This is a genomic window from Acidovorax sp. Root568, from assembly GCF_001427445.1.
In the GTDB taxonomy this organism is placed as follows: Bacteria; Pseudomonadota; Gammaproteobacteria; order Burkholderiales; family Burkholderiaceae_C; genus Acidovorax; species Acidovorax delafieldii.
Genome location: NZ_LMGP01000010.1, coordinates 170,520 through 227,265, shown reverse-complemented (window position 1 = coordinate 227,265; position 56,746 = coordinate 170,520). Strand labels below are relative to the sequence as shown.

The 56,746-nt window shown below is 63.9% G+C and carries 52 protein-coding genes and 1 tRNA gene (2 of these 53 only partly in view); 19 read left to right on the top strand and 34 right to left on the bottom strand.

Going from position 1 to position 56,746, the window contains the following annotated elements; all coding sequences use genetic code 11:
* Positions 1–2,357: the 5' portion of a 2-oxoglutarate dehydrogenase E1 component gene (locus ASD75_RS07615; RefSeq protein ID WP_056063390.1), read on the bottom strand. The gene continues 523 nt to the left of window position 1, outside the view; the window shows 2,357 of its 2,880 coding nt (coding positions 1–2,357); its start codon is at positions 2,355–2,357; the stop codon falls past the left edge of the window.
* A gap of 243 nt (positions 2,358–2,600) precedes the next feature.
* On the opposite strand from ASD75_RS07615, the gene ASD75_RS07610 reads away from it, so the two are divergent.
* The 3 genes from ASD75_RS07610 (at position 2,601) to ASD75_RS24040 (ending at position 4,758) form a co-directional block, all read left to right on the top strand.
* Positions 2,601–3,665 carry an AI-2E family transporter gene (locus tag ASD75_RS07610; protein ID WP_056744450.1) on the top strand — a complete coding sequence of 355 codons (1,065 nt, stop codon included), beginning with the start codon at positions 2,601–2,603 and terminating at the stop codon, positions 3,663–3,665.
* 410 nt (positions 3,666–4,075) lie between these two features.
* A complete protein-coding gene (locus ASD75_RS24045) occupies positions 4,076–4,315 on the top strand; it encodes a contractile injection system protein, VgrG/Pvc8 family (protein WP_056744448.1) in 240 nt (79 codons plus the stop codon).
* A gap of 95 nt (positions 4,316–4,410) precedes the next feature.
* Positions 4,411–4,758, top strand: a complete 348-nt coding sequence (locus ASD75_RS24040; RefSeq protein WP_056744447.1) for a hypothetical protein — start codon at positions 4,411–4,413, stop codon at positions 4,756–4,758.
* 28 nt (positions 4,759–4,786) lie between these two features.
* Here the strand turns inward: ASD75_RS24040 and ASD75_RS23235 are convergent, their stop codons facing one another.
* On the bottom strand, positions 4,787–5,986 hold the full coding sequence (locus tag ASD75_RS23235; protein WP_162251082.1) for a right-handed parallel beta-helix repeat-containing protein: 1,200 nt from the start codon (positions 5,984–5,986) through the stop codon (positions 4,787–4,789).
* 140 nt (positions 5,987–6,126) lie between these two features.
* On the opposite strand from ASD75_RS23235, the gene ASD75_RS23830 reads away from it, so the two are divergent.
* Entirely contained in the window at positions 6,127–6,270 is a 144-nt protein-coding gene (locus ASD75_RS23830) for a hypothetical protein (protein WP_162251081.1), read from the top strand.
* Between the two features lie 93 nt (positions 6,271–6,363).
* Here ASD75_RS23830 and ASD75_RS07595 read toward each other — a convergent pair.
* From ASD75_RS07595 to tolB, 5 genes are all read right to left on the bottom strand, one after another.
* Positions 6,364–6,439, bottom strand: a tRNA-Lys gene (locus tag ASD75_RS07595).
* A 12-nt stretch (positions 6,440–6,451) separates the two neighbouring features.
* Positions 6,452–7,321, bottom strand: a complete 870-nt coding sequence (locus ASD75_RS07590; RefSeq protein WP_056744445.1) for a ThiF family adenylyltransferase — start codon at positions 7,319–7,321, stop codon at positions 6,452–6,454.
* Positions 7,321–8,112 carry a tol-pal system protein YbgF gene (gene ybgF, locus ASD75_RS07585; protein WP_146870763.1) on the bottom strand — a complete coding sequence of 264 codons (792 nt, stop codon included), beginning with the start codon at positions 8,110–8,112 and terminating at the stop codon, positions 7,321–7,323. The genes ASD75_RS07590 and ybgF overlap by 1 nt, the downstream gene beginning before the upstream one ends.
* On the bottom strand, positions 8,112–8,654 hold the full coding sequence (pal, locus tag ASD75_RS07580) for a peptidoglycan-associated lipoprotein Pal (protein ID WP_056744443.1): 543 nt from the start codon (positions 8,652–8,654) through the stop codon (positions 8,112–8,114). Before pal ends, ybgF begins: the two co-directional genes overlap by 1 nt.
* A 44-nt stretch (positions 8,655–8,698) precedes the next feature.
* Entirely contained in the window at positions 8,699–10,018 is a 1,320-nt protein-coding gene (gene tolB / locus ASD75_RS07575) for a Tol-Pal system beta propeller repeat protein TolB (protein WP_056744441.1), read from the bottom strand.
* A gap of 140 nt (positions 10,019–10,158) precedes the next feature.
* Here tolB and msbA point away from each other — a divergent pair, with 140 nt between their 5' ends.
* Positions 10,159–11,961 carry a lipid A export permease/ATP-binding protein MsbA gene (msbA, locus tag ASD75_RS07570; protein ID WP_056744439.1) on the top strand — a complete coding sequence of 601 codons (1,803 nt, stop codon included), beginning with the start codon at positions 10,159–10,161 and terminating at the stop codon, positions 11,959–11,961.
* Between the two features lie 91 nt (positions 11,962–12,052).
* Here msbA and ASD75_RS07565 read toward each other — a convergent pair whose 3' ends face one another.
* The 6 genes from ASD75_RS07565 to mltG all read right to left on the bottom strand — a co-directional run bounded on the left by ASD75_RS07565 (position 12,053) and on the right by mltG (position 16,661).
* Positions 12,053–12,727 carry an ankyrin repeat domain-containing protein gene (locus ASD75_RS07565; protein ID WP_056744437.1) on the bottom strand — a complete coding sequence of 225 codons (675 nt, stop codon included), beginning with the start codon at positions 12,725–12,727 and terminating at the stop codon, positions 12,053–12,055.
* Positions 12,724–13,530, bottom strand: coding sequence for a TatD family hydrolase (locus ASD75_RS07560; protein WP_056744435.1), 807 nt, complete (start codon positions 13,528–13,530; stop codon positions 12,724–12,726). The genes ASD75_RS07565 and ASD75_RS07560 overlap by 4 nt, the downstream gene beginning before the upstream one ends.
* Before the next feature lie 63 nt (positions 13,531–13,593).
* A complete protein-coding gene (locus ASD75_RS07555) occupies positions 13,594–13,953 on the bottom strand; it encodes a PilZ domain-containing protein (RefSeq protein ID WP_015013859.1) in 360 nt (119 codons plus the stop codon).
* Positions 13,954–13,968: 15 nt separating this feature from the next.
* Positions 13,969–14,976: a DNA polymerase gene (locus ASD75_RS07550; protein ID WP_056744433.1), complete on the bottom strand. Its 1,008-nt coding sequence runs from the start codon at positions 14,974–14,976 to the stop codon at positions 13,969–13,971.
* The gene (tmk, locus tag ASD75_RS07545) at positions 14,973–15,650 is read right to left on the bottom strand and encodes a dTMP kinase (protein ID WP_056744431.1); all 678 of its coding nucleotides are present in this window, start codon (positions 15,648–15,650) and stop codon (positions 14,973–14,975) included. Before tmk ends, ASD75_RS07550 begins: the two co-directional genes overlap by 4 nt.
* Positions 15,651–15,674: 24 nt before the next feature.
* Complete coding sequence (mltG, locus tag ASD75_RS07540) at positions 15,675–16,661, bottom strand: endolytic transglycosylase MltG (RefSeq protein WP_235511566.1); 987 nt, start codon at positions 16,659–16,661, stop codon at positions 15,675–15,677.
* Between the two features lie 45 nt (positions 16,662–16,706).
* On the opposite strand from mltG, the gene ASD75_RS07535 reads away from it, so the two are divergent.
* Complete coding sequence (locus ASD75_RS07535; RefSeq protein WP_056744427.1) at positions 16,707–17,624, top strand: folate-binding protein YgfZ; 918 nt, start codon at positions 16,707–16,709, stop codon at positions 17,622–17,624.
* 63 nt (positions 17,625–17,687) lie between these two features.
* Here ASD75_RS07535 and ASD75_RS07530 read toward each other — a convergent pair whose 3' ends face one another.
* The 3 genes from ASD75_RS07530 to ASD75_RS07520 form a co-directional block, all read right to left on the bottom strand.
* Positions 17,688–18,545, bottom strand: coding sequence for a YbgC/FadM family acyl-CoA thioesterase (locus ASD75_RS07530; protein WP_056744425.1), 858 nt, complete (start codon positions 18,543–18,545; stop codon positions 17,688–17,690).
* Between the two features lie 8 nt (positions 18,546–18,553).
* A complete protein-coding gene (locus tag ASD75_RS07525; RefSeq protein ID WP_199737540.1) occupies positions 18,554–19,474 on the bottom strand; it encodes an alpha/beta hydrolase in 921 nt (306 codons plus the stop codon).
* A 103-nt stretch (positions 19,475–19,577) separates the two neighbouring features.
* Entirely contained in the window at positions 19,578–20,450 is an 873-nt protein-coding gene (locus ASD75_RS07520; RefSeq protein WP_156400963.1) for a 2-keto-4-pentenoate hydratase, read from the bottom strand.
* Positions 20,451–20,546: 96 nt separating this feature from the next.
* Here ASD75_RS07520 and ASD75_RS07515 point away from each other — a divergent pair, with 96 nt between their 5' ends.
* Both ASD75_RS07515 and ASD75_RS07510 read left to right on the top strand, forming a co-directional pair.
* A complete protein-coding gene (locus ASD75_RS07515) occupies positions 20,547–21,683 on the top strand; it encodes an iron-containing alcohol dehydrogenase (RefSeq protein ID WP_056744419.1) in 1,137 nt (378 codons plus the stop codon).
* Positions 21,684–21,950: 267 nt separating this feature from the next.
* On the top strand, positions 21,951–24,773 hold the full coding sequence (locus ASD75_RS07510) for an EAL domain-containing protein (protein WP_056744417.1): 2,823 nt from the start codon (positions 21,951–21,953) through the stop codon (positions 24,771–24,773).
* A 331-nt stretch (positions 24,774–25,104) separates the two neighbouring features.
* Here ASD75_RS07510 and ASD75_RS07505 read toward each other — a convergent pair whose 3' ends face one another.
* From ASD75_RS07505 to ASD75_RS07495, 3 genes are all read right to left on the bottom strand, one after another.
* The gene (locus ASD75_RS07505) at positions 25,105–26,277 is read right to left on the bottom strand and encodes a patatin-like phospholipase family protein (protein WP_056745124.1); all 1,173 of its coding nucleotides are present in this window, start codon (positions 26,275–26,277) and stop codon (positions 25,105–25,107) included.
* Positions 26,278–26,375: 98 nt separating this feature from the next.
* Complete coding sequence (locus ASD75_RS07500; RefSeq protein ID WP_056063447.1) at positions 26,376–27,206, bottom strand: HDOD domain-containing protein; 831 nt, start codon at positions 27,204–27,206, stop codon at positions 26,376–26,378.
* Between the two features lie 87 nt (positions 27,207–27,293).
* On the bottom strand, positions 27,294–29,663 hold the full coding sequence (locus ASD75_RS07495; RefSeq protein WP_056744415.1) for a Tex family protein: 2,370 nt from the start codon (positions 29,661–29,663) through the stop codon (positions 27,294–27,296).
* 227 nt (positions 29,664–29,890) lie between these two features.
* Here ASD75_RS07495 and ASD75_RS07490 point away from each other — a divergent pair, with 227 nt between their 5' ends.
* Positions 29,891–30,184: a hypothetical protein gene (locus tag ASD75_RS07490; protein ID WP_056639501.1), complete on the top strand. Its 294-nt coding sequence runs from the start codon at positions 29,891–29,893 to the stop codon at positions 30,182–30,184.
* A 215-nt stretch (positions 30,185–30,399) separates the two neighbouring features.
* On the opposite strand, the gene ASD75_RS07485 is transcribed toward ASD75_RS07490, so the two are convergent.
* The 4 genes from ASD75_RS07485 to ASD75_RS07470 form a co-directional block, all read right to left on the bottom strand.
* Positions 30,400–31,539 (bottom strand): zinc-binding dehydrogenase, encoded by a 1,140-nt coding sequence (locus tag ASD75_RS07485; RefSeq protein WP_056744413.1) that lies wholly within the window; start codon positions 31,537–31,539, stop codon positions 30,400–30,402.
* A 214-nt stretch (positions 31,540–31,753) separates the two neighbouring features.
* Positions 31,754–32,905 carry an MFS transporter gene (locus ASD75_RS07480; RefSeq protein ID WP_200939000.1) on the bottom strand — a complete coding sequence of 384 codons (1,152 nt, stop codon included), beginning with the start codon at positions 32,903–32,905 and terminating at the stop codon, positions 31,754–31,756.
* A gap of 96 nt (positions 32,906–33,001) precedes the next feature.
* Entirely contained in the window at positions 33,002–33,997 is a 996-nt protein-coding gene (locus ASD75_RS07475) for an alpha/beta hydrolase (RefSeq protein WP_056745122.1), read from the bottom strand.
* A gap of 254 nt (positions 33,998–34,251) precedes the next feature.
* Positions 34,252–34,722: a cyclophilin-like fold protein gene (locus tag ASD75_RS07470; protein WP_056745120.1), complete on the bottom strand. Its 471-nt coding sequence runs from the start codon at positions 34,720–34,722 to the stop codon at positions 34,252–34,254.
* Between the two features lie 96 nt (positions 34,723–34,818).
* Here ASD75_RS07470 and ASD75_RS07465 point away from each other — a divergent pair, with 96 nt between their 5' ends.
* The 3 genes from ASD75_RS07465 to ASD75_RS07455 all read left to right on the top strand — a co-directional run bounded on the left by ASD75_RS07465 (position 34,819) and on the right by ASD75_RS07455 (position 36,666).
* Positions 34,819–35,709, top strand: coding sequence for a LysR family transcriptional regulator (locus ASD75_RS07465; protein ID WP_056744411.1), 891 nt, complete (start codon positions 34,819–34,821; stop codon positions 35,707–35,709).
* A 149-nt stretch (positions 35,710–35,858) separates the two neighbouring features.
* Positions 35,859–36,338 (top strand): MerR family transcriptional regulator, encoded by a 480-nt coding sequence (locus ASD75_RS07460; RefSeq protein ID WP_056744408.1) that lies wholly within the window; start codon positions 35,859–35,861, stop codon positions 36,336–36,338.
* Positions 36,265–36,666 carry a carboxymuconolactone decarboxylase family protein gene (locus tag ASD75_RS07455; protein WP_056744406.1) on the top strand — a complete coding sequence of 134 codons (402 nt, stop codon included), beginning with the start codon at positions 36,265–36,267 and terminating at the stop codon, positions 36,664–36,666. The genes ASD75_RS07460 and ASD75_RS07455 overlap by 74 nt, the downstream gene beginning before the upstream one ends.
* A 55-nt stretch (positions 36,667–36,721) precedes the next feature.
* On the opposite strand, the gene ASD75_RS07450 is transcribed toward ASD75_RS07455, so the two are convergent.
* Positions 36,722–37,309, bottom strand: a complete 588-nt coding sequence (locus tag ASD75_RS07450) for a DUF1566 domain-containing protein (protein ID WP_056744404.1) — start codon at positions 37,307–37,309, stop codon at positions 36,722–36,724.
* Between the two features lie 110 nt (positions 37,310–37,419).
* Positions 37,420–38,394 carry a LysR substrate-binding domain-containing protein gene (locus ASD75_RS07445; RefSeq protein WP_056744402.1) on the bottom strand — a complete coding sequence of 325 codons (975 nt, stop codon included), beginning with the start codon at positions 38,392–38,394 and terminating at the stop codon, positions 37,420–37,422.
* 168 nt (positions 38,395–38,562) lie between these two features.
* Here ASD75_RS07445 and ASD75_RS07440 point away from each other — a divergent pair, with 168 nt between their 5' ends.
* From ASD75_RS07440 to ASD75_RS07425, 4 genes are all read left to right on the top strand, one after another.
* Positions 38,563–39,651, top strand: a complete 1,089-nt coding sequence (locus tag ASD75_RS07440; RefSeq protein WP_056744400.1) for a tartrate dehydrogenase — start codon at positions 38,563–38,565, stop codon at positions 39,649–39,651.
* Between the two features lie 41 nt (positions 39,652–39,692).
* A complete protein-coding gene (locus ASD75_RS07435) occupies positions 39,693–40,997 on the top strand; it encodes a glycerate kinase (RefSeq protein ID WP_056744398.1) in 1,305 nt (434 codons plus the stop codon).
* A gap of 61 nt (positions 40,998–41,058) precedes the next feature.
* A complete protein-coding gene (locus tag ASD75_RS07430; RefSeq protein WP_056744396.1) occupies positions 41,059–42,093 on the top strand; it encodes a tripartite tricarboxylate transporter substrate binding protein in 1,035 nt (344 codons plus the stop codon).
* Between the two features lie 86 nt (positions 42,094–42,179).
* Positions 42,180–42,959, top strand: coding sequence for an N-acetyltransferase (locus ASD75_RS07425; protein WP_200947570.1), 780 nt, complete (start codon positions 42,180–42,182; stop codon positions 42,957–42,959).
* A 158-nt stretch (positions 42,960–43,117) separates the two neighbouring features.
* Here ASD75_RS07425 and ASD75_RS07420 read toward each other — a convergent pair whose 3' ends face one another.
* The 7 genes from ASD75_RS07420 to ASD75_RS07390 all read right to left on the bottom strand — a co-directional run bounded on the left by ASD75_RS07420 (position 43,118) and on the right by ASD75_RS07390 (position 50,517).
* The gene (locus tag ASD75_RS07420; RefSeq protein WP_056744394.1) at positions 43,118–43,783 is read right to left on the bottom strand and encodes a methionine ABC transporter permease; all 666 of its coding nucleotides are present in this window, start codon (positions 43,781–43,783) and stop codon (positions 43,118–43,120) included.
* A 15-nt stretch (positions 43,784–43,798) separates the two neighbouring features.
* Positions 43,799–44,845 (bottom strand): methionine ABC transporter ATP-binding protein, encoded by a 1,047-nt coding sequence (locus ASD75_RS07415; RefSeq protein WP_056744393.1) that lies wholly within the window; start codon positions 44,843–44,845, stop codon positions 43,799–43,801.
* A gap of 155 nt (positions 44,846–45,000) precedes the next feature.
* A complete protein-coding gene (locus ASD75_RS07410; protein ID WP_235511565.1) occupies positions 45,001–46,209 on the bottom strand; it encodes an MFS transporter in 1,209 nt (402 codons plus the stop codon).
* Positions 46,210–46,425: 216 nt separating this feature from the next.
* Positions 46,426–47,385 carry an ABC transporter substrate-binding protein gene (locus ASD75_RS07405; protein WP_056744389.1) on the bottom strand — a complete coding sequence of 320 codons (960 nt, stop codon included), beginning with the start codon at positions 47,383–47,385 and terminating at the stop codon, positions 46,426–46,428.
* Between the two features lie 145 nt (positions 47,386–47,530).
* On the bottom strand, positions 47,531–48,532 hold the full coding sequence (locus ASD75_RS07400) for an NAD(P)-dependent oxidoreductase (protein ID WP_056744387.1): 1,002 nt from the start codon (positions 48,530–48,532) through the stop codon (positions 47,531–47,533).
* A gap of 21 nt (positions 48,533–48,553) precedes the next feature.
* Positions 48,554–49,702 carry an acyl-CoA dehydrogenase family protein gene (locus ASD75_RS07395; protein WP_056744385.1) on the bottom strand — a complete coding sequence of 383 codons (1,149 nt, stop codon included), beginning with the start codon at positions 49,700–49,702 and terminating at the stop codon, positions 48,554–48,556.
* Positions 49,699–50,517, bottom strand: coding sequence for a class II aldolase/adducin family protein (locus ASD75_RS07390; protein WP_056744384.1), 819 nt, complete (start codon positions 50,515–50,517; stop codon positions 49,699–49,701). Before ASD75_RS07390 ends, ASD75_RS07395 begins: the two co-directional genes overlap by 4 nt.
* Positions 50,518–51,291: 774 nt before the next feature.
* Here ASD75_RS07390 and ASD75_RS07385 point away from each other — a divergent pair.
* The 3 genes from ASD75_RS07385 (at position 51,292) to ASD75_RS07380 (ending at position 54,157) form a co-directional block, all read left to right on the top strand.
* The gene (locus ASD75_RS07385) at positions 51,292–51,975 is read left to right on the top strand and encodes a 2OG-Fe(II) oxygenase (protein WP_056744381.1); all 684 of its coding nucleotides are present in this window, start codon (positions 51,292–51,294) and stop codon (positions 51,973–51,975) included.
* A gap of 114 nt (positions 51,976–52,089) precedes the next feature.
* Positions 52,090–52,908, top strand: a complete 819-nt coding sequence (locus ASD75_RS23230) for an ABC transporter permease (RefSeq protein WP_082564935.1) — start codon at positions 52,090–52,092, stop codon at positions 52,906–52,908.
* Positions 52,898–54,157: an ABC transporter ATP-binding protein gene (locus ASD75_RS07380; protein ID WP_056744379.1), complete on the top strand. Its 1,260-nt coding sequence runs from the start codon at positions 52,898–52,900 to the stop codon at positions 54,155–54,157. Before ASD75_RS23230 ends, ASD75_RS07380 begins: the two co-directional genes overlap by 11 nt.
* A 24-nt stretch (positions 54,158–54,181) precedes the next feature.
* On the opposite strand, the gene ASD75_RS07375 is transcribed toward ASD75_RS07380, so the two are convergent.
* Both ASD75_RS07375 and ASD75_RS07370 read right to left on the bottom strand, forming a co-directional pair.
* Positions 54,182–55,105 carry a bifunctional 2-polyprenyl-6-hydroxyphenol methylase/3-demethylubiquinol 3-O-methyltransferase UbiG gene (locus tag ASD75_RS07375; protein WP_056744376.1) on the bottom strand — a complete coding sequence of 308 codons (924 nt, stop codon included), beginning with the start codon at positions 55,103–55,105 and terminating at the stop codon, positions 54,182–54,184.
* Positions 55,102–56,746: the 3' portion of a glycosyltransferase gene (locus ASD75_RS07370; RefSeq protein ID WP_082564934.1), read on the bottom strand. It continues 674 nt past the right edge of the window; only the last 1,645 of its 2,319 coding nucleotides appear in the window; its start codon lies off the right edge, out of view — the gene reads right to left on this strand; its stop codon occupies positions 55,102–55,104. The genes ASD75_RS07375 and ASD75_RS07370 overlap by 4 nt, the downstream gene beginning before the upstream one ends.

Sequence of the window (56,746 nt, the reverse complement as noted above, 5' to 3'; positions counted from 1 at the left end):
CGCAGATCACGCACCATCTGGCGACGCAGCACGTGGAAGATCTGGCTGGCCGTAGTGGGCTGCACGATCTGCATGTTGGCGTCGGCAGCCAATTGCATGAAGCGCTCCAGGCGGGCAGAGCTGTGCTCTGGGCCCTGGCCTTCGTAGCCGTGGGGCAGCATGAGGGTGATGCCGTTCACCCGGCCCCACTTCACTTCGCCGGAGGCGATGAACTGGTCGATCACCACTTGGGCGCCATTGGCGAAGTCGCCGAACTGCGCTTCCCAGATCACCAGTGTATTGGGGTCGTTCGACGCATAGCCGTACTCGAAGCCCAGGACAGCTTCTTCGGACAAGATGGAGTCGATCACAACAAACGGGGCCTGGTTGTCGGCCACGTTCTGCAGCGGCACGTAGGTACCAATGTCCCACTTCTCGCGCTTTTGGTCATGGATCACGGCGTGGCGGTGCGTGAACGTGCCGCGGCCGCAGTCTTCACCGGACAGGCGCACGGGATAGCCGCTGGCCACCAGCGAGGCAAATGCCATGTGCTCACCCATGCCCCAATCCACAGGGATGTCACCACGGCCCATGGCCGCGCGGTCGTCATACACCTTCTTCACCAACTGATGCGGCGTCACGCTCTCGGGGATGGTGGTGATCTTCTCAGCCAGGCGCTTCCACTCGGCCAGAGGAATAGCCGTGTCTCCAGCATCGGTCCACTTTTTGCCCAGGAACGGGCTCCAGTCCACCGCGTACTTGCTCTTGAAGTTGGTCAGCACGGGATCGACCGTGTGCTTGCCCGCATCCATAGCAGCGCGGTAGGCCTTGACCATGTCGTCGCCCAGTGACTCTCCCAGACCCTGCGCCGCCAGCTTATCGGCGTACAGCTTGCGTGTGCCGGGGTGCGCGCCGATCTTCTTGTACATCAGCGGCTGCGTCAGAGCCGGGGTGTCCTGCTCATTGTGACCCAGCTTGCGGAAGCAGATGATGTCCACCACCACGTCTTTCTTGAACTCCATGCGGAACTCAAGCGCGAGCTGAGTGGCCAACACCACGGCTTCCGGATCATCACCGTTCACATGCAATACGGGCGACTCGATCATCTTGACGATGTCGGTACAGTACAGCGTGGAGCGGGTGTCACGTGGATCGGACGTGGTGAAGCCGATTTGGTTATTGATGATGATGTGCACCGTACCACCCGTGTAGTAGCCACGGGTCTGGGCCAGCGCCAGAGTTTCCTGATTGACACCTTGGCCTGCAAAGGCCGCGTCACCATGCACCAACACAGGCAAAACCTGCTTGCCGTGTGGATCGGCACGGCGGTCCATGCGAGCACGCACAGAGCCTTCGACCACGGGGTTCACGATTTCCAGGTGCGAGGGGTTGAATGCCAGCGACAGGTGAACCGGACCGCCGGGGGTCGTCACATCCGAGCTGAAGCCCTGGTGGTACTTCACGTCACCCGCAGGCAGGTCTTCGGGAGCGGTGTGATCGAACTCAGCGAACAGGTCCTTGGGCATCTTGCCCAGCGAGTTGACCAGCACGTTCAGGCGGCCGCGGTGGGCCATGCCGATCACGATTTCTTGTACGCCCTTGGCGCCTGCAGACTGGATGAGTTCATCCATCGCAGCAATAAAGCTTTCGCCGCCTTCCAACGAAAAGCGCTTCTGACCCACGTACTTGGTGTGCAGGAAGCGCTCCAGCCCTTCAGCAGCCGTCAGGCGGTCAAGGATTTGTTTTTTCTTGTCAGCACCAAAGCTGGGCTTGCTGCGGATCTTTTCCAGCTTCTCCTGCCACCAGCGCTTCTGGTTCTGGTCGGTGGCGTACATGTATTCAGCGCCGATGGAGCCACAATAGGTCTCACGCAGCGCGTTGATGAGTTCACGCAACGTCATCGACTCTTTGCCGAAGAACGTGTTGCTAGTGTTGAACACAGTTTCCTGATCAGCGTCGCTGAAACCGTAGAACGAAGGCTCCAGTTCAGGAATTGCGGGACGCTCTGTGCGCTTGAGCGGATCCAGATCGGCCCAGCGCTGACCCACATTGCGGTAAGCGGCGATCAGCTGCTGAACGGCGGTACGCTTGCGGCCCAGTTCAGAGTCGGCGCCCGTCGCAACCACAACCTTGGTGCCGCCTTGCTTGGCACGCTCGGCAAAGGCATTGATGACAGGCAGATGGGGAACGTCTTTGGCGTTGCTGCCATCCACGGCGGGGACATGCTGCAGCGCGTCAAAGTACTCGCGCCACGTATCTGGCACGCTACCGGGATTGGCGAGATAGTTCTCGTACATCTCTTCGACATAGGGCGCATTGCCGCCGAAGAGGTAAGTGTTGCCTTGGTAGGCTTGATAGACGGATGTCGTATCGCTCATATTCCGCTGACCTCCGCTTTCCTTGGGAAAGCATTAGCTGGTTGAGAAACCTTCCGCGACACGGCTGAACCGGTTGGCGGATGCGACTGTGGCTGGGGAAGGGCCTTGGTACGGGCGCCATTGTGCCACCGAACCGAAGTCCACCCCCAAAAAGTGGATCCAGACCATCGCCGCACAGCGCAAGAAGCTGCGCCGATCAGCGCCTCGCGTACATTCCGGGTATCCCATTGCAAACCCCACTCCATGCCGCATCAACACCTCCCGGACAAAGCCTTTTTGCTGCTGCTCACCCTCGTCACCGTCGCGTTCGGAGCGATCCTGTGGCAGTTTCACGGAGCCGTTTTCTGGGGCGTCATCCTCGCCATTCTTTTTGCCCCACTGCACCGCAAACTGCTGCGAAAAATGCCCAAGCGGCCCACGCTCGCGGCCTTATGCACACTCGGTTTGTGCCTTGTGGTGGTGATCTTGCCGATGACGGCCATCACGGTGTCGCTCATTCAGGAGGCCACCGCAATCTACGAACGGGTGCGCTCAGGTCAAATCAATTTTGGGCTGTACCTGCAGCAGGTCATTGCTGCACTGCCAGCTTGGGCTGTCGGCCTGCTTGACCGCCTCCAACTTACCAGCGTCGGCGAGCTGCAGCAAAAGCTCTCGTCCTTCGCGGTACAGGCCAGTCAATTCGTTGCGACACAGGCGCTGAGCATCGGTCAAAACACCCTGGAGTTCATTGTCAGCTTCGGCATCATGTTGTACCTGTTATTCTTCCTGCTGCGAGACGGAGCCAGTCTGGCACAGCGTATCGGGCAAGCCACCCCCCTGGAAGAAGCGCACAAGCGCCAGCTGGTCGGAAAATTCACGACCGTGATCCGTGCCACGGTCAAAGGCAACATTGTGGTGGCGGCTTCTCAAGGCGCGCTGGGCGGCATGATTTTCTGGATCTTGGGCATCCAGGGACCGGTGCTGTGGGGGGTGCTCATGGCCTTCCTGTCCCTTTTGCCAGCCGTGGGCGCCGGGCTGATCTGGGTGCCTGTGGCCATCTACTTTCTGGCAACCGGCGCTGTGTGGCAAGGCGTGGTGCTGACTGCATTCGGCATCTGCGTGATCGGGCTTGTGGACAACATCCTGCGCCCCATTCTGGTGGGCAAAGACACCAAGATGCCCGACTACATCGTGCTGATCTCTACCCTGGGCGGCATGGCCTTGTTCGGCCTCACGGGGTTTGTGATCGGTCCAGTGATAGCTGCACTTTTCATGGCCAGCTGGGACCTTTTTTCACCACCTCCGGAGGCGGACGCACCCACCCGGTGATACCCCCCAACCTCGGCCACGTGTACCAGTCAGGGAGGCATGGATAGCCCGTGGCTGGCGCTTCAAATAACCAAAAAAAAGCCTCCCAAGGGAAGCTTTTTGGCTGGAGACGCACTCAAGAGTGCATTCTGAATCGGGTGGTAGGACGTAGAAGATTCAACTTGTGACCAATGGAATGAATGTCAGGACGCAAGCTTGATAAATCAAGGCACTAGGTCAAAGTAGTGTGTGCAAACACCGCAATACCGCGACCTTCGCTGCGCAGAAGGCCGAAACCAGCCCATTCACCAAGAGCAAGAGCCACGCAGCAGCACTGTTCAGCGAAGCGGTGCTCGCCAATCTGGTCTTTGAAGAAGGCGACGCCGGTGAGGCCGAGGTCACTATCAACGTTCGCACCCGATCTGCGAGATGTGGCGCGGACTGCGCGCCGCACGAAGCGCACTTACCACGGCAAGAAGCTGTGCAAGATCGTGGGCGACATTGGCGAGCGCAACAGCCTGCAGCTGCGCATGGATGAACGCCTGGACAACACCCCGGAGGACTACATCGACCAGACGCGCGAGAGTGACTTGCACTTCCTCACCCGCCTGGCCAAGAAGCACGACGCGGTGGCCACAGTGAAAAAAGGCCGCCTGGTGTTCAAGCCATAGGCAGCCCGAAGGCCGCCAATGGCGAAGACCTCGAAACCATCACCATCACCCGCGCCGATGGCGACCAGCACCGCTACCACAGTGCCTACAGCGGGGTGCGCGCGTACTGGCACGACCCGAACGCGGCCGAGAAAAATAGCGTGTTGGTAGGCGAGCAGGAAAACGAAAAACGCCTGAAAGACACCTACGGCAGCGAGGCCGACGCCATGGCCTCCGCGCGGGCCGAGCGCGGGCGCATCGAGCGGGGCAAGGCCACAATGGAGCTGACTCTGGCGCTGGGGCGGCCCGAGCTGATGCCCCAAACACCAGTGGTGCTACAGGGGTTCAAGGATGTGATTGACGACACACCGTGGCTGGTGGTGAAACTGACGCACACCTTGGGCGACAACGGACTGACAACGCGCATGGAGCTGGAAACACGCACGACCGGCCAGTCTCACTGATATCGGTAGGACCACCCAACCGCGGCATTCAGTGCTTCACAGCTCTGGAACGGCGGATTCCAAACATGGCCATCAGACTGGCCAGAAGCAACAGCGCCCAAGTTGACAATGTTGGAATTGACGAGGCTGGTACCACAGCGGCGCTGCGCTGCACCGAGCCCGCATCAAGACAAGCACCCGCAATGCGAGGGTTGCCGCGCTGATCCGCGGTGATTCCGCCAGGCAACAGCGCTGCCGCACCAGCGCAAATAGCGGCACCGCCTGCGACCGGGAGCATCGTCTGTGTCAGTCCCCCGTTGTTCGCGAGCGCCCCGAGAGGCTGAGTCACAGTCACCACGTAATTCAGGGTTCCGTAGCCGGTATGGTCGTCCGCCACGCCTCCAGCGAGGTTGTTATAGAAGACGTTGTTGCGTGATGTACCAAAATCGCCGCTAGGCGAGAGTGCGGCTGGCGTCGAGCTGGCCACTTGGTCTGCAAAAACGTTGTTGTGTAAAGTAGCATTACCGCCGCTCACAGCTATCGCCGCGCCACTGCTGGCCTGATTTGCCGAGAACGTGTTGCTGATGACAGTCACGGTGCCAATAGCGGACATGGCACCGCCAAGGCCGGGCGTGCTGTTGGCACGGAAGGTATTGTTGATAATTGTCAGCACCCCTCCAGGTTGGACATTGATCGCCCCGCCGTTTACCGAAGCTGTGTTGCCAGCGAAGGTATTCCCAGTCACCGTCGCGTTGCCCGAAATTATCATCGCGCCCCCACCGACTGACGTTCCGCTATTGTTCGCAAAAGTCGAATCGGTGACTGTCAACGAACCACCGTTGGCCAAATTTATGGCTCCTCCGTTGGAGGCTGTGTTGCCACTCAACACACTATTGCGAAGTGTCAGACTAGAAGCAACGCTGAAAGCGCCACCAAGTCCAGCAAAAAAGCCGTTGGCTACCGTCACACCGGATACCGTCAGCGCGCCGGCAGTCACGTCAAAAACACGAACTGCACCCTGACCGCTGATCGTCAGATTGCCTGCGCCAGGCCCTTGGATCGTAAGGTTCTGCGCAACCGTCAAAGTAGAGGCCAACGGGATGGTTCCAGTAACGCCCGGATCGAAAACCACTGTATCGCCTGGCACTGCCGCCAGTATTTGGCCGCGAAGCGATCCCGGACCCGCATCGTTGAGGTTCAACACCGTCAACGTGGCCGCATGGGCATTGCCAAAGAACAGGGCAAGCACACACATGCCCACGCCAAGGAGTATTCTGTGATCTCGCACTTGCTTTCTCCCGCTCTTTGAAAGCAGGCAGTTTAAGGCTGAGCAGAAAACCGCGCCCCTCTTCCCGTGCCAACCGTGCGAATCTGCAACACGGCCTAGTGATGGCCTACAGGCACGATCCCACCGCGGCAGAGAAAAAGAGCGTGCTGGTGAGCGTGCAAGACAATGACAAGCCCCAGAAGAACATGGGCGTACAGTCTTCAGGCCATGAGGCATGGCAGGACTTTGCGGAACATGCCTTCTGATTGCGGAACATGCTGAGTGCCATCGAAAAGTACCATGCTACGAAAATGGCGCAAAGAAAAAAGGCCCTGTATTGCTACAGAGCCTTGTGATCATGGTAGGACGTACAAGATTCGAACTTGTGACCAACGGATTAAAAGTCCGCTGCTCTACCAACTGAGCTAACGTCCCGACCGATTGCAGCTATCGTGTCGATTGCTGCAAAGCCTTGAATTGTAGCGTCTTTTTTCCAGCCGATTTGGAATTGGTTGCAAGTTTATCGAGCACCCAGCCTGCGGCACATTGGCCGAAGGTCGCGGTCACAGCGACCACCGAGCCGTAGCCGTGGCAGTTCAAAGAACCATCGCCATCGATATTGCAGGAAGCATCTGGCGGGGCTACGGCCTCACGGCTGAAAACGCAGGTGACCCCGATCTTCTTGCCCTCCCGCGGTGCACCGTGGTGTTTGCGCAGCTGATAGCGCATTTGGGCCAACAGCGGGTCATGGGTGGTCAGTGCGAGATCATCCACATCCACCTTGTGCGCATGCCGCTTGCCCCCTGCTGCACCCACGGTGATGTGCAGCACCCCATGGGCCTGCGCCCATATGGACAGTGCAGTTTTGGCTTTGATCTGGTCACAGGCATCAATGAGAGCGTCTACGGACGTTTGCAGCAAGGCAGGCCAGTTTCCAGGCTCCACAAACTCCTCCACGCAATGAACGATGCAGTCCGGGTGGATTTGTGCGATGCGATCACGCATGGCCAAAACCTTGGCCTGTCCCACCGTATCGGTGAGCGCATGGATCTGTCGGTTGATGTTGGATTCAGCCACATGGTCCAAATCGATCAGGGTAATTTGCGCGACGCCACTGCGCGCGAGGGCCTCTGCGGCCCACGACCCGACTCCACCAATACCAACCACGGCCACGTGTGCGGAGCGAATTCTGGCTGCGCCCTGCACTCCGTAGAGCCGCTGAAGCCCACCAAAGCGGCGCTCCGAAGCGTGCTCCGAAGCGTGCTCCGCACCACCATCTGGCGCAGCCTGCGAGGCAAAAGCCACATCACCCGCCATCACTTGAGCCGCGACAGGCGTTCTTTAGCGGCCACAGCGGCCTCAGACTGCGGATAAGCCCGGATGAGGTCTTCCAGTGTCTTGCGCGCGGTGCGTGTATCTTTGAGCTCAATCTGGCAATTGGCGATGGACAGAGCTGCCTCGGGCGCACGGGCGTGCGTGGGGGCATCGGTCAGCATTTGTTTGAAATTGCCGATGGCTTCCTTGTACTCACGCGTAGCGTACTGGGCATTTCCCAACCAGAAACGCGCAGAGGGCACGTAGCCGCTGCGCGGATACTGCCGCACAAAGCCCGCGAAAGCGACACTTGCATCAGGGAATTTGCCGGAGCGAAAGACAGCCAGAGCCGCCTCAAAATCCCGCTTTTCGGCAGGATCTGCCTGGAAATCGCGGCCATCCACATTGACCTTGATGGGCTCAAACTGCCGCAATCTCTCATCCACACCCTGCGCGATGTCTTTCTGCCGACGCTGCAGTTCACCGACATCGCGCAAAAGCTGCTCATTCTGGCCGTTGAGTTTGGCTTGCTCGGCACGCAAGGTTTCGATCTGCGTCTGCAAATCCAGCAGACTGCGGCGCAACTGAGCGTTTTCTTCGCCCAGCTTGCGCACCTCTTCGGCAGAACGCTGCTGAGATGACTGCAGACCATCAACGCGCTGTCGCATCTCCAGGATAGCCCGTCGCGCTTCGCCATCTTCAAAGATGGCGGCATGGGCAGAAGACAGCGACACGGCGAGCAGTGCCGCCGTGGCCAGCGCCCGCAACGAGAAAACCGGTGCAGCGGATGTCATCAACGGTACGAGAGTTCAGCGCGGCGGTTCTGGGCGCGTGCATCTTCGGTAGCCCCTTGGGCTGCAGGCTTTTCCTTGCCAAAACTCACGGCCTCGACCTGGCTGTCAGGCACGCCCAGCAAGCCCAGCGAGCGGCGCACGGCTTCTGCACGCTTCTGGCCCAGTGCCAGGTTGTACTCGCGGCCACCACGGTCATCGGTGTGGCCTTCGATCATGACCTTGCGGTTGGGGACCGCTTTGATGAAGCGGGAATGCGCTTCAATCAGCGACTGGAACTCGGGTTTGATCACGTAGCTGTCGTAATCAAAGTACACGACGCGCGCGACCCCCACGGGGCCTGCACCGTCACGGCCGGACTGGCCGAGGTCCACGCCCGCCACGCCGCTTTGCGAGGTATTGCCGGAGTTGGCACCGTTGTTGGCTCCACCCATGGTGGAGGTGGCATTTTTGTCTTCGACCGGCACATCATCCAGCTTCACGCCAGAGCTGCAGCCCGCCACGAGAGCGGCAACGGTGAGGGCAAGGGTAATACGTTTCATCATCCAAATTTCTCCTGAAGGCTTGATAACTGAAAGTGCAGATAAGTTCATTGCTTTTGGAACGGGCCCCAGTCCGGCTCGCGGATGTCGCCCGCCTGACCGGCAAGACGCGCCTTGATCTTGCCGTCCAGGGTGGTGGTCATGAGGGCTTCACGGCCTTGCTGTTGGGTGGCGTAAACAATGAGACGGCTGTTGGGCGCAAAGCTGGGATTTTCGTCGGCCGTCGTGTCTGTCACAGCATTGACGGTGCCCGTGGACAGGTCCATCACATGCAGCTTGAATGCGCCCCCCACGCGGGAGATGTAGGCGAGCCAGCGACCGTCCGGACTCACGCTGGGTGAGATGTTGTAGGTGCCGGTGAAGGTCACGCGCTCCGCATTGCCACCGGACGCACCCACCTTGTAGATTTGCGGGGCACCGCCCCGGTCGCTCACAAAGAAAATGCTGCGGCCATCGCCCGAGAACACAGGTTCGGTATCGATGCCTGCGCTTTGCATCAGGCGGCGCGGCTCGCCGCCGTTGGCATCAATGGTGTACAGCTGCGAGCCGCCATCGCGGCTCAACGTGACCGCCAGCGTACGGCCATCCGGCGCCCAGGCTGGCGCACTGTTGGAGCCACGGAAGTTCGCGATCAGGCGCCTGCGACCTGTGGCCACATCGTGCACATAGACCACCGGCTTGCGCGACTCGAACGACACATAGGCCAGTTGCCCCCCGTTGGGCGACCATGCAGGCGAGATGATGGGTTCGGGGCTGGACAGTGCGGACTGGGCGTTCTCGCCGTCGGCATCCGCGACCCAAAGGCTGTAACGGGGGCCGGTTTTGGTCACATAGGCGATGCGCGTCGAGAAGATACCGCGCTCACCCGTGAGCTTTTCGTAGATGAAGTCGGCAATGCGGTGCGACACCAGGCGCAGGTCGCCCTGCGTGACCACAAAACTCTGTCCGCCCAGGTCTTGGCCCTTGACCACATCCCACAAACGAAACCGCACATCAAAACGCCCATCAGCCAAACGCGTGACGCTGCCAGTGGCCAGCGAATCCGCACTTTTCTGGCGCCACAGCGCGACGTCTGGCCGCGCGGTTTCGTCCAGCGCTGCGCCGGAGGCGTCAATAGCGCGGAACTGCCCGCTTCGCTCCAGGTCGGCCTGGACGATGGCCGCAATTTTTTGGGGCGATTGCGCCTCGCCCCGAAACGGAGCAATGGCGATGGGCAATTGGGTCAGCCCAACGCCGGTGACTTCCACACGGAACTGAGCAAGCGCTGGAATGGATGGTGAGGCGATGAGTGCGGCCAGCAACTGGCGGCGCAGGGGAAGCAGCGGAGCTGCGAAAGATGGGTGTTGGGAGATTCGATCTGTGGTCATTGGCATCCAGCAGTGGCCGAACAAGTGCCGAAAGGGCAAACCCGAATGTTACACACAGCGGCGAGCCCCCTGTGACAAACTGTGCGCGACCCACCGTGCCGGACAGGCTGCGCATGGCACAAACGTAGAATCCGGGCGACATGCAAGCCACCGACACGGGCACCAAGCCCGCCACAGCCCCTACTCCCCCCACGACCTTGATGGCGCGCCTGAGGCGGCTGTCGGTGTACTTTGGCGACCAGCGAATGGCCTGGAGTCTGGCCATTGTTGCAACCTTGGTGGGTGCAATCACCGAACCCTTGATCCCTGCCCTGCTGCAGCCGCTGCTGGACAAGGGCTTTACCCAAGGGACCTTGCAGCTGTGGATGGTGCCCCTGGCGATTCTGGGGGTTTTTTTCGTCCGCGGCGTAGCCCAGTTTGTGGGTCAATATGCACTGGCGCGCATCGCCAACGAAGGCATGCTGACACTGCGCCAGGCGCTGTTTGATCGTGTTCTGGCCGCAGAGATGGGATTGTTTGCGCGCCAGTCGGCCAGTGCCCTCTCCAACACCGTGGTCTATGAAGTGCAGACCGGTGCCACGTTGCTGGTGCAGGCCCTGCTCGGCCTGTCGCGCGATGGCTTCACGCTGGTCGCGCTGCTGGTCTATTTGCTGTACCTCAACTGGCAGCTCACACTGATTGTTGCCGTCGTCGTTCCGGGGGTCGCCTGGATCATGAAGACCCTGTCGCGGCGGCTGTACCACTTGACCAAAAGCAGCCAGCAGGCCACGGATGAGCTGGCCTATGTGGTCGAAGAAAACGTGCTGGCGCATCGTATGGTGCGCCTGCATGGCGCGCAAGGCGGGCAGGCGCAGCGTTTTGCCGACCTGAGCCGCAGCCTGCGCCGCCTGGCCATCAAGTCCACCATCGCCTCCGCAGCCATGACACCGCTGACCCAGTTGCTGGCCGCCGCTGCGCTGTCGGTGGTGATCTGCATTGCGCTCTGGCAGAGCCGGGGTGCGGTCGATACGAAGGACGTGACCGTGGGCGGGTTTGTGTCCTTTATTACGGCCATGCTGATGCTGATTGCGCCCATCCGGCGCCTGGCTGATGTGGCCAGCCCCGTGACCCGGGGTGTAGCAGCTTTGGAACGCGGCCTTGGGCTGCTGGGCGACACGGGTGCAGAAACTGGTGGCATCTACCGCAAGGACCGCGTGCAAGGCGCACTCACGCTGAGCAATGTCACTGTATCGTTTGGCGCCGACCACGCCCCCGCCCTGAACGGGGTCAACCTGCAGGTGGCCCCGGGCGAGATCGTGGCACTGGTGGGGCCCTCTGGCGCCGGCAAGACCACGCTGGTCAACCTGCTCCCGCGTTTTGTCATGCCTTCAGCGGGCACCATCGCGGTCGACGGGCATGCCTTGCCGGACTGGGACCTGCCCTCCCTCCGGTCGCAATTTGCCATGGTGAGCCAGGATGTGGTGATGTTCAATGACACCATTGCCACCAATGTGGCGCTGGGCCAGGCCGTGAACGAAACCCGGGTGCGGGAATGCCTGGCTGCCGCCAACCTGGCGGAGCATGTAGAAGGTCTGCCGCAGGGCATCCACACGGTGGTGGGACACAACGCCACGCAGTTGTCAGGTGGGCAGCGTCAGCGGCTGGCCATTGCGCGGGCCCTGTACAAGGACGCCCCCATCCTCATCCTGGACGAGGCGACGTCTGCCCTGGACACCGAATCGGAACGCCTGGTGCAAGAGGCCCTACAGCGCCTGATGCAGGGCCGCACGACCCTGGTCATTGCACACCGGCTGTCCACCATCGAGCATGCCGACCGCGTCGTGGTGATGGAGCGCGGGCGCATCGCCGAGCAAGGCACCCACAGCGAGCTGATGGCGCAGGGTGGGCTGTATGCGCGGCTGCAGACACGCGCCGCGTCGGGCACAGGGGCCATCGCCGAATAAGCACGCACGGCCCACCAGGGTGGCCGCCGATGGCTTCAATGCAGCCGCCGTGCTCCGCCTTGCACCAGCGTGCTGCCGTCGCCTGCTGTGGTTACCACTTGCCCCGGTTGGGCTGGCGGCGGCGGATGGCCACGGCGATTCTTTCTGCAGACTCGGTACGGCTCACACGCAAGGCGAAATCGGCGGCGGTCAAGCCCAGCTGGTTCTTGAGCGTGGGATCGGCACCTTCGTCCAGCAGCAGTTGCACCGCCTCGGTAGAGCCGTAATGCGCCGCCATCATCAGCGGCGTGGTGCCGTTGGGCGATGCTGCATCGATGTAGGCGTGGTTTTCCAGCAGCAATGAAATGATCACGGCATGCTGCGGCGAACCTGCCGACGCGGCGTAGTGCAGCGGCGTCCAGCCCGTCTTGTTGACATCGGCATCGCGCGCGATAAGCGCCTTGACGGCCTCCACGTTGCCCTTGATGGCAGCCATCATCAACGGGCTTTCGTCCTTGGCATTGCGGGCCTCCACATTCAGCCGACGGGATGCCAGCAACGCAGCAACGGCCTTGTTCGCGCCGTTTTGCAGGGCAATCATGAGCCCCACCTGCCCCTTGGGATCACGGGTGTTCGGATCAAACCCCCGGCGCAGCAGCGCAGTGATTGCATCACCGTCATCGCGCAGGACGGCCACAAAAAAATCTTCATAGGCACCGGCCCAGGCCCGGACTGACACCAGGCCCAACGCCACGGCGGCCAAAGCAGAACGTCGTTGCAGGCTCATGCCATCACCTCAGGGAACAAGCGGTCGAAATTGCGGCTGGTGGCCTCCGCCACCACCTCCAGCGTGAGGCCCTTGGTCTCGGCCACCTGCCGGGCCACATGGGGCACATACGATGGATTGTTGGTCTTGCCACGGTAGGGCACCGGGGCCAGGTAGGGGCTGTCGGTCTCGATGAGCATGCGGTCCAGCGGCACAAAGGCCACCACGTCGCGCAGCTCCTGCGCGCTCTTGAAGGTGACGATGCCCGAGAACGAGATGTAGTAGCCCCGATCCAGCGCGGCCCGCGCAACCTGCATCGATTCGGTAAAGCAGTGGAAAACGCCGCCCGCCAGATTGCCTGCGCCATCCTCGCCCTCTTCCTGCAGGATGGCCAGCGTGTCGTCGGAGGCACTGCGCGTGTGGATGATGAGGGGCTTGCCACAGGCGCGCGCCGCGCGGATGTGGGTGCGGAAGCGGTCGCGCTGCCACTCCAGGTCGGCAATGCTGCGCCCGCCCTTGCGATCTTCCATGCCGTAGTAGTCCAGGCCGGTCTCGCCAATCGCCACCACGCGGGGCAGCGCCGCGCGGTCCAGCAGATCCTGCACGCTGGGCTCGGTCACGCCCTCGTTGTCGGGGTGCACGCCCACCGTGCTCCAAAAGTTGTCATGGGCCAGGGCCAGGGCGTGCACGCCCTCGAACTCTTCCATGGTGGTGCAAATGCACAGGGCCCGGGTGACCTGCGCCTCGGCCATGGCCTGGCGGATGGCGGGCAGCTGGCTGACCAGTTCCGGGAAGTTGAGGTGGCAGTGCGAATCAGTGAACATGTGATGAAAAACAAAAAAGCCGACCAGCCAGCGCGGGTCGGCACGGGGGCGGCGGTGGCGCGGTCAGATCGTCTGGGTAGGACGGTCGGAGCCCAGCGCAGTTCCCAGCAATTCCTCGATCTTGGCCTTGAGCTGGCGGGATTTTTCGTCCTTGGGGAACTGGATGCCCACGCCCTGGGTGCGGTTGCCTGCAGCACGGGCCGGCGTCACCCAGGCCACGCGGCCTGCCACGGGGTAGCGCTGGGTGTCGTCGGGCAGGGTCAGCAGCACATACACATCGTCGCCCAGCTTGTAGTCGCGCTGGGTGGGCACGAAGATGCCGCCTTCGGCAAAAAAAGGAATGTAGGCGGCGTAGAGAGCGGCCTTTTCCTTGATGGCCAGCTGCATGACGCTGGGACGGGGCGCGGTGGATGGACTGCTCATGGGTGGGTGTGCGGCTTAGTGTCTGGAGTGTAGGGTGTTTCGCGCCTGGGCGACAAGCGCCTCCAGCATGAGCCCGCCATTGAACGGGTGGTCTGCCGTGCGCGCCGCCTTGGACAGTGCGCGAGACCAGCGTGTGAGCGCACCCAGTGGCGGCGTCTTGGGCAGGTCGGCCTGCGCAAAGTAGCGCGGCGCGGCGCCCACGCTGGCGGCCAGCAGGTCGTGGCAGAGCTTTTGCAGCGCGTCGATCACCTGGGCCGCTGCCCAGTCGCCCAGCACCGTCACATCACCCCGCGCCACGGCCTGGGGCAAGGCGGACCAGGCCTGCGGGCTGCGGCCCGACTGGGCCAGCGCCAGGGCGTCCTCAGGCCGCCCGCCTGCTGCACGCAGAAACGACACTGCCGCATCCCGGGCCACGCCCTGGGCTTGCAACCAGGCCAGGCTGTCGGCCTCCACAGGCCAGACCATGGTGTGGCCCAGGCAGCGGCTGCGGATGGTGGGCAGGAGCTGGTGCGCAGCCTCGCTGGCCAGCACAAAACGCACGTCGCCCGGCGGTTCTTCCAGCGTCTTGAGCAGCGCGTTGGCCGTGACATGGTTCATCTGCTCAGCGGGGTAAACCAGCACGGCCTTGCCTTTGCCACGCGCCGAGGTGCGCTGCGAAAACTCCACCGCATCGCGCATGGCCTCCACGCGGATCTCGCGGCTGGGCTTGCGCTTTTTGTCGTCAATGTCGGCCTGGGCCTTTTCCGACAGGGGCCAGCCCAGCGCCATCATCTGCACCTCGGGCATCAGCACGCACAGGTCGGCATGGGTGCGCACGTCGATGGCGTGGCAGCTGCCGCAGTGGCCGCAGGCGCCCTGCTCTGTCGGCGCATCGCACAGCCATGCGCGCACCATTTCCAGCCCCAGGGTGTATTGCCCCAGACCCGACGGCCCTTGCAACAGCCACGCGTGGCCGCGCTGGGCCAGCAGGCTGGTGCGCTGCGCAACGATCCAGGGCGCCAGGGCCACGGCGGTCTCGCTCATTGCGACCCTCCCTGCGTAGCCACCATGATGGCCAGCCAGCCCTTGCGCACAAACACGCTGGTGAGCTGCTGCCACACGCGGTGGCGGTCTTGCGCCGCATCCAGGCGCGCAAACCGTCGCGGTGCGGCGGCCGCGCGGTCTGCATAGCCCTGGGCGACGCGGCGGAAGAATTCGACCGGTTGGGCCTCGAAGCGGTCAGGCACACGCGCACCGGCCAGCCGCTCGGCCGCCACCTCGGGCGCCAGGTCAAACCACACCGTCAGATCGGGTTCACGCATCAAACTGGTCTCAGGCGCTAGTCCCGTCTGCGCCAGGCGCTCTAAAGTTGATAGCACACCCAGATCGAAGCCCCGCCCCGCGCCCTGGTAGGCAAAGGTGGCGTCGGTGAACCGGTCGCACAGCACCACGTCGCCACGGGCCAGCGCGGGCTCGATCACGTTGCGCAGATGGTCGCGGCGGGCCGCAAAGATCAGCAGCGACTCGGTGAGCGCATCCATCGGGTCGTTCAGGACCATCTCGCGCAGCTTTTCAGCCAGCGGCGTGCCACCGGGCTCGCGGCTCACGGTGACAGTACGGCCCTGGGTGCGGAAGGCCGCGGCCAGGCCTTCGATGTGCGAGGACTTGCCCGCACCGTCGATGCCTTCAAACGTGATGAACAGACCGGGTCGTGACATGGGCGCCTTGGTTCAAGAAACTGTTTACTGCTGCCCGCGCTGGTAGCGGTTGACGGCGCGGTTGTGCTCCTCCAGCGAGGCACTGAAATGGCTGGTACCGTCGCCCTTGGCCACAAAGTAGAGCGCGCGCGTGGCCTGCGGCTGCACGGCGGCCAGCAGCGAGGCCTTGCCGGGCATGGCGATGGGCGTGGGCGGCAAGCCGGGGCGGGTGTAGGTGTTCCAGGGGGTGTCGGTCTGCAGGTCGCGCCTGCGCAGGTTGCCGTCAAATTTTTCGCCCAGGCCATAGATCACCGTGGGGTCGGTCTGCAGCAACATGCCCACCCGCAGGCGGTTGACGAACACGCCTGCAATCTGGCCCCGGTCGCTGGCCTTGCCAGTTTCCTTTTCGACAATGCTGGCCAGCGTCAGCGCCTCGTCCGCCGACTTGAGCGGGGTGTCGGCCGCGCGCTGAGCCCAGGCCGCCTCCAGATGGCGGTCCATGGCGTGCATAGCCCGGCGCAGCAAGGCGATGTCGCTGGAGCCTTTGGCGTAGGTGTAGGTGTCCGGGAAGAACCGCCCCTCGGGCGCCACGCCGGGGCGGCCCAGCTGGGCCATCAGCACCTCGTCGGTCAAGGCGGCAGCATCGTGTTTGATCTGCTCCTCCTTGGCCAGCGCCTGGCGCACCTGGCGCCAGTTCCAGCCTTCGACCAGGGTGAGTGCGCGCAAGGCCTCTTCGCCCCGGGCCAGCTTTTGCAGCAAGCTGATGGGCGTGGTGCCGGGCGGGATTTCGTAGTTGCCCGCCTTGATGGCGCGGTCTTGCCCCGAGACACGGAACCAGGCGTAGAGCAGGCGCGCGTCCGTCTTCACCCCGGCCGCCACCACATCGCGGGCCACGCCGCGCGGCGTGGTGCCGGGCTCGATGGCCAGCTCCAGCGGCTCGGGGCCCACGTCGAGCGGCTGGTGCAGCCACCAATACGCAGCGCCGCCCAGTGCGATCCCCACCAACACGATCAAAGCCAGTAAACGTCGCACAACCCTGCTACCAATATGTATGAATCAGGGCATCATAATTCAGCGATGACCTACCCCTTGAATGGCATAGCCCCCTTGTCCCACCTCGGCGTGATTCGCGTGGAAGGCGAAGACGCCGCCAAGTTTCTGCACGGCCAGCTCACCCAGGATTTCGCCCTGCTCGGCATGGACCAGGCCCGCCTCGCGGCCTTCTTGTCGGCCAAGGGCCGCATGCAGGCCAGCTTCATCGGCTTCAAGCGCAGCGCCAGCGAGGTGCTGCTGGTCTGCAGCCGCGACCTGCTGCCCGCCACGCTCAAACGCCTGTCGATGTTTGTGCTGCGCGCCAAGGCCAAGCTGACCGATGCCACCGCCGACATCGCCCTCTATGGCGTTGCCGGAGACGCTATCAACTCCGTAGCTGGCAGCGCCCAGCCCGCCTGGACCAAGGCCGATGTGGGTGCCGCCACCGTGGTGCACCTGTACCCCGCCGATGGCACCCCGCGCGCCCTCTGGTTAGCCCCCGCCACAGAGCCCGCGCCCGCAGGCCCTGCGCTGGATGCCACGCTGTGGCTCTGGAGCGAAGTCATCAGCGGTGTCGCCACGCTGACCACGCCGGTGGTCGAAGCCTTTGTGCCCCAGATGCTCAACTACGAATCGGTGGGCGGCGTGAACTTCAAGAAGGGCTGCTACCCCGGCCAGGAAGTGGTGGCGCGCAGCCAGTTCCGTGGCACGCTCAAGCGCCGCGCCTACATTGCCCATGCAGCAGCCGAGGTGGCGGTGGGCGCCGAGGTGTTCAGCACCAGCGACCTCGAACAACCCTGCGGCACCGTGGTGCAGGTGGCCGCTGCGCCGGGCGGCGGGTTTGACAGCATCGTGTCGCTACAGATCAGCGCCGCCCAAGAGGGCTCTCTGCAAGTGGGCGCAGAAGGCGGCGTGGCGCTGTCGCTGCTGCCCCTGCCCTACCCGCTGCTGGACGATATTTGAGCCAAATCGGGCACAGGCGCTAGTCCAACATGCCCGAGTAGCTCTCCTTTTAATAGCAAACCATCAAAGCTTGCGGGCCATGGCGATGTGCGCAATGCCTGCCTCTTCGTACGGCTCGCCCACCACCGTGAACCCCGCGCGGCGGTAAAAGCCCTCGGCGCTGCGCTGAGCGTGTAATTGCACTTCGGCATCGCCCCGGGCACGCGCCGCGTCCACCAGCGCATCCAGCAATTGGCGGCCCCACTGCGCACCGCGCACCGACCGGTCCACCGCCATGCGGCCGATGCGGCCCACGCCGGGTGCGTGCTGCAGCAGGCGGCCCGCAGCGACGGGCATGCCCAGCCGGTTGTACAGCACAGCGTGGCGCGCCGAAATGTCGTGCCTATCGGCCTCGACCTCGGCCGGAATGCCCTGCTCGTGCACAAACACATCGGTGCGCACGCGGCCGGCATCGCGGCCCAGGGTGTTCCAATCGCCGGTGCGCACCTCGGCCATCTCAGCGCCCGCTTCAAAACCTTCAAAGATCGCACGCAGTGCGGGCGGCACCGGACGCGAGGTCTGCGTGGCCGGGTCGGCAAACACATAGACCAGCTCGGCAGAGATCAGCAGGCGGTCACCACAGAAAATGCCCGCCGTGAACAGGCACGACGAATTGCCGATGCGCGCGCACTTCAGGCCCACGTCCAGCGTGTCGTCGAGCCGCGCAGAGGCGTGGTACTCCACCGTGGCCTTCTTCACATACATCTCGCCGCCCAGCGCCAGCATGCTCGCCTCGTACGGCAGCGCCAGCGCGCGCCAGTACTCGGACATGGCGGTATCCACGTACATGAGGTAGTGCGCGTTGAACACGATCTTTTGCATGTCCACCTCGGCCCAGCGCACGCGCAGGCGGTGGAAACAACGGAAATCACTGCTTTGCATGGGTTCGTTTACTCCAGATGAAAAGCCAGCCGCAGCGCGCGGGCTGCGTCGGCATGGGCCTTGCGCGCTTCGGGGATGGCGCGGCCCATCTTGATGAATTCGTGGGTCACGCCCCGGTAGATGTCCAGGTCCACCGGCACGCCCGCCAGGCGCAGCTTGTCGGCATAGTCAACGCCTTCGTCCACCAGCGGGTCGCATTCGGCCAGGCCGATCCACGCGGGCGCCACGCCCTCCACGTCCGGCGCCAGCAGCGGCGCAAAACGCCAGTCCTCGCGCTCCTCGCGGGTGGTCACGTAGTGGCCAAAGAACCAACTGATGGCGGGCTCCTCCAGCACCAGGCCACGTGCAAAGGTGGCGTGCGAAGGAGTGTCCTGGTGCGCCGCGCAGCCGGGGTAGATCAACAGCTGCAGCGCCAGCGGCAGGCCCGCATCGCGCGCCAGAATGGCGTTGACCGCGGCCAGCGTGCCCCCCGCGCTGTCGCCCCCCACGGCCAGGCGCTGCGGGTCGGCACCCAGGCGCTCGGCGTTGGCAGCCAGCCACTGCAGCGCATCCCACGCATCGTTGCTGGCCGTGGGAAAGCGGTGCTCCGGCGCCAGCCGGTAGTCCAGCGACACCACCATGCAACCGGCCAGACGCGCCAGCTCGCGGCACAGGATGTCGTGCGTGGCGATGTTGCCAATGGTGAAGCCGCCGCCGTGGGTGTACAGCAGCACGGGCAAGCCCTTGTCGGTGCTGGGCGCGTACAGCCGTGCGGGCAGCATGGCACCGTCGCGGGCGGGGATCTGCAGGTCTTCCACCCGCGCCAGCGCGGCCTTGGGCACCTCCAGCACGTCGGCGCCCGCCTGGTAGGCGATGCGTGCCTCCTGCGGCGTGCGTGTGTGCAGCGGCGGGTGCCCGGCGCGGGCCATGCGTTCGAGCACGCTGCGCATCTGGGGGGTCAGGCGGGTGTGATGGATGTGCAGGTCGATCAACGGTCGGGGTCTCGGCAGAAAAGACAACGGCCCGCAAGGCGGCGGGCCGATCAGGGGTGGGTTACTTGAAGCTCAGTCGCACGGGTGCCGCGCCGGGCAAGCCGTCGTAGGTGGCCGTCACCGACAAGCCAGCCTTGGGCGGCAGCAATGCGGAGAACGAGCCCAGGCTGATCAGGTCGCCCGGCTGCATGGCCAGGCCTTCCTGCGCGAGCGCACCGGCCAGCCACACCACCGCGTTGAGCGGGTGGTCCAGGATGTCGCTGCCTTTGCCGCCACCCAGGCGCGCACCCGCGCCATCGGTCAGCGACACGTTCATGTCGGCCAGGGCCTGGAGCATGGCAAAACGCTCGCCCCGGTACGCCGGCACGGCAATCGGGGCACCCGCCACACCCAGGCGCGCGCCCACGTTGATGGCGGTCACGCCCGCGCCGTTGAGCTTGGGCGGCGCCTGCACCATCAGGTCGGGCAGCTCGATGAAGGGGATGATCTGGTCCACGGCGTCCAGCACGTCCATGGGGGTCTTGGCCTGGTTGATGGCGGCGCTTTTCACGCGCACCAGCATGTCGGCCTCGTACAGCGGGCGGGCACCGAAGGCTGCATCCACCGTGGCGCCACTGGGCAGCACCATGCCCTCGTAGAGCTTGCCCCACACGGGCTTGTCGGTGTTGAAGCGCTTTTGCACGGCGGGGTTGGTCAAGCCCGCCTTGTAGCCAATCGCCTTGCCCATGCGCTGGGCCAGCAAGGCGTTGACCTTGCCGCGTGTGCAGGCTCCGTCGGCGTCCGAAAGGTTCTCGGGGTTGGCCGCCGGGGTCTTGGCCACATAGTTGGCCACCAGGTCGGCGGCCTGCGCGTCGGTGAGGCACTGGGCCTGGGCGCTTGTTGTCACAGATGCGACGGCCACCAGGGCCGCCATCAGGGTTTGCTTCGTTTTCAAGGCTGTCTCCTCCTTATAAAGTGGGCTCAGAACCTTTTCAAAGGCTGGCGAGCTATCGTAATCGCTGGCACCCCCATTCACACACCTTGTTGCACCATGGCTTTCATCTACTACGTCACCCAGATCCAGTTTGAATTCGGCGCCGTCCAGCTGCTCAAGCAGGAATGCGAGCGCGTGGGCATCACCCGCCCTCTGATCGTGACGGACCCCGGCGTGAAGGCTGCGGGCGTGCTGCAAAAGGCGCTGGACGCGCTGCCCGGCATGACGGTGGCCGTGTTTGACCAGACCCCCTCCAACCCCACCGAAGCCGCTGTGCGCGCCGCCGTGGACATGTACAAGGCCCAGGGCTGCGACGGGCTGATCGCCGTGGGCGGGGGCTCCGCCATCGACTGCGCCAAGGGCATCGCGATTGCGGCCACGCACGAGGGGCCGCTGACGCACTACGCCACCATCGAAGGCGGCTCGCCGCGCATCACCGACCGCGCCGCGCCGCTGATCGCCGTGCCCACCACCAGCGGCACGGGCAGCGAGGTGGCGCGCGGCGCGATCATCATCGTGGACGACCACCGCAAGCTCGGCTTCCACTCATGGAACCTGGTGCCCAAGACCGCCATCTGCGACCCCGAACTCACCCTCGGCCTGCCCCCCATGCTCACAGCAGCCACGGGCATGGACGCGATTGCGCACTGCATGGAAACCTTCATGTCCGCCGCGTTCAACCCGCCCGCTGACGGCATTGCGCTGGACGGCCTCACGCGCGGCTGGGCGAACATCGAGCAGGCCACCAAAAACGGCAGCGACCGCGATGCACGCCTGCACATGATGAGCGCCAGCATGCAGGGCGCCATGGCCTTCCAGAAGGGCCTGGGCGCCGTGCACTCGCTCAGCCACAGCCTGGGCGGCGTGAACCCGCGCCTGCACCACGGCACGCTCAACGCCATGTTCCTGCCCGCCGTGGTGCGCTTCAATGCGCAGGCGGAATCGGTGCAGAAGGAAAAGCGCCTGGAACGCATGGCCCACGCCATGGGCCTGGCCAGCGCAGGCGATATTCCCGAAGCCATCCGCGACATGAACGCCCGCCTGGGCCTGCCCACCGGCCTGGCCGCGATGGGCGTGAACGAGGCGATGCTCGACGACATCATCAAGGGCGCGATGGCCGACCACTGCCACAAGACCAACCCGCGCATCGCCACCCCCGAGGAATACCGCGACATGCTGGCCCAGTCGCTCTGAACCCAGCCGCCTCACCCTTGGGCCAACTGCCGCGCACCTGGGCCCGGCAGCCCATGGTGGGGAGCCAGCGCGTGCCCGTGCGCTTGTCAGGCGCGCATTGCGCGTGCTGGCAGCTCCGCAGTTTTACAAAACGTCACACATCAGCAACACCGTGCCGGTAGCGCGATGCAAAACCACGCTCACAACTTCTCACAAGATAGACTCGCCGCTGTCAACAATTAATTAACCATTCATTACCACTGGGGTTGTGGGGGAGGACCACCGTCAATGCGCACCGGAAATCTCACCACCTGGCTTCTGCGGGGCACCTACCCCCGGCTGTATGTGTCCATCGTGGCGATCATCCTGCTGGTCACTGGGGTGCGTTACCACTACCTGCTGGCCGCCGAAACCGACGAAGCCCTGCAGCAAGGCTCTACCGAACTGCGGCGCGCCAGCGACCCTTTGCAGCTGCGCCTGGCCGCCGTGCCCGCGCCCGATGCCGACACCGTGACCCGTATCCTGACCGAGGGGTTGGCGCAGGCAGCGCCAGCAGTGGCGTCCATTAAATGGCAGGCCGCCGACCAGCCCGCCATTGAGGTCACCGCCCTTCCCTACCCCGCCAATGCTCCGAAATGGTTTACCGATTGGCTGGACCTCTCCGCCCCTGTGCAGCAGTCCGGCCTCGCGCTGGCAGACGGCACATCGGGCCGACTGACGGTGACGGCCCACCCGCAGCCCCTGGCGGACCAGGTGTGGGCCACGGTGCTGGTACAGGCGCGCATCTCGGCGCTCAACATCTTCACCATCTTCTTTCTGCTGACGCTGCTGCTGCGGGCCAATGCCCGCATGCTGCAGCGCCTGGCCCAGGCCACCGACGCGTTTCGCCAAGGCTATCTGAGCACCCGCATGGAAGTCACCGGCACGCTGGAGTCCCGCGCCATGGCCGAGACCTTCAACGACATGGCGGGCAAGGTGCAGTCCCTGGTGCTGTCCTTGCATGAAACACAGCGCCAGCAAAGCGAGCAACTGCACTTCACCCGCCAGTTGATCGATGCCCTGCCCCTTCCCGTGTTTGTGCGCCATGCCGACGGCACCTACCTGGACGCCAACCGCGCATGGCAGCGCCTGTTCCAGTCACAGCCAGGTGCTGACGGCGCTGCCGGGGCCAGCCTGCCGGCCGAACTGGCCCCGGAACGGTCGGCCCGCATCGCCAGCGCGCACGACAACGAGATCCGCATCCGCCCGCCCCACCAGCCCCCACTGGACATGGCCTATTTCGAAGCGCCCTTCACCAGCACCAACGGCGAACTGGCTGGCACCATCGGCACGCTGGTGGACGTGACCGAGCGCAAGCGCGCCCAGGAAGCCCTGCGCGCTGAAAAGGAACGTGCCGAGGTCACCCTCGCCTCCATCGGCGACGGGGTCATCACCACCGACCTGGGCGGGCGCATCGAGACCATCAATGAGGCCGCACAGCTCATGACCGGGTTCACGGCCGACCAGGCGCTGGGCCGGCAGCTGGACGACGTGTTTCGTCTGTACGAAGAGCCTGCCAGCCGCACCGCCAGCGCAGCTGCCGAACGCGACACCCAGCCGGGTGGGCTGCAGCAGGCCACCTACGAGGTGCTGATCCACCGCTCTGGCGAGCGCTATGCCATCGAGTACACGGCAGCCGCCATCCGCGAAGGCAGCGGCCACGCGGCGGGCTGCGTGCTGGTGTTCCGCGACGTGACCGAAACACGCAACCTGCGCCACCAGATCTCGTGGCACGCCCGCCACGACGCGCTCACCGGTCTGTACAACCGCGCGGCCCTCGCCGAAAAGCTCACACACGCCCTGTTTGTGGCCCGCAACAAGCAGCTGCTGCTGGCGGTGTGCATGCTGGACCTGGACCACTTCCAGGCCGTGAACGACACCTTTGGCCAGCGCGTGGGCGACCGTCTGCTCAAGGAAGTGGCGCGGCGCCTGGGCGCGTTCATCACGGCCCACGAAGCCGTGGCCCGCATGGGCGGCGACGAGTTTGTGCTGCTGCTGGGCGAACAGCCCGATGTGCCCGCCATCGAGGCGCGCCTGGCCGTGCTGATGCAGCAACTGGCCGCGCCCTATGCGATTGACGACCGCCTGGTGAACATCACCGTCAGCATTGGCGTGGCCGTGTTTCCGCAGGACGACGCCAACCCCGACACCCTGCTGCGCCATGCCGACCAGGCCATGTGCCAGGCCAAGAGCTTCGGGCGCAACCAGTTGCACGTTTTCGACGTGCAACACGACCACGCCGTGCAGACCCAGCACACCCGCCAGACCCGTGTGGCCCGCGCACTGCACGCGGGCGAACTGGTGATGCACTACCAGCCCAAGGTCAACCTGCGCACGGGCGAGATCATCGGGCTCGAAGCCCTGCTGCGCTGGCAACACCCGCAAGAGGGGCTGCTGGGCCCGCAGCATGTGCTGCCGCTGGTGGAGGACACGGACCTGCAGGTCGAACTGGGCGAATGGGTGCTGCGCCAGGCCCTGGCGCAGATGCGGGTGTGGAGCGATGCGGGCATGGGATGGGAGGTCAGCGTCAACATCGCAGCGCCCCACTTTCACCGGCCCAACTTTGTGCAGCGGCTCAAGGACATCCTGCACACCTGCCCCGAGGTGTCTCCCTCGCGCCTGGAGCTGGAGATCCTGGAATCCGCCGCGCTCGAAGACATGCAGTACATGCGCCGCATGATGCAAAGCTGCCAGGCCCTGGGCGTGCGTTTTGCGCTGGACGACTTCGGCACCGGCTTTTCGTCCCTGTCCTACCTCAAGCGCCTGCCCGCCGAGACCATCAAGATCGACCAGTCCTTCGTGCGCGGCATTCTGGAGGATGGCGACGACCTCACCCTCGTCAAAGCCATCGTGGCGCTGGCGGCTGCGTTCCACCGCCATGTGGTGGCCGAAGGCGTCGAAACCGCCGAACACTGCGCCAAGCTGCTGGAGCTGGGCTGCGAACGCGCGCAGGGTTATGGCATTGCCCGGCCCATGCCTGCGGCCGACGTGCTGCCTTGGGCCCGGGACCACGCTGCACGCCATGCTGCCCGGGCGGTGCAAGAGGCGGCACGTCGCCCTGCCTCGACCTGAGAACCTGTTCAAAGTCATTTTGGAGATTGCATTGAAGTGCAATCGGGATGGGTGGATGTCTCGGGTGCGCCGCATGGGCTCGTGCCCATGCAAGCAGCCGGGGCGTTCAATCGCCCGATTTCACTCCAACCCTGCGGGCAAGTGCCTTGCCGGGCGGTCTGCGGCGTTGCGGCGCTTGCCGATAGCACGGGCTATCGGCGGCGCACCGCGCCTTGCATCCCATCCCGGCAAGGTACTTGTGCAACTCTAAAAAGACTTTGAACAGGTTCTGAGAGCCTGCGGCCAGCGCAGGAGACCCAATGGGCCCCAGAGGCGCGTCCGCCCTGGCAGCCTACAACGGCTGCACCGCGCCCATGTCCGGCCGCTCCAGCCATTCGCACCACTCATCCACCAGCTGCTGGCTGGCGCGCGTGGCCGTCAGCCACGCCTGGGCCCGGGCACGGCTGTCCGTGCCGTAGTGGGTGAAGTCGTTGCGGTCGGGCAGCTTGGCGTTGGGCAATCGGCGCACCCAGTCCGGGTCGGGCGACAGCACCACCATGTTGTCGAGCGCCGACGTGGCCTTGTGGCGCCACTTCAGCCCCTTGTCCAGCCAGCCCGGCACCACGCGGTGCTGGAAGTGGGGGTAGAGCACGAGGCCGCCAGCACCCGCGCGCAGCGGCTCGGCCGCAGTTTTTGAGCCTTTTTCGCTGGGAGCGCTAGTGCTTATTGCCTGAGCAGCTATCAATTCAGAAGCACCGACATTCGGCAAACCATAGGCAAGATGCAGGTGGTAGTCGGTGATGCCGCCGTCCCAGTAAGCGCCCCGCGGGGCGCCCGGGATGTTGTGCACGGCCTGCAAGACAAACGGGATCGAGCAGCTGGCCTGCAGCGCCTGCATGAAATTGTCTGAGTTCAGCCCCACCTGCCGGGTGCGGTAGTCGGTCGTGGCAAAAGGCAGTGCCGCACCCGATGAGGAAAACACCACCCGCTCCAGCCAGGCCCCCATCGCCTTGCGGTGCACGGTGTTGGTCACAAACGCCCCCAGATACCCCAGCGGCGTGCCCAGCGCATGCTCCCGCCCCAGCACATGGCGGCCCCGGGACGTGACGATGTGCAGGCGGTAGCGGGGGTGGCTGAGCACTTCCTGCACCCGCCCGCCGTAGAAGGCCTCCAGGTTCTGGCCGAACCGCTCGCTCACATGGGCGGCCGTGGGGCGCTTTTTGCCGGGTGGCAGCTCGTAGTCCTGGTGGATGTAGTCATGCTCCAGCCGCTCAAAAGCCGCCACCGATTGCTGCAGGCAGGCCGTGGCCATGCGCCAGGCGCCAATCGAGGCGCCCACCAAGTGCACGGGCTGATCGGAGCGCGGCAGCCACTCCCCAAAAATGAACCGGTCCATCGGCCCCAGGATCAGTCCCTTGGGACCGCCAGCCGCTGCCGGGATTACGCTCACGTCAGCGGGCCGCAGGCCCTGTTGTTCCAGGTGTTGGCGGGCGCGGGGGCCAGCATGGATGCGCAGTGCTTTCATGGCGCTGATTGTCGCAAAGCGGCTGGGCAGCACCGTCAATCCGTAGACCTTACTCAACAGCGCCTTCCCCGGCAACCGCCTGACCCGCAACCGGGCAACTAGACGATGAAATCCGCCGCCGCATCCGGTCGAGCGGTCCAGTCGATGGGGTCTTGCTGCAGCACCATGTCGATGTCGAGCCCCAGGGCCAGCCCCACTTCGCCAGGGAAGGACACGGCCAGCTCTTTTTCGTTGAGCTCGGCCTCGCGGGCGCGGGCGCGCCAGGCGGCCAGGTGGATGACGCCCGCCAGGGGTTCGTAGACCTTGTTGTCAAACGGTGCGTGCTGGTGCTGCAGGGCGTCAATCACCACCTCGGGCAGTTGCCAGCGGCGCGCGCAGCCCGCAGTGACCTGGCCGTAGCTGTAGCCAAAGATGCGCTGCTCGATCTTGTCGCGGCGCAGGTCAAACGGTGCCACCAGGGTGTTGACCGACTGTGCCTTCTCGGGGTCGGCCAGGTGGATCACCAGCTCGCCCAGGGCATGCAGCAAACCGGCGGTATACGCCGCGATCTGGTTGTGGTGGACGATGCCAGCGAGCGAGCGCGCGAGCTTGGCGGTGTTGAGGCTGTAACGCCAGAACTGCTGCATGTTCACCCCTGGCACCGAGCGCGACGTGGTGCCCAGCGGCGCCGAGGTGACCAACGTGCGCAGCTGTGCGGTGCCCAGCAGCGCCAGCGCCTCGGGGATGCCCGCGATCTGCCCGGGCAGCTGGAAGGTGGGGGAATTGGCCAGTTCCAGCAAACGCGCCGCAAGGGCCGGATCGGTGCCAAACAGCTGGTTCAGGCGCCGCAAGCTGGGTTCGTTCTGGGCCAGCTCGCTCATCAGCAGCGCCACGGCGCGCGGAAGGCTGGGCAGTGCCACAGGTTGGGCCAGCAGTGCGTTCAACTCCATGGGGTACGGCGCCGGTGGTTGGTTCAGGTGCTGGCGATTATGGGCCCCTGCACGGCCAAAAAACCACCGGCGGCACAGCCGGCTGCGTCAGCGGCCTTTGGCCTGTTGCAACTTCGCAAATGCGGACGCCATGGCCGACTGCTGCACAGGCTCGGGCCCACGGCGCTGGGGTTGTGCGTAGCCACGGCCTGCGCCCTCAAAGCGGTTGTCACGGGGTGCGCCCCGGTCGCCGCCCTGGCGCGGTGGCGCGGCATCCAGCTTCATCGACAGGCCGATGCGCTTGCGCTCCACGTCCACTTCCATGACCTTGACCTTGACGATGTCGCCGGTCTTGACCACCTCGCGCGCATCGTTCACGAACTTGTGCGCCAGCTGGCTCACATGCACCAGGCCGTCCTGGTGCACGCCCAGGTCGATGAAAGCGCCAAACTGGGCCACGTTGCTCACCGTGCCCTCCAAGATCATGCCTTCCTTGAGGTCCTTGATGTCTTCCACGCCGTCGTTGAAGCGCGCCACCTTGAAGTCGGGGCGCGGGTCGCGGCCGGGCTTCTCCAGCTCGGCCAGGATGTCCTTGACAGTGATCACGCCAAACTTCTCGTTGGCAAACAGCTCGGGCTTCAGGGTCTTGAGCATGTCGGTACGGCCCATGATCTCGGCCACCGGCTTGCCAGTCTTTTCCATGATCTGCTCGACCACCGGGTAGGTCTCGGGGTGCACGCCCGTCATGTCCAGCGGGTTGTCACCACCGCGAATGCGCAAGAAGCCCGCGCTCTGCTCAAAGGTCTTGGCACCGAGCCCGGCCACATCCATGAGCTGCTTGCGGCTCTTGAAAGCACCATTGGCCTCGCGCCAGCGCACCACGGCCTTGGCCACACTGCCCGACAGGCCCGACACGCGGCTGAGCAGCGGCACACTGGCCGTGTTCAGGTCCACGCCCACCGAGTTCACGCAGTCCTCCACCACCGTGCCCAACGTGCGGGCCAGCTCGCTCTGGTTCACGTCGTGCTGGTACTGGCCCACGCCGATGCTCTTGGGGTCGATCTTCACCAGCTCGGCCAGCGGGTCTTGCAGGCGGCGGGCGATGGACGCCGCACCGCGCAGGCTCACGTCCACATCGGGCATCTCTTGCGACGCATATTCGCTGGCGGAATAGACCGAAGCCCCCGCCTCGCTCACCACCACCTTCTCGATGGCGCGGTCGGCCTTGGCGGCCATCTTGATGAGGTCAGCGGCCAGCTTGTCGGTCTCGCGGCTGGCTGTGCCGTTGCCAATGGCGATCAGGTTCACGCCGTGTCTTTCCACCAGCTTGGACAGTGTGATCAGCGAGCCATCCCAGTCGCGCTTGGGCTCGTGCGGGTACACCGTGGCCGTCTCCACCAGCTTGCCCGTGGCATCCACCACGGCCACCTTCACGCCGGTACGGATGCCTGGGTCCAGCCCCATCACCACGCGCGGGCCGGCCGGTGCGGCCAGTAGCAGATCGCGCAAGTTGTCGGCAAACACTTTGATCGCCACCTTCTCGGCCTCATCGCGCAGGCGGGCGAACAGGTCGCGTTCGGTCGAGAGGCTGAGCTTCACGCGCCAGGTCCAGGCCACGCACTTGCGGATCAGGTCATCGGCCTTGCGGCCCTGATGGCTCCAGCCCAGGTGCAGGGCGATCTTGCCTTCGGCGATGCTGGGCTTGCCGGGTTCGGGCTCCACCGGCAATACCAGCTTGGCTTCCAGAATTTCGAGTCCGCGCCCGCGAAACACCGCCAGTGCGCGGTGCGAGGGCACGCGGCCGATGGGTTCGTCGTAGTCGAAGTAGTCGCGGAACTTGGAGACCTCGGGGTCGTTCTCGTTCTTGCTGTCCACCTTCTTGCTGCGCAGCAGGCCTTCGGCCCACAGCCACTCACGCAGGTTCTGCACCAGCGCCGGGTCTTCAGCCCAGCGCTCGCTGAGGATGTCGCGCACACCATCCAGCACAGCGGGCACGGTGGAGAAATCGGCACCGGGCTTACCGTCATCCAGCACTTCGGGTGGCTTGGTGAACGCCGCAGCTTCGACGGCGGGGTCCAGCGTGGGGTCGGCAAACAGCTTGTCGGCCAGCGGTTCGATGCCGAACTCGCGGGCGATCTGGCCCTTGGTGCGGCGCTTTTGCTTGAACGGCAGGTAGATGTCTTCCAGCTCCTGCTTGGTCGGGGCGGCCGCAATGGCGGCACGCAGTGCATCGGTGAGTTTGCCCTGCTCGTCAATCGCCTTGAGCACGGCCACGCGGCGGTCTTCCAGCTCGCGCAGATAGGACAGTCGCGCCTCCAGTTCGCGCAGCTGAATGTCGTCCAGCCCGCCCGTTACTTCCTTGCGATAGCGCGCAATGAAGGGCACCGTGGCACCGCCATCCAGCAGCTCCACCGCTGCGCGCACCTGTTGTTCACTGACTTTGATTTCTGCGGCCAACTGCCGAACGATCTGCTGCATGGGTGGGGCGGACTCTCTGAGACTCGGTCAAACAAAAAAGCGAAGCGCGCGAGTTTGCCACAGGCGGTTCTGGCAGCCCTTAGACCGCTCGGCGGATTGTTCCCAATACTGGAACAGTTAGTTTGCGACTGGGTGGTTTTTCCCTGAACACCATCGGCGTACAGTTCATCCCATCGATGAGCCCCGGCTTTTTTGAGACGCTTTTTTAGCTTTTAAGGATTTTCATCATGAACAAGACCGCCCGTTTCCTCTCCGTCGCCGCTGTTGCCGCTTTCGCCGCCTTTGGCGCCCATGCCGATGAAGCCGATGGCTCGCAATTTGCCCTGAAGTTCGACACCAACCGCACCCGCGCTGAAGTGGCTGCCGAAGCTGTTGTCGAAGCCCGCACCCACAACATGGAACCCGCAGGCTCGCGTGTGGTGACCTATAAGTCCACCGCCGACCGCGCTGCCGTGCGTGCCCAAGCTGCCGAAGCCGTGCGCACCGGCCAGATCCCTTCGGGCGAATTCAGCGCCATGTAATTTGGCAGACCAACTGCTGAGATTGGTTTGAAGCAGTTGCGGGACTTCCCATGGCGGTGGCACTTCGCGCGGTGCGGGTGTCGCTGCCATGGGGAGTGTTAACTGAACCGCAGGGGCGGGCAGGCAAAAAGGGCTCCCTTTGGGAGCCCTTTTTGTTGGTGCCTGCCGTGTAGCCGCGCCCCCCAAGGGCGCCAGGCGCGCCCCCGCAAAGTCGCTTACAGCGACGGGTCGATCAACACCTTGGCGCCGGTGTTGCGCGGGCCGTAGAACGCGATGGACTCGGCACTCAGCACCCCTGCCAGCGACACGGTGCGCGCGTAGTGGCTGGCGAACGTGGTCTTCAGCTCGGCCGCCACGCGCTGGCGCAACGCCTGGGTGGCCTCTTCGCCAATCTTCTGCAGAAACGGAAACAGCAGCCATCCACCCATGCCCCAGGCCATGCCAAAGGTGCGGTGCACTTCGGTCGGGCGCGTGTCCAGGTGGCCGTACAGGTACACCTGCTTGTGCACGGCCGAACCGTAACGGCTGTATTCCTTGGCCTTGCGGTTGATGGCGGCCTCCATGCACTGCAGGATCTGCCCGGCCAGCGTGCCGCCGCCCGTGGCATCAAACGCAATGGTGGCGCCCGTGGCGGCCAGCGCGTCGGTCAGTTCGGCCATGAAGGTGGGCGCGCTGCTGTCGCACACATATTGGGCGCCCAGCTCGCGCAGCAGCGCCGCCTGCTCGGGCTTGCGCACGATGTTGACCAGGCCGACACCGTCCTTCTGGCAAATCTTGAGCAGCATCTGGCCCAGGTTGCTGGCCGCAGCGGTGTGCACCAGCGCGGTGTGGCCTTCGCGCTTCATGGTTTCGACCATGCTCAGCGCAGTCAGCGGGTTGACAAAACACGACGCGCCCTCAGCCGCCGTGGTTCCGGGCGGCAAAGGCAGGCACTGCGCTGCAGGCATGGAGCGGTACTGCGAATACATGGCGCCACCAATCACTGCCACCGTGCGGCCCAGCAGCGCCTGCGCAGCGGGCGATGCACCCGCAGCCACTACCAGACCGGCGCCCTCGTTGCCCACGGGCATGCTCTGGCCCAGGCGTGCCGCCATGCCGGGCATGGCGCGCTCAGGGATGCGGGCCGTGGCCACCGGCCGCTCGGCCGTGCCCGTGACCTGCACGGTGGACAAGTCGGCGGGGCCCAGCAGCAGGCCGATGTCCGACGGGTTGATGGGCGTGGCCTGCACCTGAATCAGCACTTCGTCAGGCCCTGGCGTGGGCACGGGTGTCGGCTCCAGGCTGATCTGCAAGGTGCCATTGGCTTGTACAAGCGAGCGCAGCTGCAGCGCGGTGGTAGGGATGGATGGGTTCATGGAGGATTCGCAGTGGGATGATGGAAATGGGGCCGCGCGCATGAAGCGGCGCGACGTGGAGGGAGGCTGGGGTGCCAGCAGGTCACAGCCTCTCCACCTGCCGCGCCATTTTTCACCAGGACGCCGGGTTTTGCTGTCCCCTCGGTTTTGCACCCCACAACGCCGTCAGTTTGCTGGTGCGCAAGGCACGCGTTCACCCCATCTCCTTCAGCCTTCAACTACCGGCAACAGCACAGCCCTCGGTCCTGCCAGAGCGCCAGGTCAGCAAGACCAGCAACGCGGCCACCAGCAACAAAACAGCGCTGACGACAAAGGTGCTCTGGTATCCGTTGCGGTCAAATAGCAGGCCCCCCACCGTGGAGCCCAGGCCGATAGCCAGTTGGACCACCGCCACCATGAGACCGCCTCCGGCTTCAGCGTCTTTCGGCATCGACCGGGCGACCCATGTCCACCAGCCCACCGGCGCGGCCGTAGCCACCAGGCCCCACACACCCAGCAAGGCAGTGACAGCGGTGAGCTGGTCACCCAAACAGATCAGCGCGATGGCGATGAGCGCCATCAAGACGGGTGCCATGAACAGCGTTGGGTAAAAGCCTCTGGCCAGCGCCGCGCCGACGAGTGTGGTGCCCACAAAGCCCGCCACCCCGATCACCAGCAGAATGAACGACAACGTGAACCCACCCACATGCGTGACGGTTTCCAGAAATGGCCGCAGGTAGGTAAACAGCACAAACTGTCCCATGAAAAAGCAGCCTACTGCCAGCATGCCCACAGCAATCATCCGGCACCGCAGCAGCCTGACAACCGCACCACCAGAGCCCCCCGCGCGCTGCTGACCGGCAGGCATGGGCGGCAGGCTCACCCACTGCCAGATGAAAGCCACCACCGCCACCGGCACCAGCCCCCAGAAGGCCCCACGCCACCCGACCAGAGCACCCAGATAGCTGCCCAACGGCGCCGCCACCACCGTGGCCAGTGCGTTGCCACCATTGAAAATGGCCAAAGCCCGTGGCACCTGCTGCGCAGGCACCAGCCGCATGGCCGTGGCCGCAGACAGCGACCAGAAGCCACCCACCACCACTCCGATGAGCGCGCGGCCTGCCATGTACACCGCATAGTTCGGCGCCAGTGCAATGACTGCGCCAGAGAGGCACATCAGCGCTGTGAGCCCCAGCAACAAGGTCTTGCGGTCCACCCGGCCTGCCAACGCAGCAATGCTCAGGCTGGTGAGTACGGCGAAGGCGCCCGATATCGCAATGCCCTGCCCTGCCCCGCCTTCGCTGACCCCCAGGTCTGCCGCCATGGGGGTCAGCAGGCTAACGGGCATGAACTCCGACGCGATCAGCGCAAACACGCAGAGCGTCATCGCAAAGACGCCGCTCCAGCGCGCAGGCTGCACCGCTGCACCCAGCGCACCGTCGAAATCGACCGACGGCGCAGCGCATACCTGAGTGGTCATCGTTTACGCCAGGTGCTTGCCAAAGAACGCCGTCAGCTTGTCCCACGGGATCAGGTTCACGCGGTCATACAGATCCACGTGGCCTGCTCCGGGGACGATGTGCAGCTCCTTGGGCTCGGCAGCACGTTGGAACGCGTCTTCGCTGAACTCCTTGGAGTGCGCCTGATCGCCCGTGATGAAAAGCATGGGGCGCGGAGAAATCGTCTCGATGTCATTGAACGGGTAGAAGTTCATGAACTTGACGTTGCTGGTCAGCGTGGGGTGGGTGGTGGTCAACGGCGAACCGCCCTTGGGAGTGAACTCGCCACGCGGGGTGCGGTAGAAGTCGTAGAACTCGCGTTGAATGGGGTGAGTGTCTGCCGTCAGCTGGTGCACCGTGCCACCGGTGTACTGGGTGGCACCGCCGGTGAACTCCACATACCGCTGCTCGGCAGCGGCGGCAATGATCTGCTTGCGCTGCTCCACGGTTTGCGAGTGGTTGAGCGCATCACGGTTGGCAGCGCCCATGTCGTACATGCTGACCGTGGCGATGGCCTTCATGCGCGGGTCGATCTTGGCAGCGCTGATGACAAAGCTGCCGCTGCCGCACACACCAATGGCACCGATGCGCTCGCGGTCCACCATCGCCTGCGTGCCCAGAAAATCCACCGCTGCACTAAAAGCCTCGGCATAGATGTCAGGCGCCACTGCGTTGCGCGGCTGGCCGTCGCTCTCGCCCCAAAAAGGCAGGTCCAGCGACAGCGCGACAAAACCCTGCTCTGCCATCTTGGTGGCATACAGGTTGGCGCTTTGTTCCTTGACTGCGCCCATGGGGTGGCCCACCAGAATGGCCGGATTTTTCTTGCTGCGGTCCAGGTTCTTGGGCACAAACAGGTTGCCAGCCACCGCCATGCGGTACTGGTTCTTGAAGGTCACCTTGCGCACGGCCACCTTGTCGCTTTGGTAGAAATTGTCGGCGCCGCTGAGCTTGCCGTGCGCTGGCTGCGGCCCCGCTGCCATCGCACTACCACCCGCGGCAGACAGCCCGCCCCATACCGCCGCACCGAAGCCCGCCCGGATGAGGAAGTCGCGCCGGTCCGAGGTGAGGGGGGCTGTGCCGGGTATTGGGTGCTGCGCGTGGATGTTGGAGAGTGTGTTGTGCATGTTCGATGCTCCTGGGGAGGTAGGAAATTGGGGAAGGACGAGAAATCGAGAAATGAAGGCGGGGGTCGATGGCGCGCCTTCGTTGGACGCTCCAATGCTTTGTCCACGCGTCAATCGCTGGCGCGTTCGATACGCACCTTCAAAGGCCCCTGGCGCTGCAACGCGGGCAGGCCCGTGTCCACTCTGCCCAGCCGCACCAGGCCGCGTGCATAGGCGTCATCGCCCACGAAAATCGCCAGATTGCCCCAGGGCGCGTAGTAGTTGATGTCACCTGTTTTGGGGGTGATGCCCGCCGGTGCCCCGTCCACCGACAGCTTGCGCGGCAGGGTGGCGATGCGTTCGATCTCCGCGTAGTTCTGCAACGTCAGCGACAGCGGCAGTTGGGCCACAAAATCGCGCGCTGCGGCGTTGTTGTCCAGGGTGGCGGTGGCAATGGCGCCATCAATTTGCAGATGAATTTTCATGGGGCCCTGCTGTGCAAAGGTGGTGGCGGGCATCACCCCGGCTGCCAGGGTGAATCCCAAGGCGACACCCACCAGGGCGCGGCGTTGGAAGGGGTGGGTGCTGATGCGTTGTGCCATGGCGAGAAGTTTGCCCAGCATTGCTTGCGCCGACTAGATAATGAATGGCGAATGGGTTTATAAGACTGGCTAACCAATCAATCCAGAGAATCAGACATGGCGAGACGCAACCTGAACGATCTGATGGCCTTTGTCACCGTGGCGCGCGAGGGCAGCTTCACCCGGGCCGCAGCCACTCTGGGCGTCACGCAGTCCGCGCTGAGCCAGACCATCCGTGGCCTTGAAGAGCACCTGCAGATCCGGCTGCTCACACGCACCACGCGCAGCGTCTCGCCCACACCAGCGGGCGAACGCCTGATGCAAGCCATCGGTCACCGCTTTGACGATATTGAGGCCGAGCTGGATGCGCTCACCGCACTGCGCGACAAACCCGCAGGCACTGTGCGCATCACCTGCGGCGACCACGTCATGCACACCACGCTGCTGCCCAAGCTCATGCCACTGTTGCACGACAACCCCGACATCACGCTGGAGTTCGACATGAACTACGGCTTTCGCGACATCGTGGCCGACCGTTTTGACGCCGGGGTCCGCCTGGGCAACACCATCGACAAGGACATGATTGCCATGCCCATCGGCCCGCCGCTTCGCATGGCCGTGGTCGCATCGCCCAGCTACTTTGCCGCCCATCCCATTCCCAAAACCCCGCACGACCTGACGGCGCACCGGTGCATCAACCAGCGCATGCCTACCTCGGGCGGCCTGTACGTGTGGGACTTTGCGCGCAAGGGCAAACAGGTCAACGTGCGGGTGGATGGCCCGCTGATCTTTAACACCGCCCCGCCCCAGGTCGATGCAGCGTTGGCCGGGCTGGGCATTGCGCTGCTGCCCGAGGACGAACTGGCCACCCACATCGAAGACGGACGCTTGGTCCGAGTGCTGGAAGACTGGTGCCCACCGTTCGCGGGCTACCACCTGTACTACCCCAGTCGGCGTCAGCCATCGCCTGCGTTTTCGCTGGTGCTGCAGGCGTTGCAGCTGCGGTGAAGAGACTGCTTGCAAGCACGCGGGTGGCTAGAGATCACGAGGCTGCGAATACGAACAAGGGTTAGACAGCGGCCTGTTGCGACCCCTTGTCACGTTGGAGCGATTCAGTGCTTGACTTAGAGTGCACTCCAACTTTCAGAATCGTTCCCATGGCATCCCTCCTCACCATTGCCGAAGTCGCCGAACGCACGGACCTGACCGCGCACACGCTGCGCTACTACGAGCGCGCCGGGCTGATTGCGCCCGTGGCGCGCGCGCCAGGTGGCCAGCGCCGCTATGCGGCTTCGGACATGGAATGGATCGGATTCCTGCTGCGCCTGCGCGAGACCCAGATGCCCATTGGGCAGATGCAGGCCTTTGCGCGGCTGCGCAGCGAAGGGAACGCCACCGCCCCCGAGCGGCGCCAGTTGCTGGAACAGCACCTGGCGCAGGTGCTGGCAACGATCACCACGATGCAGCAAGCCGCACAGGCGCTGCAAGCCAAGATCGCGCACTACCAGGGCCTGGAAGCTTCCCTTCGGTCCACCCCGTCGGCCACCCACCAAGGAAGCTCCCATGTCCCCCGAAACCCAACCCCGCTATCTCCAGGGCCTCGCCAAGCTGCGCGAAATCGACGGCCACGCGGGTGAGCGTGTCGTCGCCAGCCTGGCCGACATCGCCCCCGACTTTGCGCGCTACCTGATCGAGTTTCCGTTTGGCGACATCTATTCGCGCCCCGGACTCGATCTGCGCAGCCGCGAGATTGCAGTCATCGCCGCACTGACCGCGCTGGGCAACGCCACGCCACAGCTCAAGGTGCATTTGCAGGCGGCGCTCAATGTGGGCGTCACCCGCGAAGAGGTCGTGGAGGTGCTGATGCAAATGGCGGTGTACGCAGGTTTTCCGGCCGCGCTCAACGGACTGGCCGCGGCACGCGAGGTGTTTGCAGCAGCCGACGCACAACCAGAGACCGCTTGAAGCGCCCTGCCGCCCCGCCCTGTCCTGCCGGATGCGACTGCTGCGGAGCGACCGCCTATTTGGCGGCCCCCACCGGCATCGGCCGCACCAGCCGCACCGGCAGCTTGCTGGCCCGCGCGGCATCGCCGCGCGCCTCGCCGGTGGACAGGTTCACCGCCCAGCCGTTGATCATGGCCGCCTGCCGCGCGCCATCACCCGCCCGGCTCTGGGCGATGTTGCCGTAGGTGTACTGGTTGACGCTGGGCGCGCTCACGTTGGCGGTGGACGTCCAGTGCCACTGGCCCGGCGCCGCCGGGAACAGAAGAGGGTTGAGGCCCGGGTGCGACAGCGCCTTGTCCACCAGCCGCTGCAGCTCTGTCGCACGGGGCAGGCGCCAGCCCACACCCTCGGCCTTCCAGCGGTCAGAGGCCAGCGCCGTGGCCTCGGCACGGTCCAGCAGCAGGGGCTGGCCCGTGCAGGTTTTGCCGGTCCATTGCATGCCCTCCACACAGCGTGGCCAGGCCAGGCCGGCACGCTGGTCCAACACATAAGCGCCATCGGCGGACAGGTACCAATCGGCGGCCACCTGCGAATCGGCGGCCTGCGCAGGCCCGGCCAACAGGGCAACCAACAGCGGGGGGATGAGCGGCAACAATGTTTTCATGGGCAAAGCAGGGGCAATGAAAGCCAGGTACAGGTCCGGGGGCAGAGAGGCATCACAGGATGCCTTGGCGACACCCTAACCCGGCAGCGGCCCGCGCGCCACCCACCAGGTCAAGAAACCCGCGCGGCCCGCCGCTTGTCCGTGCGGCCACCCACGCCCACTCCTGCCAGCGTGCCTGACGCGGCCAATGCCTCGGCCAGGAACCCCACAAACGCCTGCACCCGCGTCGAAAACTGGTGCCGCTGCGGGTACACCGCGTAGATGTCGGCCGCAGGCGTGTGGTACTGCGGCAGCACGGGCTCCAGCAGGCCCTGGGCCAGATGACGGTTCACGTCCCACTCGGCGCGCATCACGATGCCGTGGCCCTGCAGCGCCCACAACACGGCGATCTCGCCGTCGTTGGTGGTGAGGTTGCCGGTGATCTTGATCGACTCGGTGTGCGCCTTGCTGCCACGCCCGGTGGTCAGGCGCCACAGGCCGTAGGCCTCGTCGCCCTGGCGGATGCCGATGCACTGGTGCTCCATCAGGTCGCGCGGCACGCGGGGCCTGCCATGCTGCTCCAGGTAGGCGGGTGCGGCGCACAGCACGCGCCGGTTGGGGGCCATGCGGCGGGCAATCACGCGGCCGTCGGGCGGCTCGCCAAAACGCACGCACACGTCGTAGGCATCGTCGGTGATCGGTGGCGGGTGCACCGACAGCTGCAGCTGCACATCCACTTCGGGGTACTGGCGCACAAAGTCCGAGATCACGGGGGCGATGTGCATGCGGCCAAAACCCAGCGTGGCATTCACGCGCAGCAGGCCCTTGGGGCTGGCCTTGGACTGCACGATGAGTTCATCCAGCGCATCGATCTCGCGCAGGATGCGGCGCGCATGCTCCAGCAGCAGCTCGCCCTCGGGCGTAAGGCTCATGCGCCGGGTGGTGCGGTTGATGAGCACCACACCCAGGCGCTTTTCCATCTGCGCCAGGTGTTTGCTCACGGCGGCGGTGGAGACACCCATTTCGCGCCCGGCGGCGCTCAGGCTGGGGCTGGCCGCCAGTGCCGAGAAGAAGCCCAGTTCTGCGGGCTGGATGGTAGAGCTCATCGCCGCATTATCAACTGCAGGTTAACGATGGATTCACTTGAGCGCCGTTTTTACAACGAGCGGATGCCTACAGTCGCTCTCACTGTTTTTGTTCCACCCGTTTTTTCGCGGCAAGACATCCCCGCAGGCCTTCCCCAACGCTTTCACACACCAAGACCAAAGACCTTCATGAAAACCTACCAAATCGCCACCATCCCCGGAGACGGCATCGGCAAGGAAGTGATTCCCGCCGGCCAGCGCGTGCTCGAAGCCCTGGCCGCCCGACATGCGGGTCTGCAGTTCCAGTTCGAAAACTTTGGCTGGGGCGGCGACTGGTACCGCGCCCACGGTGTGATGATGCCGGCCGACGGGTTGAATGCGCTGCGCGGCAAGGACGCCATCTTGTTCGGCTCAGCCGGCGACCCGGACATCCCCGACCACATCACGCTGTGGGGCCTGCGCCTGAAGATCTGCCAAGGGTTCGATCAGTACGCCAACGTGCGGCCCACGCGCATCCTGCCGGGCATTGATGCGCCCCTGAAGCGCTGCACGCCCAAGGACCTGGACTGGGTCATCGTGCGCGAAAACTCCGAGGGCGAATACTCGGGCGTGGGCGGCCGCGTGCACCAGGGCCATCCCATCGAGGCGGCGACCGATGTGTCCATCATGACCCGCGTGGGGGTGGAACGCATCCTGCGCTACGCCTTCCGCCTGGCCCAATCCCGCCCCCGCAAGCTGCTCACCGTCATCACCAAGAGCAACGCGCAGCGCCATGCCATGGTGATGTGGGACGAGATTGCCGCGCAGGTGGCCACCGAGTTCCCTGACGTGAAATGGGACAAGGAGCTGGTGGACGCCGCTACCGCCCGCATGGTCAACCGCCCTGCCACGCTCGACACCATCGTGGCCACCAACCTGCACGCCGACATCCTCAGCGACCTGGCCGCCGCGCTGGCGGGCAGCCTGGGCATCGCGCCCACCGGCAACATCGACCCCGAGCGCCGATACCCCAGCATGTTCGAGCCCATCCACGGCTCGGCATTCGACATCATGGGCAAGGGCCTGGCCAACCCCATCGGCACCTTTTGGTCGGTGGTGATGCTGCTGGAGCACCTGGGCGAGGCCGACGCCGCCCGCGCAGTGATGCAGGCCATCGAACAGGTCACCGCCAACCCCGCCCTGCACACCCGCGACCTGGGCGGCACGGCCACCACGGCGCAGGTGACCGACGCCGTGTGCGCGCTGATCAGCAGCACGCAGTTGCAAAAGGCCGCCTGAGCTGCGTGGCCCCAACACACTGCGCCCTGCCCCACGACCCGATGAGCACGCACATCGACACCCAGGCTCGCCACTGGCTGCGCAGCATGTTCGACGCCGCCATCGCATCCGCGCAGCCCGCGATATGTCTGCCGCCGCACCTGCCTGCCCCGCCCCGGGGCCGCACGGTGGTGATCGGCGCGGGCAAGGCATCGGCGCAGATGGCGCAGGTGCTGGAGGCCCACTGGCCCACGCCGCTGTCTGGCGTGGTGGTCACACGCTACGGGCATGCTGCCGCCTGCCAGCACATCCGCGTGCTGGAGGCTGCCCACCCCGTGCCCGATGCGGCGGGCCTGGCTGCTGCGCATCAGATGCTGGCCGCAGTGGCGGGCCTCACAGCAGAAGACCTGGTGATTGGCCTGTGGTCGGGCGGCGGCTCGGCGCTGCTGCCCTTGCCGCTGCCGGGCATCACGCTGGCCGACAAGCAGGCGCTCAACCAGGCCCTGCTGCGCAGCGGCGCCAGCATCGGCGAGATGAACTGTGTGCGGCGCCACCTCTCGGCCATCAAGGGCGGGCGGCTGGCCCTGGCCTGCAGCCCCGCCCGCGTGGTCAACCTGGTGATGTCCGATGTGCCGGGCGACGACCCGCTGGACGTGGCCTCGGGCCCCACCGTGGCCGACCCGACCACCCGTGCACAGGCGCTAGCCATCTTGCAGCGCTACCGCATTGCTCTGCCGCCCGCCGTGCTGGCCGCGCTGGACACTGCCGCCAGCGAAAGCATCAAGCCTGGCGACACCCGACTGGGCCCCATCACCACCCACGTCATTGCCACGCCCGACTTGGCCCTGCAGGCGGCGGCCCAGGTGGCGCGCCAGGCGGGCATCGAGCCCACGCTGCTCGGCGACGCGCTGGAGGGCGAAGCCCGCGACATGGGCACCGTGCTGGCCGGTGTCGCCCGCTACGCCGCCAAGACCCCGTCACCACGGCACCGCGTGCTGCTGAGTGGCGGTGAAAGCACTGTCACCCTGCGCGCACCGGCACCAGGGCAAGCCATGCCAACCCCGGGGCGCGGCGGGCGCAACGTGGAATGCCTGCTGTCCCTGGCCCTGTCGCTCAAGGGCTTGCCCGGCGTGTACGCATTGGCCGGGGATACCGACGGTATCGATGGTCTGGAGCCCGTGGCAGGCGCCATCGCCACGCCCGACACGCTGGAGCGCGCCGCCGCGCTGGGCCAACACGCCACCGCCGCGCTGGACGCACACGACGCCCACTCCTTTTTTGGCGCGCTGGGCGACGCCGTGGTCACCGGGCCCACGGGCACCAACGTCAACGACTTCCGCGCGGTCCTGATCGCAGCCACGGGCTGACGCCATGCACCGACGTCCCTAGCCCAGCAACCACAAGAACCACAACCCAACGGAGACAACCATGACACGCATTGCAACCCCGCACCACCCACCATCAACGCCGCCCACAACGCCCTCCACACGCCGGCACCACCTGCTGGCGCTGGCCGCTCTGGCTGGCGCTGCCTGTACCCTGCCCAGCGCACCGGCGCTCGCGCAGGCCTGGCCGGCCAAGCCCGTCACCATCGTTGTGCCCTTTGCGGCCGGCGGTACCACCGATGTGCTGGCCCGTGCGCTCGGCGAAAAACTGGGCACAGCCCTGGGCCAGCCCGTGATCGTGGAAAACCGGGGCGGCGCGGGCGCCACCATCGGGGCCGACTACGTGGCCAAGGCCCCTGCCGACGGCTACACGCTGCTGATGGGCGCGGTGCACCACACCATTGCAACGAGCGTGTACAAAAAGCTCAACTACGACTTTCAAAAGAGTTTTGCACCCATCACCACCGTGGCGCTGGTGCCCAACGTGCTGGCCGTGAGTGCGGCCACGCCCGCCAAGGACGTGAAGGAGCTAGTGGCGCTGATCAAGGCCACGCCCAACAAGTTCTCCTACGGCTCCAACGGCGCGGGCACAGCACAGCACCTGATCGGCACGCAGTTCGCCACGTCCATCGGCCAGCCCCTGCTGCATGTGCCCTACAAAGGCAGCGGCCCGCTCACCACCGACCTGCTGGGCGGGCAGGTGTCGATGTCGTTCGACACCGTCACCCCTGTGCTACCGCACATCAAGGCGGGCAAGCTGCGCGCCCTGGCGGTGACCACGGCCAAGCGCTCGTCCACCCTGCCCGATGTCCCCACGCTGCAAGAAAGCGGCTTTGCGGGCTTTGACATAGGCACCTGGTTTGGTGTGCTGGCCCCCGCCCGCACGCCCGCCGATGTGGTGGCGCGGCTGAACACCGAAATGGTCAAGGTCATCCAGTCGCCCGATTTTCAGAAGCGCATGCAGGACATTGGCGCCGAACCCATCGGCAACACCCCCGCGCAGATGGCCGAACAGATTGCGGCCGACACCGCACGTTTTGCCAAGCTGGTGGCAGACAACAAGATCACCACCGACTGACCCGGTGGCAAAGAGCGGTTGCACAGAGTCGTCGCACAGGGTGGCTGGCGAGGTGAATGGTCAAGGTGGGTTGGTATAAACCTGCGATGACCGACACCGCCGCCCCCATTGCCAACACCGCCCCCGCAGCCCTCGTCCGCGCGCTGGAAGAACGCGCCTTCAACGCCTGGCCCGCGCACCAGACGGTGTTTCACCGGGGCTGGGTGTTCCGGCTGTCGGGCGGCTACACCAAGCGCGCCAACTCGGTCAACGCGCTGGTGCCTGGCGCGCCGTTTGACGGCGTGCGCGAGGCGGCGGTGGCGCTGTATGCGCGGCATGGTTTGCCCGCCGTGTTCCGCATCTCCCCCCTGGCCCCGGCCGAGGCCGACCAGGAGCTGGCGGACGCGGGCTACCAGCACTTTGACCCCTCGCTGGTCCTGCACCGGCCGCTGGCGCTGGGCGCGGTGCCCCGGCCCGACGGCAGCACCGTGGTCAGCGCCTCGCCATCGCCCGCGTGGCTGGAAGGTTTTGCGGCGGCCAACGGCGTGGCGCCGCACCACCGCAACCTGCACCGCAGCATCCTCGACGCCATCGCCCACCCGGTGGGCTATGCGCTGCAACACGACGCCCAAGGCCATGCCGTGGGCTTTGGCCTGGCGGTGCTGGAGCGCGGCGCGGTGGGCCTGTACGACCTGGCTGTGGCGCCTGAACACCGGGGCGGCGGACGCGGGCGCGCGCTGGTGCAGGCGCTGCTGCACTGGGGCATGGAGGCCGGTGCAACCAGCGCCTACCTGCAGGTGCGGGCGCAGAACACGCCTGCGCTGCGGCTGTATGAATCGATGGGGTTCAAGACGGCCTACGGCTACCACTACCGGGTGCCGGGCTGAGATTGGCTTCTGCACCTCTCCCACAGGATGCGAGAGAGCCAGGACCAACGCTGAGGCCCACGCAGTGCCTTCACGCGTTGGTTGGAAGCCAAACAGGCCGCAAGCGCTAGTGGATCATGCGCCAGCTGCTATTGATTCAATAGCAAACCATTCACCGCTCAACGGTGGCTCAGCTTGCGCACCGCCCAGTCGCCCAGGCTTTGGACGGCTTGCACAAAGAAAATCAGCACCAGCACCACGGCCAGCATGATCTCGGGCAGAAAGCGCTGGTAGCCGTAGCGGATGCCCAGGTCGCCCAGGCCGCCGCCGCCGATGGCACCGGCCATGGCCGAGTAGCCGGTCAGGCTCACGAACGTGATGGTCAGGCCCGCCACGATGCCGGGCAGCGCCTCGGGCAGCAGCACCTTCCACACGATCTGGCTGGTGGTGGCGCCCATGGCCTGCGCGGCTTCGACCAGGCCGTGGTCCACCTCGCGCAGCGCGGCCTCGACCAGGCGGGCCACAAACGGGGCAGCGGCAATGGTCAGTGGCACCACGGCTGCGGCCGTGCCGATGGACGAGCCGGTGATGAGCCGCGTGAACGGGATGATGGCCACCAGCAGGATGATGAAGGGCGTGGACCGCACGGAGTTGACCAGCCAGCCCACCAGCTTGTTGACGGGGCCGTTCTCCAGCACACCGCCGTCATCGGTCAGGCGCAGGAACACGCCCAGAGGCACCCCCAGCAAGCCGCCCACCAGGCCGGAGATGCCGACCATGATGAGCGTCTCCCACAGCGACGAAGCAAACAGATCCAGCATGGCTGGCGTGAAGTTGTTGAACATGATGTGTGCTCCCTCTTAACCGGCCACGGCCACTTCTTCCACCTCGACCCCGCCCGCGCGCAGGTGCGCCACCGCGCCGCGCACGCTCTCGGCCTCGCCACTGGCGTACACGGCCAGCGAGCCAAAGGTTTCGTCCTGGATCTCATCCACCTGCCCGTGCAGGATGCTCATGTCCACGCCAAACTGGCGGATCAGCTGCGACAGGATGGGCTGGTAAGCGCTGTCCCCGGCGTACGACAGGCGCAGCAGCTGGCCGGTTCGTCCTGCGCTCAGTTGGCCTGCCAGCTTGCGCACATGGTCCAGCACGCTGGCGGGCAGCTCTTGCGGCAGGATCTCGTCGATCAGGCTCTTGGTGATGGCCTGCTGCGGGCGGGTGAACACGTCCAGTACCCGGCCCTGCTCCACGATGCGGCCAGCCTCGATCACGGCCACGCGGTCGGCCACCTGCTTGATGACCTGCATCTGGTGGGTGATCAGCACCACCGTCAGGCCCAGCTCGCGGTTCACCTGGCGCAGCAGGTCGAGGATGGAGCGTGTGGTCTCCGGGTCCAGCGCCGAGGTGGCTTCGTCGCTCAGCAGCACCTTGGGGCGGCTGGCCAGCGCACGCGCAATGCCCACACGCTGCTTTTGCCCGCCGCTGATCTGCGCCGGATAGCGGTCGGCCAGGGCCGACAGGCCCACCAGCTCCAGCAGTGGGTTCACACGCTCGCGGATGGCGGCCTTGTCCATGCCCGCCAGCTCCAGCGGCAGCGCGGCGTTGTCAAACACGGTGCGCGACGACAGGAGGTTGAAGTGCTGGAACACCATGCCGATCTCGCGGCGTGCCTCGCGCAGCTGCGCGTCGTTCAGCTGGGTCAGGTCCTGCCCGCCCACGATGACCTGGCCCGTGGTGGGCCGGTTGAGCAGGTTGATCACCCGCACCAGCGAGCTTTTGCCCGCGCCGCTCTTGCCGATGATGCCGAACACTTCGCCCGGCTGGATGGTGAGGTCGATGCCCTTGAGCGCCTCGACCGGGCCTTGTGAGCCCTGGTAGGTTTGGGTGATACCCCGTAGTTCGATCATGAAACACAAAGGGCCGCCACACGCCGGGCGGCGCGGGTTCGGCCCCAAAAGACACAAAGATCAGGGAATGTACTATTGCGCCATAAAGAATCAAACTATCAAAAAATAAAGTAATAAGACATCAAAGTTATTTGCACGGTGTGGCCGACTCCAGACTACGCTCCCGCGGGCACCGCCACCCGGCCATTCACCTTGCGCGACACCAGCGCGCCCAGCACCAGCACCCCCAGCGCCGCCATCGAGAACACGGGAGCGATCCAACCCCGGTCCACACTGGCCGCCACCAGCAGCACCCCCAGCGATTGCCCCAGGAACAGCAGGCACGCAAACAGCGTGACCGCCGTGCCCCGGGCCTCGGGCGCCATCTGCGTGGCCTGCACCTGCAGCGTGTTGTGCAGCATGTAAAACCCCACCCCGGCAAAGAAGCAGCCCAGCACCCCCCAGGCCGCCACCGGCCCCCAGGCCAGCAGCAACAGCCCGGCAGCAATCAGCGAGGCGCCCATCAGCGCCAGGCCCCGCTCACCCAGCAGCGCCAGCCAGCGGCGCGCCAGCAGGCTGTAGATGAGCCCGCCCACGCCATACAGCACCATCACCCCACCGGCCGCCGAGGCCGACAGCCCAAACCCGTCCACCATGCGCGCGGGCACAAAAGCCAGCGTGCCAAAGGCCAGGGCGCCCTCCACCGCCACCACGGTCAGCACCCAGCGCACCCGGGGCATGCGCAGCAGCGCGGCCGTGTTGGCCAGGTACGCCGACAGCGAAAAAGCAGGCGGTACCGCACCGCCAGCCGCAGGTGCCGGGGTGCTGGCCGCCATGGCGCGGTCTTGCCGCCAGAGCAGGCTCGCGGCGGTCAAAAACAGCAGCGACAGCACCACAAACGCAGCCCGCCAGCCCAGCGCCTCGACTGCAAAGCCGCCAAACCACTGCCCGGCCATCATCCCCGACACCGTGGCCACCATCAGCTGCGCCAGGGTCTCCTGCCGCTGCTCGTACGGCACGTTGTCGCCAATCCATGCCATCGACAGCGGGATGATGCCTGCCGCCGACGCCCCCATGGCCGCACGCGACGCCACCAGCACCGGCAGCGTGGGCGCCAGCGCCGTCACGCCGCTGAAGAGCGCACAGGCAAACGTGGCGCCAATCACCACGCGCACCTTGCCCAGCCGGTCGCCCAGGGGGCCATAAAACAACTGCAGCACGCCATAAGACACGGCAAACGCCGCGATGACGGCCGACGCATCGCCCGTGGTGACAGAAAACTCGCGTGCCAGGGACACCAGCATCGGGTCGCAGACACGCATGGAAGCCATGCTGCAAAAGGCTGCCAGGCTGATCACCCGCAGCATCGTCGAAGAAGAGGTCATATGACCCGATTGTGGTGCGGCCAGCGCAAGGTTGCTGGCGCGGGGTGGCATGCACCCCGGTGGCTCAAGGTCAGGGAGAGGCGCGTTGGACACACCAGCGCGTTCCGTTGATGGTTGGCGAACGACATCCAGCGCATCAACCCGCCCAACGCCCACCGGGACGGACGAGCTGCAAACGGTGAATGCCGAACGGCGAAAGGTCGGGAGCAGCCGTCCTCAGCCCTTGCCCCCATTGAAACTGGTGTCGAACGTGCCCCGCACATCCAGCCGCTGCTTGATGAGGCCTGCCGCCAGGTAAAAGTCGGCCGTCTTCTGCTGGTCGGCCAGCACCTGGGCGTCGATGTCCTGCCAGCGGGTGGCGCGGCGCTCAAACTGCAGCTGCGCCGCATCGGCCGGAATGCCCACGATGCGCGCCAGCGACTGGCCAAACGGCTTGGCGTTCTGGTACGACCACACCTGCGCACGCGCCACGCGCTCCTTGAAGTCCGCCAGCGCCGCACGCTTTTCTGCCAGGGCCGCATCGGTGGCCGCCAGAAAGCTCAGGCCCGACCACAGGCCCCGGCCGCTGACCAGCACGCGCGCATGGCCGCTGGTCTCAGCCAGTGCGGTGTAGGGCTCCCAGGTGGCCCAGGCATCAACCGAGCCCTGCGTCAGCGCCAGCTTGGCGTCTGGCGGCGGGATGAAGCGCAGCTGCACATCGTCGGCCATGAGGCCCGCCGACTCCAGCGCCTTGAGGGTGACCAGATGGCCGATGGAGCCCCGGTTGGTGGCAATGCTCTTGCCCTTGAGGTCGGCCGCCGTCTTGAGCGGCGAGTGGGGCGCCACCAGCACGGCCGTGCCGTAGGCATCAGAGCGGCTGGCCGCAAACGCCTTGACCCGGCTGCCCGCCGCCAGCGTAAAAAGCAGCGGCGCATCGCCAATGGGGCCAAAGTCCACCGCGTTGGCGTTGAGCGCCTCGGCCAGTGGCGCAGCCGCCGGGAACTCGCTCCACTTGATGTCGTAGGGCAGGTTCTTGAGCTCGCCCGCTGCGTCCAGCAGCGCCTGCAGCCCACCCTTCTGGTCGCCCGCACGCAGCAGCACGCGTGACGAGTTTTGGGCATGGGTGAGGACGGGCGACAGGAACGAACTGGCAGCGACCGAGGCGGTCAGCAGATGGTGGAATTGGCGGCGCAGCATGGTGTGGTCAATGAAGGCAAGGTTGATTCGGCATTCATTGCATCACCCACCCCACGCGGCGCCAACGAAGGCTTGCAAGCATCCATATGCGGTTTTCGTATGCGCGCGCGGGGTGTGGGTGGGGTGGCCCGCTGGCCTGCGGCGCTCAGTAACCGCGCTCCCTGTCCACCACGTCGTGCAGCGGCAGCCCGGCCACAAAGCGCTGCAGGTTGCCCACAAACTTGCACGCCGTCACCTCCGCAGCCCCTTGTGCGGCCCACGACACATGCGGCGTGATGCGCACACGCGGGTGGTGGTACAGAGGGTGGCCGTCGGGCAAAGGCTCGGGGTCGGTCACATCCAGCGTGGCGCCCGACAGGCGGCCCGCATCCAGCGCATGCAGCAGTGCCTGCTGGTCCACCAGGGCGCCGCGCGCAATGTTCACCAGGTGCAGTCCCGGCCGCGCATGGGCCAGCGTGGCCGCGTTGACGAGGTGGTAGGTCTGCGCGGTGATGGGCAGGGCCAGCACCAGGTGGTCAGACGCCGCCTGCAGCTGCTCGATGGAGCCCACCGCCTGCACGCCTTCACCCCCTTCACCCCGTCCATCCACCGGCGCCCCCCCACGCCGCAGCGCCACCACCTGCATGCCCAGCGCCTGTGCACGCAAGGCCACCGCGCGGCCAATGGCGCCATAGCCCGCAATGCCCAGCGTGCGGCCCTGCAGGGTGCCGGGTAGGTGCTGGTCCACCCGCGCAAAGGTCTCGCGCCATGGGTCGGCCCCTTGCACGCGCAGTGTGTCCCAGTCGCGCTGGTGTGCCAGCAGCGCCGTGATCACATATTCGGCAATGGGCACAGCCGCCACACCGCGTGAACATGTCACCAGCGGCACCTGCAGCAACCAAGGCGGAAAGAAGTCGATGCCCGCCGACGCCACATGCACCCACTGCAGGCGCCCCGGCCAGCCCGCCGGGGGCTGCGCGGGCGCATTGCGCCAGCCATTGCGCGGGCCGGTGAACAGCACATCAGCATCAGCGGCGCGCTCCCATGCAGGCACAGCGGCATCGTCGGCCAGGGCCACGGGCAAGCCCGCTGCGGCCACCAGGGCATCGGTCTCGGCACCGGTCTGGTTCAACACCACCAGGGGGCGGGGGGCCAGCACGGCATTCATGGCGTATCCGTTCTCATCGTCTCAGCCCAGGCCCAGCGCGCGGCGGCCTGCGGCAATGTGGGCGCTGTCCTCCTGCGGGGTGTGCACACGGCCACACAACACATCGCGCAGGTGACGCTCCAGCGGGTTTTTGCGTGCCAGGCCGTGGTTGCTGGACAGCTGCAACGCCGCCTGCACCACGTCGATGGCGTTCTGCGTGGCCACGGTTTTGACGAGGCCGCTGTCCACCGCAGGCACCAAGGTGCCGGTGTCCAGGTCATGCGCCACGCTGGCGATCAGCCGGTCGTTGGTGAGCAGCAGGGCCTCGATGCGGCCCACGGCCTCCTGGGCGCGCGGCAGGCTGGACAGGGGTGCGCCCAGGTTGGCGGGCGTGCGCTCGCGCAGAAAGCGCACCACCCAGTCGCGCGCTGCGCGGGCCACGCCCGTGTACAGCGCGCCCAGCATCACCGTCATCTCGGCCAGCATGGCGGGCTCGCCACGGGCCCAGTCCTGCGGGAGGCGCACATCGAGCGCGTGGTCGTGGGGGGTCAGCACGTCCTGCAGGATCACATCGTGGCTGCCACTGGCGCGCAGGCCCAGGTGGTCCCAGGTGGCGTCGATGCGGATGCCGGGCGAACCGGCCCGCACCAGGAACGAGCCCACGCGCGGCACCTCTTCATCGGTGCGGGCCCACACCACATACCAGCGCAGGATGGGCGCGCCGGTCGAATACACCTTGTGCCCGCTGATGCGCCAGCCCTCGGCCGTGTGCCGCGCCACTGTGGCAGGCAGGCCGCCGCGTGCGGGCGAGCCCAGCTCGGACTCCACGCGCAACGCGTTGATGAGCGACACCTCGTTGTGCGACTCGTGCACCAGCTGCCGGGCCAGCGCCCGCGGCCAGGGGGAGCCGGGCCGCCCCATGCCGCGCTGCTGGATGTACTGCATGGTCAGCACCAGCGCCGTGGCCGGGCAGCCCTGGCCCACCGCGCCAATCACCTCGCCCAGTTGCGCGGCCGACGCGCCCTGCCCGCCCAGCGTGCGCGGCGCGGCCAGCGCCAGCAGGCCGGCCTGCTGCAGGTCGGCAAAGTTCTGGTGCGGAAAACTCCCGTCCCGGTCATGCGCCACGGCGCGCTCGGCAAACTCCACCGCCAGCGTGCGCGCCACCTGCCCCCAGGTCAGCGGCGCGTTCATTGCAGCACCTCGGGCTGCTGCCGCACGAGGATGTCGAACAGGCTCCTGAAGGCAAACTGCGCGCCGCCGGGCCCGCCGATCTGTGCATGTGTGTGCTGCGCGATCTCATGGCGAATGAGTCGGGGCGCGCCCGCCGCCTCGGCCAGCAGCTGGGCCTGGCAGGCGTTCTCCAGCGCGATGTACCACCACGCCGCCGCCTCCACCGACGGCCCCGCCGTCAGGATGCCGTGGTTCTGCAGGATCACCGCCTTCTGCGCACCCAGCGCCTTGCCAATGCGAAAGCCCTCGTCCGTCTCCAGCACCACCCCCGTGAAGTCGTCGAACAGCGCGTGGTCTTCATAGAAGATGCACGAGTCCTGCGTCAGCGGGTCGAGCTTGCGGCCCAGCGCAGACCACGCCTTGCCATATGTGGAATGGGTGTGGGCCGCAGCAATGATGTCGGGCCGCGTCTCGTGCAACGCCGCGTGGATGGCAAACGCCGCGCGGTTCAGCGGGCCCTGGCCGATGACGATCTCGCCTGCCGCGTTCACCAGCAGCAGGTCGGACACCTTGATCTGCGAAAAATGCACGCCCAGCGGGTTCACCCAGAAGTGGTCCGTCCACTCCGGGTCGCGCGCAGTGATGTGGCCTGCCAGCCCGTAGTCAAACCCCTGCTGTGCAAACAGCCGAAAGGCCACGGCCAGGTTCTCCTGCCGGTAGCGGCGCTCGGCCTGCAGCGTGGGGCGCGGGCTGGGCGCATCAAACCAGTCCTTGCGCTGCGGCGTGGGGTTGCGGGCGAGGTCGGTGGCGGGCAGGGGCTTGAGGACGGCAGACATGGGTGGCGGCTTTCCAGATCGGTGAGGTGGACGAAAGAGAAACGAACCCGCCCACCATAGGGGTGCCCCCGCCCCGCGCCAACGAAGAAATCCGCGTGACCACATACAGTTTCTGTATGAAGCAAGGGGCGCAGGCAGCGCACTCCCCGATTTGAGCCAGACACCATGAACGGCTGTCGAATGCGCTGACTCGCGGAGGGCGACATGCACCGACCGGTTCTGACGCCATGGCGCGCCGAAAGTGACGAGCCTGCACGGCAGGAGGCTACCGCAGCCAGCTCAGTCACAAACGGCCTCAGCCCCGGCTGATCAAACACATTCGGCCTTCTGGAGCCCAAATCCCCTCGGTGCGAAAGTCATCGTGTGGGCATCTGCGCACGGACACCACATTAGGACGGGAGCTCTCCAGTCGCAGCAAAGGCATCTACGCAACCCCTCCGCGCGAAGCCCTAGCTCTCGAAACCACTACAGATCAGAAGAGCTCGCCCAGAGCCTATTGATCAAGCGTGCGTGTGGGCATGTTCACCATTTACCCTTGCCGCATGGCCGCAGTCCGGTGACAACGGCATCCCAGACAGCCGGGCGGATGGACAACACTCGGTCTCGACTAGTCAATCAGAGGAGCCCTCCCGCAGTCATCTCGCCTTCCGAATCTGAGGCCTCTAGCTAACGACGAAGTGGAGTGCATACTGTTCCAAGTCACACGAAAAAAGTCCTGAGTCAGCTCAGCCTTACGTACTCACCAATTGCCCCTTCACAAATTTTTATTGACCCATGATCGACTTTTCGAAAATTCGCGAATGCAGTATGAAAATGCAGCCATTCAGATGGGCTGAAATTTCGGACCTCTATTCAAAGGCTGACTGCGCCGCACTTTCCAAGACCTATCCCCACGATCACTTCCGCACCGTCGAGGCTTATGGGGGAGAAAAAGACTATCGATACGACGCCCGATCCCTGATTCCGATGGGAGAGCAAACCATATCGCACGCCGAATCCCTGAGCCCTTATTGGTACCAACTGGCACAAGACCTACTTTCTGCAGAATACCGGCTTGCCATGTCGTCCATTACTGGCATTGACCTGACTAGCCTGCCGATGGAGGCGCATGTTTATCACTACGGCCCTGGCGCACTTCTGGGCCCCCATCGCGATCTCCCCGAGAAAATTGTCACCCACGTTTTTTATTTCAACGACAAGTGGCATCCCATGGACGGTGGCTGTCTGGCCATCCTGAATTCTTCCGATGCAAAGGACGTTGCTGCTCTGGTAAACCCGACCATTGGGAATTCGGCCACCTTTGTCAGGTCGGACACTTCTTGGCACGAAGTGACACGGGTATCGGAGCAAGCTACTCAATCCCGACGGAGTGTGACCGTGACGTTCTACCAACCCGGATCCATCAGCTCAATGTGGCCACCAGGGGTGGATATGGAACTGCATGACTACCCAAGCTGAATAGCCCGCGTGCCACGCGCTGGCATCTTTGGCGCAGCTAGTTTCTCAACCTGGGCATTTCGTGATGTTGCCGTCAAGCGGCGCCTGCATTGAATCCTTAATTACCGTAAATACATGAACAGGCAGTCATTTCTGCGACCCGCCCATCTATTTATTCCCTGGGAACATAGAGAGCTTATTTTCTCATTGATTCAACGTGAAATCACTTCCCGTTATCGAAATTCACTCATGGGATTGATCTGGTCAATCATCACCCCTGCATTTACCCTTCTTGTCTACACCACCGTATTCACCAAGGTATTTACTGTTCGCTGGCCCGATAGCAATGAATCCCCTACTGAATTTGCACTGCTTATTTTTATCGGTATGACGATTTTCAATTTTTTTTCGGAATGCGCGCTCCGCGCACCGACAATGATTGTATCCAATACAAATTATGTAAAAAAAATTCAATTCCCACTTGAAATTATGCCCTGGATCAATCTGGGGGTAGGCTTATTTCATATGCTTGTGAGTTCAATCGTATGGCTTGCTTTCTATGGATTGACAATTGGAATTCCGCCCGCATCTTCTTTCATCTATCTTTTTGTTTTAATTCCAATCTGCCTCTACATACTCGGCATTTCCTGGATCCTGAGCGCACTCGGCGTCTACTTTCGTGATATCAATCACATTATTGGTGCACTTTTACTACCGATCATGTTCTTGACCCCTGTATTTTATCCAATCAGTGCACTCCCCCCTGAATGGCACCAAGCAATGGGCTTGAACCCCCTGGCACAGGTGATTGAAGATGCACGTACGGCATTATTCTGGGGAGGCATGCCAAATATCATAAAATGGGGTACATCGATCCTATTTTCCGGCGTCTTCGCGATAGCAAGCCTTTGGTTTTTTCAGAAAAGCCGCGAGGGATTTTCCGATGTCCTCTGAATTCGCCATTGAAGTCGACAAAATCAGCAAGTGCTATCAAATTTATGACAAGCCACGTGACCGACTGCTGCAGATGCTCCCTTTTGTCGGGCAGCAGCGGTTCCGCGAATTCTGGGCACTGAAAGACGTCTCATTCCGTGTCCGCAAGGGAGAATCCCTCGGTATTATTGGACGAAATGGAAGCGGAAAATCAACTCTGCTCCAACTGATCTGCAACACGCTGCGCGCCACGTCGGGGCAGATTCAAGCCCGAGGGAAGATAGCGGCACTGCTCGAGCTTGGGTCAGGATTCAATCCAGAATTCACAGGCCGTGAGAATGTCTATCTCAATGGAGCACTGCTTGGATTGAAAAGAGCGGAAATAGATGCAAAGTTTGACGAAATTGCCGACTTCGCCAATATCGGAGACTTCATCGACCAACCGACCAAGACATATTCCAGCGGGATGCTTGTGCGCCTGGCATTCTCGGTGTCCGTCTGCGTGGAGCCCGACATACTGGTCATCGATGAGGCTCTTGCCGTCGGTGACGCCTCCTTTCAGTTCAAATGCTTGGGTCGGCTAGAGAACCTGGCAGGAAAAGGAACAACTCTTCTGTTTGTGTCCCATGACATGAGCATGGTCAAGAGATTCTGCAACACCGCGATCTATCTCCATGAAGGACTGTTGAAGGCATTTGGATCTCCTGAGACGATTTCCGAAATGTACCTGCTGGACATGCGGGACGAGCAACGCCGCTGGGCAAGCGGCGGAAAGATTCCAGTGACGAGAAAACAGGAGGTCAACGGTGCACGCATTGCATTTGGGACAACGGAAGGAGAGGTAATCTCCGCCAAATTCACCAACACCGGAAGCCACTATTCGTCATTTGTCTATGGTGAGACAATCGAGATCGTCGTCAGCTATAGAATCAGCAAGTCAGTCTCATTACCCAATATCAGCATTACCATCCAGGAAGCACGGCTGCTCGTCGTTGGTGGAAAAAATTTTGTGCTTCCCCTCACCAATTCTGACATCGACGGGGAAAGTGGAACAGTCACCTTTCACGTCCCAGCGATACTGGCAGCAGGTCGATACTACATCACCATCAAGCTGATGAATGGTCGCACCGAGGAGACCTCACTCCTGATTAACAAGCAAGTGGGGATACTGAGTTTTGATACGGTAGCGCGCGGAAATGACCCTTTTCTTGGTATCGTCGATCTGGGAATCGAAGCAAAAAACCAGGCAACCAGCTTTCATGGCGGATGAATTTTTGGATCAATCTCCACTCCATTACGGAACCCGTGCAACGCCCACTGCAAAGTCGGTTTCAAAAAATCGGTTGTTCAAGAGAGTGTCTTCAATATCGAACAGCATCTGGAGCAAAGCCATCGAACGCGGGTCTGTTTCTACGAAATTACCCGCAATCCCATGCAAGGCGAACTGCAATATATTGCCACCACAGGGATTGAAAGCATGTTCGACAAAATAATCAGATAGCACCCTGCGTATGTCTTGTGACCGAATTGCCTCTGACGGATCGACCTTGATTACTTCTGCCGGCTCGGGAAGTTGCACGTTGAACTGTACCTTGCCGAAGTGTTCCAGCTGAAATGAGCGGCGATACTCTGGAGGCAAAAGGCGGAAAGCACTTTCGACAACCTCCCGTTGGCGCCCTGGAAAAGCAAAATGATTGGCTCCTACATATTCATTATAGAACACCCAGCCCCCCGGCTTTAAGGCGTTGCGAACCAACCCACAAACCGACTCGAGTTCCTTGATGTGATGCAACGACCCATTAAACCAGACGGCATCGTAAGTATTTTTCTCCAACGGCGTTTTTTGGACGTCCTGTACGTGATACTTAATATTGGAAGCGCCAATTAAATTCGCCTCTTTCCGGGCAATATCAATAGCACCGGGCGCAATATCAATTGCATCACACTCGGAAAAGGCATTGAGTCGGAAAAGGTCCCGCTCCAGAGTACCGCTGCCACAACCGATGCTCAACATCCTGATCGGGGATATCGAACGATCTAGGAATTCACCAAGGCAATATTGCACCCACCAGCGATGATCGGTCCCTCCACAGGCCAGCCGCTGAAAGCGCTGCTGAACAGCCGGCACAGCAAGCCAGTAGACCTGGGGCGAAAAGGCATCGGAACTCGCCACATTCTTGGACCAATGGTCGGCGGTGATCTCACTATCGGATCTCATTCTGGCCTTCCTGGCTGGCGGTTGTGCGTGTGCGGCTTCCAGGCACCCCATTTGCTTTCGAAGTAAGCTTGGTTTCGGTCCCAGATGGCCTGATATTCACCCGTCTCGATCAGTTTTCCAAACGATGCTTGGCCATAATGATGGATAAAGGCATCTTCAGCACATACTGTTCGATAACCGGCCGCGTGCATTCTCCGACTGTAATCATCATCCTCGAACATTCCGAGACCGAACATCTCGTCCAGGTCCCCGATTTCATTGAAAACATGGCGCCGCATCGCCACACAAAACATTGCCAGCATCGAGATGTCGAAATGGCGGCCGGCATGCGCGACGGTATATCCAGAAGCGAATTCATGCATCTGCTCCAGATTAATATAGCTTGTATTGATCTTTGCTTCGTTACCGATTGAATTGGTCACTGGTCCCACCATGCCAATTTTCTCATCCTCCAAATGACGGAGCATTGCCTCCAGCCAGTCGCCTGTGACCACCGTATCATTATTGAGCAACACGATATATTCGCCCTCGGCCAACGTAATTCCCTGGTTGTTTGCCGCCGCAAAGCCTCTATTGCTCTTGTTGATAAGCACCTTCACCATCGCATACCGGCTCTGAATTTCATGGAGCATGGCTCCGGTACCATCGGAAGAAGCATTATCAACAATGATCAATTCATAGTTGGGATATGTAGTCCAGGAAACAACGCTCTCAATACATTGCCTGGTAAGTTCAGCATTATTGAAGCTCACTATTACAATCGAGCATTTTCCGTACAACCCCTTGATGGCCTCCTGGGTTGCGATATAGCGATGCCGCCAATCATTTTCCCTGGCCAACTCCTTTCTTCGTTCAACCAGTACGAAATCTATTTCGGCCAACGCGATTTCTATTTTTGCAAGAAAATCCTCGAACTCAGTGGCAAAATATACATAATCTTGGTATATTGCCATCTCTTCAAGTGGCACACTCACCACCGGCTTCCCGGCGCTCATGAATTCGTAGAATTTCACTGGATCCACCGCATGCGTCACTTTGTTCAACTTGAATGGGATCAGGCATACATCAAAGCCGTGAAGATAGCGCGGCATGTCCTCATAAGGCTTTCGGCCCGTAAGGTGCACGTTGGACATCCGGTCAAGGCCCGCCAGATCTTTTACAAAGCGATCCCCGACCAATACAAAATTCCAGCTTGGGCGTTTTTCTGCCAGGAAATGTAACAAAGAAAAATCAATCCAGGGAGCCAAGGCGCCGTAGAACCCAATGATGGGCTTCTTTAGATGGGCAAGCAGATTGTTTTCAGTACATCGATCAAAAAAGAAATCATAGTCCACAGCATTTCGCACGAGCAGACAATCTATTCCTTGGTCCATCCATTTTTTCTTTAAAACAGATGCAGTTACCGTAACCAGATCTGCGCTGCGAACCAGTACCTCTTCTTCTTTGATAAGTTGCTCGCCGATATCAGGGAAGTCAGCCCATTCGTCCATGCAGTCGTATTGAACGCGCCATGACCGGGACTTCTGTAAGTCGAGGGCCAACCCGGTCCAGTAAGAAAGATGGACCACGACCAGAGCGGCTCTTATCTTTGCATCCAGCGCCAGCCGGGAAAATGATTCGTTCCCAGCCTTAAGATTGGTA

Coding starts and splice junctions, on each gene's coding strand:
- ASD75_RS07565 (WP_056744437.1), bottom strand. CDS start 12,727: ATGAGCCTGCAACGACGTTCTGCTTTGGCCGCCGTGGCGTTGGGCCTG.
- ASD75_RS07425 (WP_200947570.1), top strand. CDS start 42,180: ATGACCGACACCGCCGCCCCCATTGCCAACACCGCCCCCGCAGCCCTC.
- ASD75_RS07560 (WP_056744435.1), bottom strand. CDS start 13,530: ATGTTCACTGATTCGCACTGCCACCTCAACTTCCCGGAACTGGTCAGC.
- ASD75_RS23230 (WP_082564935.1), top strand. CDS start 52,090: ATGAACAGGCAGTCATTTCTGCGACCCGCCCATCTATTTATTCCCTGG.
- ASD75_RS07500 (WP_056063447.1), bottom strand. CDS start 27,206: ATGGAGTTGAACGCACTGCTGGCCCAACCTGTGGCACTGCCCAGCCTT.
- ASD75_RS07450 (WP_056744404.1), bottom strand. CDS start 37,309: ATGAAAACATTGTTGCCGCTCATCCCCCCGCTGTTGGTTGCCCTGTTG.
- ASD75_RS07375 (WP_056744376.1), bottom strand. CDS start 55,105: ATGAGATCCGATAGTGAGATCACCGCCGACCATTGGTCCAAGAATGTG.
- ASD75_RS07460 (WP_056744408.1), top strand. CDS start 35,859: ATGGCATCCCTCCTCACCATTGCCGAAGTCGCCGAACGCACGGACCTG.
- ASD75_RS07385 (WP_056744381.1), top strand. CDS start 51,292: ATGATCGACTTTTCGAAAATTCGCGAATGCAGTATGAAAATGCAGCCA.
- tmk (WP_056744431.1), bottom strand. CDS start 15,650: ATGTCACGACCCGGTCTGTTCATCACGTTTGAAGGCATCGACGGTGCG.
- ASD75_RS07410 (WP_235511565.1), bottom strand. CDS start 46,209: ATGACCTCTTCTTCGACGATGCTGCGGGTGATCAGCCTGGCAGCCTTT.
- pal (WP_056744443.1), bottom strand. CDS start 8,654: ATGATGAAACGTATTACCCTTGCCCTCACCGTTGCCGCTCTCGTGGCG.
- ASD75_RS07485 (WP_056744413.1), bottom strand. CDS start 31,539: ATGAACCCATCCATCCCTACCACCGCGCTGCAGCTGCGCTCGCTTGTA.
- ASD75_RS07590 (WP_056744445.1), bottom strand. CDS start 7,321: ATGGCGGGTGATGTGGCTTTTGCCTCGCAGGCTGCGCCAGATGGTGGT.
- ASD75_RS07420 (WP_056744394.1), bottom strand. CDS start 43,783: ATGTTCAACAACTTCACGCCAGCCATGCTGGATCTGTTTGCTTCGTCG.
- ASD75_RS07405 (WP_056744389.1), bottom strand. CDS start 47,385: ATGCTGCGCCGCCAATTCCACCATCTGCTGACCGCCTCGGTCGCTGCC.
- ASD75_RS07455 (WP_056744406.1), top strand. CDS start 36,265: ATGTCCCCCGAAACCCAACCCCGCTATCTCCAGGGCCTCGCCAAGCTG.
- ASD75_RS07390 (WP_056744384.1), bottom strand. CDS start 50,517: ATGTCTGCCGTCCTCAAGCCCCTGCCCGCCACCGACCTCGCCCGCAAC.
- ASD75_RS07530 (WP_056744425.1), bottom strand. CDS start 18,545: ATGCAAAGCAGTGATTTCCGTTGTTTCCACCGCCTGCGCGTGCGCTGG.
- ASD75_RS23830 (WP_162251081.1), top strand. CDS start 6,127: ATGGCCTACAGGCACGATCCCACCGCGGCAGAGAAAAAGAGCGTGCTG.
- ASD75_RS07505 (WP_056745124.1), bottom strand. CDS start 26,277: ATGAAAGCACTGCGCATCCATGCTGGCCCCCGCGCCCGCCAACACCTG.
- ybgF (WP_146870763.1), bottom strand. CDS start 8,112: ATGACATCCGCTGCACCGGTTTTCTCGTTGCGGGCGCTGGCCACGGCG.
- ASD75_RS07415 (WP_056744393.1), bottom strand. CDS start 44,845: ATGATCGAACTACGGGGTATCACCCAAACCTACCAGGGCTCACAAGGC.
- ASD75_RS07430 (WP_056744396.1), top strand. CDS start 41,059: ATGACACGCATTGCAACCCCGCACCACCCACCATCAACGCCGCCCACA.
- tolB (WP_056744441.1), bottom strand. CDS start 10,018: ATGACCACAGATCGAATCTCCCAACACCCATCTTTCGCAGCTCCGCTG.
- ASD75_RS07380 (WP_056744379.1), top strand. CDS start 52,898: ATGTCCTCTGAATTCGCCATTGAAGTCGACAAAATCAGCAAGTGCTAT.
- ASD75_RS07525 (WP_199737540.1), bottom strand. CDS start 19,474: ATGCGCAGCGTGCTCGAACGCATGGCCCGCGCCGGGCACCCGCCGCTG.
- ASD75_RS07610 (WP_056744450.1), top strand. CDS start 2,601: ATGCCGCATCAACACCTCCCGGACAAAGCCTTTTTGCTGCTGCTCACC.
- ASD75_RS07440 (WP_056744400.1), top strand. CDS start 38,563: ATGAAAACCTACCAAATCGCCACCATCCCCGGAGACGGCATCGGCAAG.
- msbA (WP_056744439.1), top strand. CDS start 10,159: ATGCAAGCCACCGACACGGGCACCAAGCCCGCCACAGCCCCTACTCCC.
- ASD75_RS07490 (WP_056639501.1), top strand. CDS start 29,891: ATGAACAAGACCGCCCGTTTCCTCTCCGTCGCCGCTGTTGCCGCTTTC.
- ASD75_RS07400 (WP_056744387.1), bottom strand. CDS start 48,532: ATGAATGCCGTGCTGGCCCCCCGCCCCCTGGTGGTGTTGAACCAGACC.
- ASD75_RS07395 (WP_056744385.1), bottom strand. CDS start 49,702: ATGAACGCGCCGCTGACCTGGGGGCAGGTGGCGCGCACGCTGGCGGTG.
- ASD75_RS07470 (WP_056745120.1), bottom strand. CDS start 34,722: ATGGCACAACGCATCAGCACCCACCCCTTCCAACGCCGCGCCCTGGTG.
- ASD75_RS07555 (WP_015013859.1), bottom strand. CDS start 13,953: ATGAGCAGTCCATCCACCGCGCCCCGTCCCAGCGTCATGCAGCTGGCC.
- ASD75_RS07465 (WP_056744411.1), top strand. CDS start 34,819: ATGGCGAGACGCAACCTGAACGATCTGATGGCCTTTGTCACCGTGGCG.
- ASD75_RS07435 (WP_056744398.1), top strand. CDS start 39,693: ATGAGCACGCACATCGACACCCAGGCTCGCCACTGGCTGCGCAGCATG.
- ASD75_RS07510 (WP_056744417.1), top strand. CDS start 21,951: ATGCGCACCGGAAATCTCACCACCTGGCTTCTGCGGGGCACCTACCCC.
- ASD75_RS07480 (WP_200939000.1), bottom strand. CDS start 32,905: ATGACGCTCTGCGTGTTTGCGCTGATCGCGTCGGAGTTCATGCCCGTT.
- ASD75_RS07445 (WP_056744402.1), bottom strand. CDS start 38,394: ATGAGCTCTACCATCCAGCCCGCAGAACTGGGCTTCTTCTCGGCACTG.
- ASD75_RS07515 (WP_056744419.1), top strand. CDS start 20,547: ATGGCTTTCATCTACTACGTCACCCAGATCCAGTTTGAATTCGGCGCC.
- ASD75_RS07550 (WP_056744433.1), bottom strand. CDS start 14,976: ATGAGCGAGACCGCCGTGGCCCTGGCGCCCTGGATCGTTGCGCAGCGC.
- ASD75_RS07535 (WP_056744427.1), top strand. CDS start 16,707: ATGACCTACCCCTTGAATGGCATAGCCCCCTTGTCCCACCTCGGCGTG.
- ASD75_RS07495 (WP_056744415.1), bottom strand. CDS start 29,663: ATGCAGCAGATCGTTCGGCAGTTGGCCGCAGAAATCAAAGTCAGTGAA.
- ASD75_RS07475 (WP_056745122.1), bottom strand. CDS start 33,997: ATGGCAGCGGGGCCGCAGCCAGCGCACGGCAAGCTCAGCGGCGCCGAC.